The 57,671-nt window shown below is 69.7% G+C and carries 37 protein-coding genes (2 of these 37 only partly in view); 13 read left to right on the plus strand and 24 right to left on the minus strand.

Annotation, left to right across the window (positions count from 1 at the left end; genetic code table 11):
• The 3 genes from ACOGXI_RS01075 to ACOGXI_RS01085 form a co-directional block, all read right to left on the minus strand.
• Positions 1-552: the 5' portion of an amidohydrolase gene (locus ACOGXI_RS01075; protein WP_419937059.1), read on the minus strand. The gene continues 1,155 nt to the left of window position 1, outside the view; the window shows 552 of its 1,707 coding nt (coding positions 1-552); it begins with the start codon at positions 550-552; the stop codon falls past the left edge of the window.
• A gap of 73 nt (positions 553-625) precedes the next feature.
• Positions 626-2,353, minus strand: coding sequence for an amidohydrolase (locus ACOGXI_RS01080; protein WP_419937060.1), 1,728 nt, complete (start codon positions 2,351-2,353; stop codon positions 626-628).
• Between the two features lie 49 nt (positions 2,354-2,402).
• Positions 2,403-2,930: a cupin domain-containing protein gene (locus ACOGXI_RS01085; protein WP_419937061.1), complete on the minus strand. Its 528-nt coding sequence runs from the start codon at positions 2,928-2,930 to the stop codon at positions 2,403-2,405.
• 138 nt (positions 2,931-3,068) lie between these two features.
• Between ACOGXI_RS01085 and ACOGXI_RS01090 the strand changes: the two genes are divergently transcribed.
• On the plus strand, positions 3,069-3,326 hold the full coding sequence (locus ACOGXI_RS01090; protein ID WP_419937062.1) for an AbrB/MazE/SpoVT family DNA-binding domain-containing protein: 258 nt from the start codon (positions 3,069-3,071) through the stop codon (positions 3,324-3,326).
• Between the two features lie 153 nt (positions 3,327-3,479).
• Positions 3,480-4,745, plus strand: a complete 1,266-nt coding sequence (locus ACOGXI_RS01095; RefSeq protein ID WP_419937063.1) for an aminotransferase class V-fold PLP-dependent enzyme — start codon at positions 3,480-3,482, stop codon at positions 4,743-4,745.
• Between the two features lie 3 nt (positions 4,746-4,748).
• Here ACOGXI_RS01095 and ACOGXI_RS01100 read toward each other — a convergent pair whose 3' ends face one another.
• Together ACOGXI_RS01100 and ACOGXI_RS01105 are read right to left on the minus strand one after the other, a co-directional pair.
• Positions 4,749-7,772, minus strand: coding sequence for a WD40/YVTN/BNR-like repeat-containing protein (locus tag ACOGXI_RS01100; protein WP_419937064.1), 3,024 nt, complete (start codon positions 7,770-7,772; stop codon positions 4,749-4,751).
• Between the two features lie 7 nt (positions 7,773-7,779).
• Entirely contained in the window at positions 7,780-9,285 is a 1,506-nt protein-coding gene (locus tag ACOGXI_RS01105) for a sodium/proline symporter (RefSeq protein ID WP_419937065.1), read from the minus strand.
• A gap of 285 nt (positions 9,286-9,570) precedes the next feature.
• On the opposite strand from ACOGXI_RS01105, the gene ACOGXI_RS01110 reads away from it, so the two are divergent.
• Both ACOGXI_RS01110 and ACOGXI_RS01115 read left to right on the plus strand, forming a co-directional pair.
• Positions 9,571-11,496 (plus strand): redoxin domain-containing protein, encoded by a 1,926-nt coding sequence (locus tag ACOGXI_RS01110; protein WP_419937066.1) that lies wholly within the window; start codon positions 9,571-9,573, stop codon positions 11,494-11,496.
• 97 nt (positions 11,497-11,593) lie between these two features.
• Entirely contained in the window at positions 11,594-12,691 is a 1,098-nt protein-coding gene (locus ACOGXI_RS01115) for a phosphotransferase (RefSeq protein ID WP_419937067.1), read from the plus strand.
• Between the two features lie 36 nt (positions 12,692-12,727).
• Here ACOGXI_RS01115 and ACOGXI_RS01120 read toward each other — a convergent pair whose 3' ends face one another.
• Positions 12,728-13,957, minus strand: a complete 1,230-nt coding sequence (locus ACOGXI_RS01120) for an acyl-CoA dehydrogenase family protein (protein WP_419940132.1) — start codon at positions 13,955-13,957, stop codon at positions 12,728-12,730.
• Positions 13,958-14,201: 244 nt separating this feature from the next.
• Between ACOGXI_RS01120 and ACOGXI_RS01125 the strand changes: the two genes are divergently transcribed.
• Together ACOGXI_RS01125 and ACOGXI_RS01130 are read left to right on the plus strand one after the other, a co-directional pair.
• Positions 14,202-16,475 (plus strand): APC family permease, encoded by a 2,274-nt coding sequence (locus tag ACOGXI_RS01125; protein ID WP_419937068.1) that lies wholly within the window; start codon positions 14,202-14,204, stop codon positions 16,473-16,475.
• The gene (locus tag ACOGXI_RS01130) at positions 16,472-18,841 is read left to right on the plus strand and encodes an SLC13 family permease (protein WP_419937069.1); all 2,370 of its coding nucleotides are present in this window, start codon (positions 16,472-16,474) and stop codon (positions 18,839-18,841) included. Before ACOGXI_RS01125 ends, ACOGXI_RS01130 begins: the two co-directional genes overlap by 4 nt.
• A gap of 25 nt (positions 18,842-18,866) precedes the next feature.
• Here ACOGXI_RS01130 and ACOGXI_RS01135 read toward each other — a convergent pair whose 3' ends face one another.
• The 9 genes from ACOGXI_RS01135 to ACOGXI_RS01175 all read right to left on the minus strand — a co-directional run bounded on the left by ACOGXI_RS01135 (position 18,867) and on the right by ACOGXI_RS01175 (position 33,231).
• A complete protein-coding gene (locus ACOGXI_RS01135; protein WP_419937070.1) occupies positions 18,867-20,825 on the minus strand; it encodes an ABC-F family ATP-binding cassette domain-containing protein in 1,959 nt (652 codons plus the stop codon).
• 58 nt (positions 20,826-20,883) lie between these two features.
• Complete coding sequence (locus ACOGXI_RS01140) at positions 20,884-22,653, minus strand: ankyrin repeat domain-containing protein (RefSeq protein WP_419937071.1); 1,770 nt, start codon at positions 22,651-22,653, stop codon at positions 20,884-20,886.
• The gene (locus ACOGXI_RS01145) at positions 22,650-24,059 is read right to left on the minus strand and encodes a DUF1552 domain-containing protein (protein WP_419937072.1); all 1,410 of its coding nucleotides are present in this window, start codon (positions 24,057-24,059) and stop codon (positions 22,650-22,652) included. The genes ACOGXI_RS01140 and ACOGXI_RS01145 overlap by 4 nt, the downstream gene beginning before the upstream one ends.
• Positions 24,060-26,561, minus strand: a complete 2,502-nt coding sequence (locus ACOGXI_RS01150; protein ID WP_419937073.1) for a DUF1592 domain-containing protein — start codon at positions 26,559-26,561, stop codon at positions 24,060-24,062. It abuts the gene before it with no gap.
• Between the two features lie 97 nt (positions 26,562-26,658).
• On the minus strand, positions 26,659-27,765 hold the full coding sequence (locus ACOGXI_RS01155) for a hypothetical protein (RefSeq protein WP_419937074.1): 1,107 nt from the start codon (positions 27,763-27,765) through the stop codon (positions 26,659-26,661).
• A gap of 22 nt (positions 27,766-27,787) precedes the next feature.
• Positions 27,788-29,674 (minus strand): ATP-binding protein, encoded by a 1,887-nt coding sequence (locus ACOGXI_RS01160; protein WP_419937075.1) that lies wholly within the window; start codon positions 29,672-29,674, stop codon positions 27,788-27,790.
• Between the two features lie 132 nt (positions 29,675-29,806).
• Positions 29,807-31,036, minus strand: a complete 1,230-nt coding sequence (locus ACOGXI_RS01165) for a phospholipase D-like domain-containing protein (protein WP_419937076.1) — start codon at positions 31,034-31,036, stop codon at positions 29,807-29,809.
• Positions 31,033-32,157 (minus strand): lysylphosphatidylglycerol synthase transmembrane domain-containing protein, encoded by a 1,125-nt coding sequence (locus ACOGXI_RS01170; protein WP_419937077.1) that lies wholly within the window; start codon positions 32,155-32,157, stop codon positions 31,033-31,035. The genes ACOGXI_RS01165 and ACOGXI_RS01170 overlap by 4 nt, the downstream gene beginning before the upstream one ends.
• Positions 32,158-32,319: 162 nt before the next feature.
• A complete protein-coding gene (locus tag ACOGXI_RS01175; RefSeq protein ID WP_419937078.1) occupies positions 32,320-33,231 on the minus strand; it encodes a creatininase family protein in 912 nt (303 codons plus the stop codon).
• A gap of 130 nt (positions 33,232-33,361) precedes the next feature.
• Here ACOGXI_RS01175 and ACOGXI_RS01180 point away from each other — a divergent pair, with 130 nt between their 5' ends.
• Positions 33,362-43,759, plus strand: a complete 10,398-nt coding sequence (locus ACOGXI_RS01180; RefSeq protein WP_419937079.1) for an SDR family NAD(P)-dependent oxidoreductase — start codon at positions 33,362-33,364, stop codon at positions 43,757-43,759.
• Positions 43,756-45,519, plus strand: a complete 1,764-nt coding sequence (locus tag ACOGXI_RS01185) for a uracil-xanthine permease family protein (protein ID WP_419937080.1) — start codon at positions 43,756-43,758, stop codon at positions 45,517-45,519. The genes ACOGXI_RS01180 and ACOGXI_RS01185 overlap by 4 nt, the downstream gene beginning before the upstream one ends.
• A 30-nt stretch (positions 45,520-45,549) precedes the next feature.
• On the opposite strand, the gene ACOGXI_RS01190 is transcribed toward ACOGXI_RS01185, so the two are convergent.
• The 9 genes from ACOGXI_RS01190 to ACOGXI_RS01230 form a co-directional block, all read right to left on the minus strand.
• On the minus strand, positions 45,550-46,344 hold the full coding sequence (locus ACOGXI_RS01190; protein ID WP_419937081.1) for an alpha/beta fold hydrolase: 795 nt from the start codon (positions 46,342-46,344) through the stop codon (positions 45,550-45,552).
• A 188-nt stretch (positions 46,345-46,532) separates the two neighbouring features.
• Positions 46,533-46,751, minus strand: coding sequence for an acyl carrier protein (locus ACOGXI_RS01195; protein ID WP_419937082.1), 219 nt, complete (start codon positions 46,749-46,751; stop codon positions 46,533-46,535).
• A gap of 180 nt (positions 46,752-46,931) precedes the next feature.
• Complete coding sequence (locus tag ACOGXI_RS01200; RefSeq protein ID WP_419937083.1) at positions 46,932-47,837, minus strand: SDR family NAD(P)-dependent oxidoreductase; 906 nt, start codon at positions 47,835-47,837, stop codon at positions 46,932-46,934.
• Positions 47,838-47,868: 31 nt separating this feature from the next.
• Entirely contained in the window at positions 47,869-49,224 is a 1,356-nt protein-coding gene (locus ACOGXI_RS01205) for an aspartate aminotransferase family protein (RefSeq protein WP_419937084.1), read from the minus strand.
• Positions 49,225-49,246: 22 nt separating this feature from the next.
• A complete protein-coding gene (locus tag ACOGXI_RS01210; protein ID WP_419937085.1) occupies positions 49,247-50,104 on the minus strand; it encodes a 3-hydroxyacyl-CoA dehydrogenase family protein in 858 nt (285 codons plus the stop codon).
• Positions 50,101-50,619 carry an N-acetyltransferase family protein gene (locus tag ACOGXI_RS01215; RefSeq protein ID WP_419937086.1) on the minus strand — a complete coding sequence of 173 codons (519 nt, stop codon included), beginning with the start codon at positions 50,617-50,619 and terminating at the stop codon, positions 50,101-50,103. The genes ACOGXI_RS01210 and ACOGXI_RS01215 overlap by 4 nt, the downstream gene beginning before the upstream one ends.
• Complete coding sequence (locus tag ACOGXI_RS01220) at positions 50,612-51,469, minus strand: enoyl-CoA hydratase/isomerase family protein (protein ID WP_419937087.1); 858 nt, start codon at positions 51,467-51,469, stop codon at positions 50,612-50,614. The genes ACOGXI_RS01215 and ACOGXI_RS01220 overlap by 8 nt, the downstream gene beginning before the upstream one ends.
• Entirely contained in the window at positions 51,466-52,686 is a 1,221-nt protein-coding gene (locus ACOGXI_RS01225) for a thiolase family protein (RefSeq protein ID WP_419937088.1), read from the minus strand. Before ACOGXI_RS01225 ends, ACOGXI_RS01220 begins: the two co-directional genes overlap by 4 nt.
• Positions 52,687-52,732: 46 nt before the next feature.
• On the minus strand, positions 52,733-53,539 hold the full coding sequence (locus tag ACOGXI_RS01230; RefSeq protein ID WP_419937089.1) for an enoyl-CoA hydratase/isomerase family protein: 807 nt from the start codon (positions 53,537-53,539) through the stop codon (positions 52,733-52,735).
• Between the two features lie 289 nt (positions 53,540-53,828).
• On the opposite strand from ACOGXI_RS01230, the gene ACOGXI_RS01235 reads away from it, so the two are divergent.
• From ACOGXI_RS01235 to ACOGXI_RS01255, 5 genes are all read left to right on the plus strand, one after another.
• Positions 53,829-55,091 carry an MFS transporter gene (locus tag ACOGXI_RS01235; RefSeq protein WP_419937090.1) on the plus strand — a complete coding sequence of 421 codons (1,263 nt, stop codon included), beginning with the start codon at positions 53,829-53,831 and terminating at the stop codon, positions 55,089-55,091.
• A 13-nt stretch (positions 55,092-55,104) separates the two neighbouring features.
• The gene (locus ACOGXI_RS01240) at positions 55,105-55,854 is read left to right on the plus strand and encodes an alpha/beta family hydrolase (protein ID WP_419937091.1); all 750 of its coding nucleotides are present in this window, start codon (positions 55,105-55,107) and stop codon (positions 55,852-55,854) included.
• A gap of 229 nt (positions 55,855-56,083) precedes the next feature.
• Complete coding sequence (locus tag ACOGXI_RS01245; protein ID WP_419937092.1) at positions 56,084-56,305, plus strand: DUF6364 family protein; 222 nt, start codon at positions 56,084-56,086, stop codon at positions 56,303-56,305.
• On the plus strand, positions 56,305-56,709 hold the full coding sequence (locus ACOGXI_RS01250; RefSeq protein WP_419937093.1) for a type II toxin-antitoxin system VapC family toxin: 405 nt from the start codon (positions 56,305-56,307) through the stop codon (positions 56,707-56,709). Before ACOGXI_RS01245 ends, ACOGXI_RS01250 begins: the two co-directional genes overlap by 1 nt.
• A 465-nt stretch (positions 56,710-57,174) precedes the next feature.
• On the plus strand, positions 57,175-57,671 hold the 5' portion of the coding sequence (locus tag ACOGXI_RS01255; RefSeq protein ID WP_419937094.1) for a toxin-antitoxin system HicB family antitoxin. The gene runs 82 nt beyond the window's last position; 497 of the gene's 579 nt are visible here — the first part of the coding sequence; the start codon lies at positions 57,175-57,177; its stop codon lies off the right edge, out of view.

Below are 57,671 nucleotides of genomic sequence, written 5' to 3' on the forward strand. Positions count from 1 at the left end.
GCCGCGGTGCGTGACCTGGACCGGGTGGTCGGGGACGGCCTCGTCGATGTCGAGGCGGTTGAGCGGGCGCCCCTCCTCGATCTTGGTGTCGTCGTAAAGGAAGCCGACGACCCACTCGCCCGCAGGCGTGTTCTGCGCGCGCTCGCGGAGCGCGGACTTCATGCCCTCGATCGTGCGGATGTTCATGTCCACTTGCGTGAGGTGGCGCATGCCGGCGGAGGAGGGATGGTTGTGCGCGTCGATGAAGCCGGGGACGACGGTCCCGCCGCCCGCGTCGATGCGCTCGGTGCCGGGGCCGGCGAGGTTCGCGATGTCGTCGTTCGATCCGACGGCGAGGAAGCGGCCGCTCTTCACGGCGAACGCCTCGGCCTCCGGGTTCGCGTCGTCCACCGTGTAGACGGTCGCGTTCGTCACGACCTGGTCCGCGTGCCCTCCGGCGTCTCCCGCGGCCCCTCGGCCGCCTCCGCCCTGCGTCGCGCAGCCCGCCAGCGCCGCGCCTCCGGCCGCGAGCCCGGAAAGGGCCATGAACTCCCGGCGATTGACTTCGCTCATCGTCGTCTCCTCACAGAGTTTCCCGGCAGAGTCTCGTCACAGGGATCGCGCGCGCCGAAACGCGCGCGCCGCCTCAGGCCTCGTATGTGGCGCGGCCGCCGACGACGGTGCGCAGAATCTCGATCTCCTTGATCGCGAAGGGATCGGCCGTGTGCGGGTCCTCCGCGAGGATCACGAAGTCCGCCAGCTTGCCGGCGGTGATCGATCCCTTGATCCCTTCCTCGAACGCGGCGTGGGCCCCGTTGATCGTGCACACGCGGAGCGCCTCTTCGACGGTGATCTTCTGGCTCGGGCCCCACTCGCGCCCCTGCATGTCCGTGCGCGTGACCATGCTCTGGATGCCCATCAGCGCCTCGAACGGCCCGGGCGGATAGTCGGAGGCGCCCGCCACCGGAATCCCGTGGTCGATGAAGCGCCGGTGGGCGAACATCCATTCCATCTTCTCCGGCCCGTACTCGCCCCATTTGTTGCCGTGAAAGTGGACGTAGGTGTAGAAGGGGGTGGGGATCGCGCCCACGTCCCGGATCCTGCGCAGCAGGTCGTCGTTCACGAGCGAGCAGTGCTCGAGGCGGAAGCGGGGGTCGGCCTGCGGCATCTCCCGCTGGGCGCGCTCGAAGGCGTTGAGGCACATCTCGATCGCGAGATCGCCGTTGGCGTGGATGCCGATCTGCCACCCGTGGCGCACCGCGTCGTCCACCGCCTCGTGGATCTCCTCCTGGTCCATCGTGAGGATCCCGTAGTCGTCGGGGCGCCCGACGTACGGCGTGGACATGGCCATCGTGCGCTCGGAGGCGGAACCGTCGGCCCCGTACTTGATCCCGCCCACCTTGGCCCACTCGTCCCCGAAGCCGGTGCGGATGCCCGCCGCCTTGAGGGCGTCGAAGAGGCCGGAAGGGTCGCCGGCGTTGGGGAAGACGTAGGCGCGGAAGTGGAGTTCGCCCGCGGCGTACGCGTCCTGGTAGCTGACGAGGTCGTTGCCGGCCCCGGTCTCGTGGACGGAGGTGAGGCCTGCCGCCGCCATGCGCTCGCCGATGAGGCGGATGCTCTCCTGCCGCTCCGCGCGCGTCGTGCCCGCGGGGATGAGGCTCTCGAGCGGGTCCTTGGCGTGTTCCGCCACGCGCCCCGTGAGTTCGCCGTTCTCCCTGTAGTACCTGCCGCCGGGCGGGTCGGGCGTGTCCGCGGTGATCCCGGCGAGTTCGAACGCCTTCGAGTTGTAGACGCCGGTGTGGCCGCCCCGGTGGGTGACGGAGACGGGATGGTCCGGGACCGCGTCGTCGATGTCGGCTCGCGTCAGCGGACGTCCGTCCTCGAGCTTCGTGTCGTCGTAGAGGAAACCCTGCACCCACTGGCCCGGCGGCGTGTTCTGGGCCCGCTCGCCCAGCGCGCTCTTGATGGCCTCGATCGAGCGCACGTCGAGGGTCACCTGCTTGAGGTGCTTCGTACCGGAGTAGAAGGGATGGTTGTGCGCGTCGATGAAGCCGGGGACGACGGTGTGGCCGGCGGCATCGATGATGTCGGTGCCGGGACCGACGAGGTTCGAGATGTCGTCGCTCGAGCCCACGGCGAGAAAGCGGCCGCTCTTGACCGCGAACGCCTCGGCGCCGGGCAGGTCGTCGTCCACCGTGTAGACGGTGGCGTCGCGGACTACGAGGTCCGCGTGGCCGCCCGCCGCGGCGCCGGCGCCGGAGCGCGATCGGCTTCCGGGGCTGCCGGAGTCTCCCGCGCCGCAGCCCGCCATTGCCGCGCCGCCCGCCGCGAGGCCGGAGACGGCCATGAAGTCACGCCGGGTGATGTCGCTCATACCGTATCTCCTCGGAAGCTTCGGATCCCTGCGAAGCGCAGCACGGTGGCTACTTTAGCTCGACGAGTTGGTCGGGGTCCACGCGCACGACGATGTAGGTGATCGTTTCGGTGATCTCGCTGAAGCCGTGCGGCGAACCGGCCGGGATGATGAGCATGTCGCCGGGGCCGATCTCCTGGCTTTCCCCGCCCGTGATCCCGCCCACGGAACTGGGTCCGGTGAGCGTGCGCACGGTGTTGCCCTCGGGGTCGAGGGCGCGCGCGTCGGAGAGTTCGCCGCCGGTGACGAGCGTGCCGCGGCCGGAGACGACGTAGTAGACCTCGGTCTGATTGTGGTGCTGGATCGCCCCGAGCGACGTGGTCGGCGGACGCTGCACGACGCCGACGCCGGCGTTGTGTCCGCCCGCGTCGATGTGCCGGATCTGCTGGTCGCTGACCCGGCCCTCGGGCGCGTTCGCGATCGTGGCGAGGATGTCGGCGGCGGAGACGTAGGTGGCCGGCGGGTTGTCCGGGTGGTCACCCGGCGCCGCGCTCCAGAGGACACCTGCCGCGAGGGTGGCGACGATCAGCTTCGACATGGTCCGGCTCCCGTTTCGATTCATGGAGAGATGAGACGGTCCGCGGATTCTAGACCGGCCCGCCCATCCGGTCCACGGCTTGCCAGTCGCCGTTGTAGCTTTAGGCCATTGCCTCAACTGGCCATGGAGGATTGGAAGATGGACAAGACGCGGCTCGGGAGGACCGTCGAACTCCTGCGGATCGGCCGCTCCAGGGGGATCCTCCTCTCCCGGAGGTTGTTGAACAAGTACGGCTGGACCGATTCTCTGAGCCTTGAAGAAACCGACCACGGCATCGTGCTCCACCGGGCTGGGGAGGGCAGGCAGTCCTGGGAGCGTACGTATCGCGCCATGGCCGCGACCGATGAGGACTGGAGCGATCTTGAAGCCACCGCTGGCGACGGGCTGGTTCGCTGAAGAACCGGCGCGGGACAACGAGGAGTTGCGGGCGCGCCGCGTTCCTGCGGGAACGTTTTCCGGGCGCGCGACTGTACTGCGGTCGTGTTTCCGGCGTACGTTTCATCGGAGTTTGAGATGAACCGGTGGTCAGAGCACGCAGGAGAAAGTCGGATGAACGGTTGGAGCCGCCGCAACTTCGTCAAGACGACCGCGGCCGCGGGGCTCGCGCTCCCGGCCGCGCCCGCCCTGGCCGCGGCCGGCCCGCGGGCCGCTGAGGCCGGACTCCGCGTGGGTCCGGCGGTCGGCTCTCGTGCCGACGACGATCCGCTGGGGATCCGAGGCCAGTTTCCGGTCACGGAGGAGTTCGCCTACCTGAACACGGCCTCTACGGGGCCGCTCCCGCTTCCCGTGCGCGAAGCGCTCGTCTCCTACGCGGACGAGAAGATGACGTACAAGGATCCGGGGAGCCGCAGGCGCGCCGTCGACCGGGCGCGCAGCCGTTTCGCGTCTCTGTTCGGAGCGGACGAGAGCGAGATCGCCTTCCTCTTCAACACGAGCGACGGCGAGAACATCGTGGCCAACGCGATCGACTGGCGGCCGGGCGACAACGTCGTCATCGACGAACTCCACTTCGTAACGGCCTTCGTCGTCTACCGCGAACTCGAACGGCGGGAGGGCGTCGAACTCCGCATCATCCCCTCACGCGAAGGACGCGCGCGCCCCGAGGACTACGACGCGTACACCGACGACCGCACGCGGCTCGTCAGCGTGGCGTGGGTCTCGAACCGCAACGGGTTCCGTCACGACCTCCCCACGCTGGCCGAGATCGCGCACGCCCGGGGCGGGTACCTGTTCGCCGACGGGATCCAGGCGTTCGGCACCTTCCCGACGAACCTCCACGAGGAGGGCGTCGACTTCGCGTGCGGAAACGGGTACAAGTGGCTCCACGCCGACTTCGGGTGCTCGATCCTGTACGCGCGCAGCGAGCACCACGACTGGATGGAGCCCGACCGCTTCGGCCACGCGCAGGTCGCCGAGACGCTCCCGGAGCACCAGTACCGGCTCAGGACGGACGCCCGGAAGTTCGAGCACGGGAGCCTGGCGTTCGGTCCCGTCGCGGCCATGGACGCCGCGCTCGGCTTCATCGACGAGGTGGGTCTGGCGCGGATCGCCGAGCACACGCACGCGCTCGCCGGCGATCTCCGCGAAGGCGCTGCGGAACTGGGGATGAAACTCTTCACGCCACCGGAGAACCCGTCACCGATCGTGAGCTTCCATCACGGCATGGACCCGGACGAACTCGGGGATGCACTGCGCGAGGAAGGGGTGCTCTTCACCTACCAGGAGGGAGGAGAACTCCTCCGCGCCGCCGTCGCGATGTTCAACAACCGCAATGACATCGACCGCCTGCTCGGAGTGATCGCCGCCCGCGTGTAGGTCTCACTCCGCGGGATCGACCTCTATCCGCGGGAGCCCTGCGCCGGTGAGCCGTCGGTTCAGGCGGGGCAGGTCGTCGCTGAGGAGATCGTCGAGGGCCTGCAGGTGCACTTCGAGTTCGGCGGAGAGCTCGTTGAAGACTGCCTGGTAGGCGTCGATCGGCGTACCGTCGCCCCGCTCCAGGTGGCTGCGCAGTCCGGTCAGGCGATCGTTCAGCTTGATGGGGAAGGCGATCTTGTCCTTCGGGCTCTGGTTGCGGAGCTGGTAGAGTTCTCCCGCGACCGACTCGATTCCCGCCGCGAAGCCGGACACCTCGTCCCGGAGGCCCGCATCGTCCGCCCTGCTGACGATCGCGTCGATCTGGGAGAGGAGATCGCGCACCAGAATGACGCTCTCGTTCGCCCGGCTCTCGGCGTCGCGGATCGCCATCGCGAGGCGGAACTGATCGGTGAGCGCCACGGCGGGGAGGTCTCCGAGTCTCGGGTCGAGGCGCACGTCGAAGCTCGCCTCGCGGGTTACGTCGCCTACGGTGAGGCCCGCGAGGTAGCGTCCCGGCGGCGCCCACGGTCCCACGCTCGGATCGCCACCCTCAAGAACGATCCCGGGGAACGTCACCGCGCCCCGGTAGCGGAGGTCCCAGCGGACCCTGTGGGTGCCCCCCTCTACGATCTCGTCGACGAGGGTGCGGACGTGTTCGCGTTCGTCCGTCAGGATGTCGAGCCGCACGTGCCTCTCGGGGGCGCTCACCCGGAAGTCGATGACCGCGGGAACGGATCGCCGAACTGCGTCGGCCGGCCGGAAGAGGTGTACGTCCGCGCCGGCGAGATCCGCGTCCAGTTGTCGCAGCGTCTCGATGTCGTCGAGCACCCAGAAGGAGCGGCCGTGGGTGCTGATCACGAGGTCGCGCGCCTCCACCGATAGTCCGGTGACGGGCGTATCCGGAAGCTCGAACGACAGGTCGCTCCAACTCGAGCCCGCGTCGAACGACACGAACACGCCGCGCTCGGTCCCCGCGTACATGAGCCCCGCGCGCTCGGGATCCTCCCGGATGACGCGCACGAAGGCGCCATCGGGAATCCCGTCGTCGATCCGGGTCCATCTCGCCCCGTAGTCGTCGGTCCTCCACGCGTACGGCGCCCGGTCGTCCATCTCGTACCGGATCCCGGCCACGTGCGCGCTCGCCGGCCGGTGCGGAGACACGTCGATGGTCATCACGCGCGTGTGCGGCGGCATGTCCGGGGGCGTGACGTCCTGCCAGTTGCCGCCGCCGTCGCGCGACACGTGGACGAGCCCGTCGTCCGACCCCGTCCAGATCGTCTCCGGTTCGTGCGGCGAGAGTCCGATCGAGTAGAGCGTGCCGTAGATCTCGGGCCCGTCCTGGTCCTTGATGATTGGGCCGCCGGAGTCGCCCAGCGTCTCCGGCTCGGCGCGCGTCAGGTCCGGGCTGATCTTCTCCCACGACCGACCCTCGTCGAGCGATCGCCACAGGTGCTGCGATCCGACGTACAGCGCGTGGGGCGGTGCCGGCGCCACCGCGATGGGGTAGGTCCAGTTCCAGCGCTCGGGCATGTCCCGCGCGGGCTCGCCCATGACGATGCGCGGCCACGGCTGGATGTCCGTCGCCATCCCGGTCGTCCGGTCGTAGCGGGTGAGCGTGTTCGTCGCACCCGCGTAGAAGATGTCGGGATCGGCGGGGTGCGGAGCGATGTAGCCGCTCTCGCCTCCGCCCACCGGGTACATCCATTCCGTGCTCACGCCCCGCGGGTCCCTCAGATGGGCCGGCTCGGACGACACGCACACGGTGGAGTTGTCCTGCTGCGCGCCGCACACGTGGTAGGGGAAGTCGGCGGTCGTCGCGAGGCGGTAGATCTGGGCCGTCGGAACCCGCATCGAGGTCCATGTGCGCCCCCCGTTCACCGTGACGACGCCACCCCCGTCGTTGCCGTTGATCATGCGAAGCGGGTTCGTGGGGTCGATCCACAGGTCGTGATGGTCGACGTGGGACTCGGGCACGCTCTCGAGCGTGAGTCCGCCGTCCGTCGAGCGCATGAGCCGGAAGTTGAGGATGTAGAGCGTGTTGCGGTCGACCGGGTCCGCCGCCAGACGCTGGAAGTAGAAGGCGCGCTGCCAGATGTCCCGGTGGCCGTTCACGAATTCCCACGTCCGGCCCGCGTCGTCCGACCGGTACAGCCCGCCCCGCTCGGCCTCGAGGTTCGCCCACACCCGGTTCGGGTCCGCGCCGGACACGGTCATCGTGATCTTGCCGAGCACGCCGTCGGGGAGGCCCGGGTTGCGCGTGATTTCGGTCCACGTGTCGCCGCCGTCGGTGGACTTGAAGATCCCCGATCCCTCGCCGCCGCTCCACAGGCGCCACGGCTTGCGATACACCTGCCACAGCGTCGCGTAGAGGACGTCCGGATCGCTCGGGTCCATGACGAGGTCGACGGCCCCCGTGCGCTCGTCGCGGAAGAGCACCCTCTCCCACGTCTCGCCTCCGTCGGTGGTCCGGAAGACGCCGCGCTCGGGGTTGGGTCCGAAGGGATGGCCGAGGGCGGCCACGTACGCGCGATCGGGGTCCGTCGGATGGATGCGGATCCGGCCGATCGCGTGGGTCTCGGCGAGGCCCAGGTGCCGCCAGTTCTTCCCGGCGTCGTCCGAGCGGTAGACGCCATCGCCCTGGAGGACGTTGGCCCGCAGCTGCACCTCGCCCATGCCGATGTAGACGATGTCCGGATCCGACGGCGCCATCGCCACCGCGCCGACCGAGGCGCTGCCGACCTCCCCATCGGTTACGGGCGTCCAGGTGGTCCCGCCGTCCGTCGTCTTGAACAGCCCTCCGCCCGTCGCGCCGAAGTAGTACTCGAACGGTCGATCCGCATGGCCCGCCACCGCGATCGAGCGTCCGCCCCGGTCCGGTCCGATCGAGCGCCACTCCATGGGAGGGAGGAGCGAGACCGGATCCTGCGCCGCGAGCCCCGGGGACAGCACAGCCAACGACATCGCAACCAGCACCGAGCGCACGAGCATCGGAACCCTACCTGATCTCCTCGCGGATCGCGGCGAGTTCCTCCGCGGCCCCGGGGGGTGGTTGCGTGAACAGGCTCACGCCGATCGTGACGGCGAAGCCCGCCGCGAAGCCCGGGAGCATCTCGTACAGGTCGTAGAAGCCCTCCTTGAAGAGGACGACCCACAACATCGTCACGAGGAAGCCGGCGATCATGCCGGCGAGCGCGCCCGCCCGGGTGGTTCGAGCCCAGAACAGCGAGCACAGCACGACCGGGGCGAAGGCCGCCGCGAGGCCGGACCAGGCGAAGAGGACGAACCAGAAGATCGCCCGCTCCGCGGTGAGCGCGAGCAGCAGACCGGTCACGCCGAGGACGACCGTCACCGCCTTGCCCAGCACTGAGAGCGCCCGCTGCCGGGCGTCCGGGCGGAAGATCTTCTGATAGATGTCCCGCACCGCCGCGGAGGAGGCGAGGATCAGCAGCGAATCGGCGGTCGACATGATGGCGGCGAGGACGACGACGAGGACGAGACCCGTGAACAGGTCGGGCAGCAGCCCCGCGGCCATGGCGGGGAGCGCGGTCTCGGGGTCGGCGAGGGCCGGGTAGAGGACGCGGGCGGCCATCCCGGTGAACACGGCCCCCATGTCGAACACGATGATGCAGCCGACGGCGATCGGCCCCGCCTTGCGGATCTCGCGCTGGTCGCGGGCCGCGAGGAAACGCGCCAGCAGCTGCGGGGCGCCGAGGAACGCGAGTCCGACGCCCACGAACCCGGCGGCGCTCGCGATCCCGAGCGGGGTGAACCCGAGCCCGCCCCCGAGCCGCAGGAGGTCCGAGCCGGACGCCTGCAGCCCTTCGAACACGGCGAGGGGCTCGGCGGCCCGCAGCCCGTCGACGAGCGCGCCCCATCCGCCGACCGCCCCGATGCCGACGAACGGCAGGACGAGGAGGCAGCCGAACATGAGCACGCCCTGGGCGAAATCCGAGTAGGCGACCGCCTTGAAGCCGCCCACGACGGTATAGAAGAGGACCACCGCGAGGCCGAGGCCTACGCCCACGCCGTAGCCGGTGCCGAGGAAGGAGTCGAACGCCTTCCCGGTGGCCGTGAGCTGGGCTCCCACGTAGAAGGCGACCATCGAGAGGACGATGACGGCCCCGACGATGCGGAAACTGTGCGTCTTGTCGCGGAAGCGGTCCTCGAGGTAGTCGGGGACGGTGATCGAACCGTACCGGTCGGTGAACGCCTTGAACGGTCGCGCCACGAAGGCCCAGGCGAGCGCGACGCCGAGCACCTCTCCGAGGACGACCCACAGCGCGTGCATGCCCAGCGCGTACCCGATTCCCGTGAGCCCGAGCAGGAGCCAGGCGCTCTCCCCCGTCGCGTTGGACGAGAAGGCGAGCACCCACGACGGGAGCTTCTTCCCGGCCGCGTAGTAGCCCTCCACGTCGTGCGACTCCCTCCCGCCCCACACCCCGATGACGAGCAGGAAGAGGAGATAGACGACGACGACGCCGATGATCACGGGAGAGGGCATCCATGCCTCCGTTCGCGCGTTGTTGGGGCGACTTCGGGTGACCTACCTTCCGCCACGGGCACGCCGCTGACAACCATCGCCGGAGAATTCGGTGTCGACAGGGTGTCGGCGGTACCGGACCCGCACGGGTCCCGGATGCGCGCAACCATGCTTCGAGGGACATGTCCGGAGGGCCGTATGAGAAGCGAAGCACCGGTGAAACGATCTCGGACTCTCTCCCGGGCCGGTCTCGCGGGCCTCGCGGTTCTCGCAGCGTGCGCCGACCCGCGACCCCACGCGGAGCTGATGGCGGACGCGGCCGCGGACGTCGAGGCGATTCGGCTGGAACGGGCGATGGTCCGCTACGACTCCGCCCGCACCGCCTCTCCGGAGGACGCCGAAGCGCACGGTCGATTCGCTACGGTGGCCAGCTACTTCAGCCTGCACGCGGAAGCCGCGCGGGCGTGGGAGCGGGCGCTCGAACTCGAACCCGGCGATTCCGCAGCCTGGGAAGGCTACATCCACGACCTTCGCTGGGCCGGCATCTTCGAGACGGACCGGCGGTACGGGGAGAAGATCCTGCGCGTGCTGCCGGAGGCGCTCCGCCACGCGCCGGACCGCCCCGTCATCTACGACGAGGCGGAGGAGGCGGCGTCCGATCTCGGACAGCTCGAGGCGTACGGCGCGATCCTCGCCGAAGTCGAGGCCATGCGGCCGGACGACCAGATCCTGCTCCACGCCCTGGGGTCGCTCCGCCTCCAGCTCGCCAACCAGGAAGAGGGCGACCGGAATCAGACCGTGATGGACTCGATCGGGGCCGTCCTCGACGCGCTCGCGGCCGAGGCCGAAGGCGATCCGAACGTCGACGCGCCGCTCCTGTACCGGCTCGCGGCCGGGTACGATTTCGGTCTGCTCCGGCGGGAAGAAGACGCGGACCGCTGGCTGGAACGCCTCGAGGCCGCGCCCGACCACGGGGTCCTGGCCGACGAACTGCGGTACTGGGACCTGGCCTTCGACTGGCAGGACGCCCTGTATGGCGATGGCGGCGATGGCGAGGGAGACCGGTGGGACGAAGTGTCCCGGATCGTCGCCGAGGGACTGAAGTCGAAGCAACTTGGAGAACGGGCCGCATGGTTCGCCCGGCGCTACGCGACCGTCCAAGCGGAGGTGATGGCCTCCCTGGATCCGGAGCCGCCGTCATCCGAAGTGAGCTACCCGCGCATCGCGGCCGAGCCGCCGGGTCCGACGCTCGATCCGGAAGTTGCGGAGTCGCTGTTCACTGCCGTGATGGAGGAGATCCAGTGGCAGGACGGCGTCTACGGTTCCAGGCTCAACACGCTGCTCTACTTCGGCATCCGGCCCGAGATCGTGCTCGAGAAGGCGGTCGCAATGGAGGAGGCGCTCCGCGCGGACCGCCCGGGATACCTTTATGCGGGAGACCGGGGCCAGGAGCGGGAGACGTCACGCAAGAGTTTCATCGATCAGGCCCGCGTGATTCAGGCCCGCGCACTCACCCAGCTTGGCGAGATCGACGCGGCCGGAGCGCTGCTCGACGAGCTCGCCACCGAGTCCCGCCGCAGCTGGACCCTGGCGGAATACGGGCGGCACCTCCTTCGCGAAGATCGGCCGGCCGAGGCGCTCGACGCCTTCGTGGAGGCCACCGCCTTCCGCGGCTGGTATCGCCAGGCGGCCGTGGAAACCGCCGCTGCGATCGGTCTGTCCGAGGAGGACGTCGAAGAGCGGCTCGCGGTGCGGGGCCCCGTCGTCGAACGGGAACTGGAGCAGCGCGAACTCGGCCGGCGCATCGAGCGCGAGGCTCCGGAGTTCGCGATCGCGGACCAGAACGGGATCGAGTGGCGGCTGAGCGACCTCGAGGGGAAGATCGTCGTGCTCAAGTTCTGGGCGACCTGGTGCGGCCCCTGCATCGAGGAGTTCCCGCATTTCGTCGAAATGCTGAAGACGTACGAAGACGACGAAGAGGTCGTGTTCCTCACCGTCGCCACGGCGGGTTCTCCGAGGGACCGGGTCGCCGCGCAGATCGAGGAGGGCGGCTTCACGTTCCCCGTCCTGTTCGACGAGCAGGGCCTCGCCCTGGACTATGAGATCCTCGGCTATCCGACGACGCTGTATCTGGATCAGGCCGGGTTGATCCAGTTCAAGCGCGAACGCTTCGAGGAGTCCGGCTACGAAGAGGGCGTCGCCCGCCGCATCGACGCACTCCGCCGCCAGTAGGCAAACCGGTTCCCCGGCAGGCAGGGGGTTCGACGTTCCCGCGGGAACGTCTACTATCCCTCCTGACCCGGGGATTGCGCGCAGATGGAGATACCGGTTGGCCACGCTCGCACCTGTCACAGCCACGCACGCCTTTGACGAGCGGCGGCTCGCGGACTACCTGCGCGCTTGCGGACTGCCCGAGTTCGCGGGCGGGCTGACGGCGCTCCAGTATCAGGGCGGTCAATCGAACCCCACTTACCGCCTCGAAGCGGGTGGCCGGTACTTCGTCCTGAGGAAGAAGCCGCCGGGCGACCTCCTGCCTTCCGCGCACCTCGTCGAACGCGAATACCGCGTGATGAAGGCGCTCGCGGACACCGACGTTCCGGTGCCGAAGATGATCCACCTGTGCGAGGACACCGGCGTGATCGGGCAGGCGTTCTTCGTGATGGAATACGTCGACGGGAGGGTGCCGACGGCCCCGGGACTGCCCGAGATCGACTCTCCCGACGAGCGGGCGGCGATCTACGACGCGATGAACGAGGCGCTGGCGCGGCTCCACTCCGTCGACTGGAGGGCCATCGGTCTCGGAGACTACGGGAAGCCGTCGGACTACGTCGCGAGGCAAACCTCGGTTTGGACGAGACAGTACGAGGCGGCCCGGACCGACCCGATCCCGGCCATGGAGGCGCTCGTCGAGTGGTTGCCCGCCAACACCCCCGCCGGCGACGCGTCGAAGAAGGAGACGACGATCGCGCACGGCGACTATCGGCTCGACAACATGATCCTGCACCCGACGGAGCCGCGAGTGCTGGCCATCGTGGACTGGGAGCTGTCGACGCTGGGCCATCCGCTGGCCGACCTCGCCTACAACTGCATGACGTATCACCTGCCCGAGGGGCCCCTGTGGAAGGGGTTGGGGGAGATCGACTGTGGGGCGCTGGGGATCCCGTCGGAGGAAGAGTACGTCGCCGCCTACTGTCGGCGGACGGAGCGCGCTGGCGTGCCGGACTGGGAGTTCTTCATGGCGTTCGGCCTCTTCCGGCTCGCGGCCATCTGCCAGGGCGTGTACGCGCGCGCCATCCAGGGCAACGCGAGTTCGCGGAACGCGCTGGAAGTCGGGGCGAAAGCGCCGATGCTGGCCGAGGCCGGCTGGGACTTCGCCCGCCGCGCCCGAGCTTCGCCCGGGGCGCCTGAGCCCGCCCGGGACGCCTGAGAGCCGCCCGTGCGTATCCGAGGTCCGCCGTGAGCGTTACGACTCCAGCGGACCCCGCAGTTCGAGCTTGGCGAGCGCTTCCAGGTGGACCTCGTCCGGGCCGTCGGCCAGGCGCAGCGTCCGCGAGTGCGCGTAGGCGGCCGCGAGCCACGTGTCGGGGCTCACGCCGAGGGCGCCATGGACCTGGATCGCCTGGTCGAGGACGCGGCAGGCCATGCGGGGGGCGACGACCTTGATCATCGAGATCTCGCGCCGCGCCGCCTTGCTGCCGACGGCGTCCATCATGTGGGCGGCGTGCAGGGTGAGGAGCCGGGCCTGATCCACGGCGATGCGGCACTCGGCGAGCGCGTGGCGGAGGGCGCCCTTTTCGGCGAGGGGGCCGGAGAAGGCGACGCGGGTGCTCGCGCGCTCGGCCATGTCCTCGATCGCGCGCTCGGCGACGCCGATGAGGCGCATGCAGTGGTGGATGCGGCCGGGGCCGAGGCGGCCCTGCGCGATCTCGAACCCGCGGCCCGGGCCGAGGAGCATGTTCCCGGCGGGCACGCGGACGTCGGTGAAGCGCACCTCGCCGTGGCCGACCGGGGCGCTGTCGTAGCCGAACACGCCGAGCGGCCGCACGACCTCGATCCCGGCGGCGTCGCGCGGCACGAGGACCATCGACTGCTGCCGGTGGCGCGCCGCGTCGGGGTCGGTTTTGCCCATGAAGATGAACAGCCGGCACTCCGCCCGGGGGGCCTGCGTCGCCCACCACTTGTGCCCGTTGATGACCCACTCGTCTCCGTCCCGCACGATGGACGAGCGGATGTTCGTCGCGTCCGACGACGCGACGTCCGGTTCCGTCATCGCGAAGGAGGAACGGATCTCGCCCGCCAGCAGCGGCTCGAGCCACTCCTTCCGCTGCGCCGGCGTCCCGTAGCGGGCCAGCGTCTCCATGTTGCCGGTGTCGGGCGCGTTGCAGTTGAAGACCTCGGGCGCCCATTCCACGCGTCCCATGATCTCGCAGATGAGCGCGTACTCGAGGTTCGACAACCCCGCCCCGCAGCGTCCGCCGGGATCGTCTCCCGGTAGATCCTCCGGATCGTCCTCCGGACCGTTCCCCCGATCGCCCGGGGGCTCCGCGTCGGGGGGGAGGAAGAGGTTCCACAGTCCCTCGTCGCGTGCCCGCGCCTTCAGCGTCTCGAGGATCGGCGGCGTGGAGAACCGGTTCTCCGCCGCTTCGATCTCGCGGTGGAAGGTCGCCTCGTTGGGGTGAACGTGCGCCTCCATGAACTCGCGCACGCGGGCCTGCAGTTCGAGAGATCGTTTCGAGAAGAGGGCTGGGGCGTTCACTCGCGTTCCACCGGGGTGTCGGGGTCGAGGGTGACATTGTCGGGGTGACATTGTCGGGGTGGGCCCCAAGATTAGCGGGCCCTCCGGCGGAAACAACGGGCACCACCGGCAGCACCGCTACCGACACGGCGGCCGGCAGGGCGGCCGGCACGGGCCGCGTCCACTTCTTGGGGATTCGGGGATGAGCGAACGGCATCTGGGACTCTACGGCGCGACGGCGCTCGGAGTCGGCGCGATCGTGGGCGGCGGGATCCTCGCGCTCGCCGGCGTCGCCTTCGCGACCGCGGGTCCCGCCGCCATCCTTGCCTTCGGCCTCAACGGGGGGATCGCGTTCCTCACCGCGATGAGCTTCGCCCGCCTCGCCCGGCGCTTCCCGGAATCCGGCGGCATTTACACCTACGCGAAGAAGGTGCTCTCGATCGAGGTCGCCTTCGTGGTGGGATGGGTGGTGTGGTTCGCCTCCATCGTGGCCGGCGTCCTCTATGCGCTGGGCTTCGCCGCCTTCCTCATCGAAGGCCTGGAACGTCTGGCCCCCACGCTGGGCATCTCATGGGACTGGATCGGACACGGCCGCACGCAGGTCGGCTTCGCGATCGGCGCCGTGGCCGTCTACGCGCTGATTCTCGTGCAGCGGACCGCGGGAGGGGGCAACGCGGCCACGATCGGCAAAGTCGTCGTCTTCGCGGTGCTCATCGCCGGTGGTTTCGTCGCGTGGATCGTGGGCGACTCCGGGGAGGCGCTGCGGCGGCTGAGCCCGTTCGCTCCCGAGGGTTCGCTCGGCCTGCTGCAGGCCATGGGCTACACCTTCATCGCGCTGCAGGGGTTCGACCTCATCGCCGCCGTGGGCGGAGAAGTCCGGGACTCCCGCCACACCGTGCCCCGTGCGATGTACCTGTCGCTCGGGATCGCGCTCGTCGTCTACATCCCCCTCCTCGTCATCGTCGCGACGGTCGGCGCGCCGCCCGAGGGGATCCAGGCCGCGGCGCAGGCGCACCCGGAGGGGCTCGTGGCCGAGGCGGCCGAGCGCTTCATGGGGCCGGCGGGTTACTGGTTTGTCATCGGCGCCGGACTCCTGTCGATGCTGTCCGCGCTGCAGGCGAACCTGTTCGGCGCCTCGCGCGTCGCGTTCTCGATGGCGCGGGACCGGACGCTGCCGCACCACATCGGGGAGATGCGGGGGCGAACGGGGACGCCCGCCGTCGCCGTCGTCGCGACGGGCGGGATGATGACGCTGATCGCGGTCGCGGTGGGAAACGTCGCCTCCGCGGGTGCCGCGTCCAGCCTCATCTTCCTGATCTCGTTCGCGATGGTCCATTGGGCCGCGATGCTCGCGCGCATGCGCTCCGGCCATGCGCGTCCGGCGGCGCTCCCCGCCGTCGGCGCGGCCCTGTGCCTGGGGCTGGCGATCTTCCAGGCCATCGCCGTGCCCGAGGCGGGGCGGGTGGTGGCGCTGTGGCTCGGCCTGGGCGTGGCGCTCTATCTGATCCTGCTCGCGCCCGGCGCCCGCCTCGCCGATGCGAGCGCCCAGGCGCGGGACCCCGACCTCGCCCGCCTGCGCGGCCGCAGCCCGCTCGTCCTCGTACCCATCGGAAATCCCGCCAGCGCCGCGAGCCTGGTCGATGTGGCCACGACGGTACGCGCCCCGAGCGTCGGCCGGATCCTGCTGCTGTCGGTGATCCCGAGAGAGGGTCGTCCCGCGCTTTCCGGCGACGCGGTGTTGCAGGACGCCAAGGACATCCTCGGCGAGTCGGTGGGGCGCGGCCTCGAGGACTCGATCCTGCCGGAGACGCTGTTCACCATCGCGTCGGACGTGTGGGGGGAGATCGCGCGCGTGGCGAACAGCCAGCCGTGTGAAACGGTGCTCGTGGGGCTGCCGCGACTCACGGAACCGGGGGTCGAGTCACAGCTCGAAGGTCTTATCTCCAGGATCGGCGCGGACGTGGTCATCGTGCGGGCGCCGCCTCGCTGGCGGATCGAGGAAGCGAGGCGCATTCTCGTGCCGGTGAAGGGACGGCGCGACCACAGCGAACTTCGCGCGCGGTTGCTCGGGAGTCTGGCGCGCTCCTCCGAACGGTGGGTCACGTTCATGCGCACGCTCCCGTCCGACGCGTCTCCCGACCAGCGACGAAGAGTCGAGCGCACCGTGCGGCAACTCGCGAGGGATGAGGCCGCGGGTCCGTATGACGTCGCCTTCGAACATACGGACGACCCGGCGGAACCGGTCGCCCGCCTGGGACAGGAGAGCGATCTCGTGGTGATGGGGATGGAACGTCGCGGCCGGGGCGAACCGGCGATCGGCGCCTACGCCCTGGAGATCGCCCGGAGGACGGACATGCCGCTCATCCTCCTCGGCCGGCGGCGTCATGCCGGGACGCTCACCGCGCGAGGGCTGGCGCAGGCGGTGTCGACGATTCAGCGGCCTGGACAGAGGCCGGGGCAGAGGTCGGGACAGTGACGGCCGACGTCATCATCGTCCTCGCCATTGTCGCGGTGGCTGTCGTCCTCTTCGTCACGGAATGGGTACGCTACGACGGCGTGGCGCTCATGGTGCTCCTCTCCCTGGCGATCTCCGGCGTCATCCCGATGGCCCGCGCCATCGATGGGTTCGCCAACCCCGCCGTGGTCACGATCGCGGCCGTGCTCGTGCTGAGCGGCGGGCTTTACAAGACCGGCGTCGCGAACCTCGTCGGCGCCCAAGTGCTGCGGCTGGCGGGCGATTCTCAGGTGCGGGTCACGGCGCTGCTGATGCTCACATCCGGGATCATGTCGGGGGTGATGAACAACACGGCGGCGGTCGCGCTCCTCATCCCCGTCGTGATCGAGATCTCCCGCCGTCTCGGCATGCGTCCCTCCCGGCTGCTGATCCCGCTCTCCTTCGCCGCGCTCCTCGGCGGCATGACGACGCTCATCGGGACGGGGCCCAACATCCTCCTCTCGAGCATACTCGAGCGCATGGGACAGGGGGGGTTCGGCTTCTTCGCCTTCACCCCCGTCGGCGCGACCGCGCTCGCCATGGGGGTCCTGTACGTGGTCCTCGCGGGGAGGCACTTCCTGCCGGACCGCTCCACGGGGGACGAAGAAGGGGGGGGCGAAGGGGGCGACGAGATCGACCTGACCGGCCGCTATCATCTCGCCGAGTCGCTGCTCACGCTCCGGATCCCGTCGCACTCCGCGCTCGACGGGCGTTCTCTCGTCGAGGCGCGGCTCGGACAGGCGCTGGGGTACGACCTGCTGGCGGTGCGTCGCAAGGGGCAGTTGGTGCGGGCTCCGGAGCGGGATTTCCAGCTTCGGAACGACGACGAGCTCATCGTCGAGGGGCGGGTGGAAGCGCTCGACCGCCTGCGCGCCTGGGGTCATCTCGCCCGGCACCGGGAGTCGGAAGATGCCCTGGGGCGTCTCGTGAAGGACTCGACGGTGCTGGCCGAGGTCGAGATCGCCGAGAAGTCGGACCTCGTCGACAGCACGGTTCGCAGTATCGATTTCCGCAACCGTTTCCAGGCCCACGTCGTCGCCATCCGGCGCGGCGACCGGGTCCTGAGGGGCTCATTCCAGACCGCGAAGATCGAGGCGGGGGATGCGCTCCTCCTGCTGGGCCGCGAGGACCAACTCCAGCAACTCCGCTACGCGGCGGAGTTCTCATCCGTCGGATGGACGGACATCGGCTCCGCCACCGAAGAGTACGAACTGTACCGATGGCTGATGCGCCTCCACATTCCCGACGGATCCTGGCTGGACGGACGGACCCTGGAGGCCTCGCGGCTCCGGCGCGCCTTCGACCTCACGGTGCTGGAGATCGAGCGCGAGGACGGCGACATCGCCCTGCCGCACGCGTCGGCGAGGATGCAGGCCGGCGATCACCTCATCGTCGAGGGGGCCCCGGCTTCCTTCGCCGTGCTGGAGGCGCTCCAGGCGCTCGTGCCGGCGGACGAACGATCCTCCGTGGGCGAACTGGAGTCGGAGGACGTGGGGTTCGCCGAGGTCACGCTGGCCCCGAGTTCCGACCTGGTCGGGAAGACGCTGCGCGAGGTCCTCTTCCGGGAATCGTACGGACTGAACCTGATCTCGATCTTCCGGGGGGGACGGGCCTTTCACTCGAACATCCGCATCGCGCGGACGGCGCTCGAGTTCGGGGACGCTCTCCTGGTCTACGGCAACCGGAGGAAGATCGCGCTCCTCGCCCGCGACCCGCGATTCCTGGTCCTCCACGGTCAACTCCATGAGGTCTTCCGCGTCGACAAGGCGTGGATGGCCAGCGCGATCATGGTGGGCTTCATCCTCGCGGCATCCCTCAACCTGCTCCCCGTGTACATCGCGGCGCTGCTCGGCGCGCTCCTGATGGTGTGCGCCGGGTGCGTGAAGGGGAACGAGGTCTACACCTTCGTCGAATGGCGGGTCGTCATGCTCCTCGGGGGGATGCTGGCGCTCGGTCTCGCGATGGAGGACTCCGGCACGGCGGAACTCATCGCCCGCGAAGTCGTGGGGCGGGCGGCGGAGATGGGACCGCGGATCCTCATCGCGAGCATTTTCCTCATCTGCGCGCTTGCGGCGCAGTTCGTCCCCACCTCGGCGGTCGCCGTGCTTGTCGCGCCGATCGCGCTCAGCGCCGCGTCCGAACTGGACCTTTCGGCACGGGCGCTGCTCATGGTGGTGGCGGTGGGCTCCTCCTGCGCGTTCCTGAGCCCCTTCGGCCACCCGGTCAACCTGCTCGTGATGGGCGTGGGCGGCTACAAGGTCGTCGACTACACGAGAGTGGGCGCGCCGCTCTTCCTGCTCCTGCTGCTGATGGTTGTCTTCTTCCTCCCCATCGTCTGGCCTCTCTAGTCGCCGTTCTCCGGCCGGTGGGCGTCTACTCGCGGCGCGCGAGTTCGGTCTCGATCTCCTCCCAGGTTCTCATCAATTCGTCGAGTTCCCCTTGCCGGGACGCGCGCTCGGTCTCGAGCTTGCGGACCTCTTCGCCGGGTGTCTCGGCGTAGAACGCCGAATCGGCGAAGGTCTCGTCGATCTCGTCGAGTCGGGCCTCGGCGGCTTCGATCCGGCGGGTGATGTCGTTCAGCTTCTTCCGCAGCGAGCCGCCCCGGTAGCGGTTCCGGCTTCCCTTCGCGGCGGAGAGGTTGTCGGCGGCGCGAGTTTCGGCGGCGGCGACGCGGGCGGCGCGCTTCTCTTTCCGGGCCCTGAGGACGACGGTGTCGACATCGAGGTGGTCGTCTCCGCAGTAGTGGACGTACTCCTCGTAGCTGCCCTTGAAGTCGCGGATGCCGTCCTCGGAGATCTCGACGATGCGGGTCGCGAGCTGCGAGACGAACCAGCGGTCGTGCGAGACGAGGATGAGGGTGCCGTCGTAGCTCCGGAGCGCCCCGACCAGCGACTCGATGGATTCGAGGTCAAGGTGGTTCGTGGGTTCGTCGAGAACGAGCACGTTGGGCCGCTCGATCGCCATCCGGCAGAAGACGAGGCGGGCGGCCTCGCCCCCGGAAAGGTTGCCCACCCGCTTCTTCGCGTCGTCGCCGGAGAAGAGCACGCGCCCCATCTCACCGCGCACGAAACCGAGGGTCCGGCCGGGGCAGAATCCCGCGATCCAGTCCTCGGCCGTCTGACCCGGCGACTCGAAGCGGGCCTCCTGGTCCTGCGCGAAGTAGCTCGGGTGTGTCTCGTAGCCCCACCTGACGCCGCCGGCGTCGGACTCGAGTTCGCCCATCACGATCTTGAGCAGGGTGGACTTCCCGATCCCGTTGGGGCCCATGATCGCCATGCGGTCCCCGCGCTCGAGCGTGAGATCCACGCCGTGCAGGACTTCATTCAGCTCCTCGCCGCCGCCGAACGCCTTCTTCACGCCCTCCACTCCGAGGACCGTGCGTCCGCTCGGACGGCGGGATTCGAAGCGGAAGTTCGGATAACGGCGGGAGGAAGCCGGGAGGGGCCGCAGGGCCTCGGCCCTCTTCTCTATGAGGCGCAGCTTGCTCTGGGCCTGTCGCGCCTTGCTCGCCTTGGCCCGGAAGCGATCGACGAACTGTTGGTGGTGGGCGATCTCCCGCTCCCGCTTGGCGAGTTCCTTCTCGCGCCTCTCCTGATCCTCTCTCTTGCGGACGAGATAGTCGTCATAGTTGCCTTTGTATGTAGTGACGGTCTCATAGTCGATGTCGATAATGTGCGTGGCGATATTGTCGAGGAACCGGTGGTCGTGGGAGATGACGACGATCGCTCCATTGAACTCCCGCAGGAACTTCTCCAGCCACCGGATGGAGAGGATGTCGAGGTGGTTCGTCGGCTCGTCGAGGAGGAGGACGTCGGGCGCGCCGGCGAGCGCCTGGGCGAGCAGCACGCGGAGCTTGAACCCGCCGGAGAGGGTGGAGAGCGGACGGCGGTGAATGTCGCTCGGGAAGCCGAGGCCCTCGAGGATCTCGCCCGCGCGGGCCTCCGCCGTGTAGCCGTCGTGGCGCTGGAAGATCTCCTCGAGTTCGGAGAAGCGGTCGGCGTCGAAATCTCCGTCCTCCGCCTCGATCAGCGCATCCCGCTCGACCATGGCGCGCCACAGATCGGGGTTCCCCATGAGGGTGGCGCCGAGGATCTCCTCTTCATCATGAAGGAAGTGGTCCTGGCGAAGAACGCCGAGTTGAAGCCGGCGCGGGACGGTGACGGATCCCTCCGTCGGATCCTCGGTGCCCCCGAGGATGTTGAGGAGCGTCGTCTTGCCGGATCCGTTCGCCCCCACGAGGCCGTAGCACTCGCCGGGGTTGAGGAGGAAGGTCGCGTCGCGGAACAGGACCTGGCCGCCGAAGACCTTTCCGAGGCCTGAGACAGTGATCATGGGTCTATCTGCGCGGGGCGCGGCCTGTTGTCATGGGGTTGCGGAAGGGGGACGCGGGTCAGCAGGACACGCAGTTGTGGTTGTTCTTCGAGCCGAGGCTCTCGAGCAGGGCCACCGCTTCCGGGAAGGGCTGCGTGCGCTGGTAGGGGCCGTTCGCCATGTCCGCGGTCGTCTGGCCGACGCGGCTGACAGCGGTCACGTCCGCTCCGTGCTCGACGAGGAAGCGGATGACCTCCACGTCGCCGCGCGAAGCCGCGTTGTGGAGGGGGGTGTAGCCCTCTTCGTCGCGCTGGTTGACGTCCGCGCCGAGTTCCTCGACGAGGTACCGAACCGCGGGCAGCCAGCCGTCCGGGACGTAGCGGTGGGCGTTGCTGGGGAAGCCCTGGCCGTAGCCGATGCCGGTCGCGGCGTGGATCGGGTAATCGGCGGGGCCGCCCACGGGCACGGGGGGAACCCCGGACAGATCGCGCTTCTCGCGGTCCCACGCCGGGAGCCGCCGCGGGGGCACCTTGATGGTGGCGAGGTGGGGGTCGGCGCCGTACTCGACGAGGAGCTTCATCGCCTCCACGTCCAGGGAGTACGCGGCGCGCCAGAAGGGGGTCGCGCCCTTCAGGTCGATCTGCAGGAGATCGAAGTTGTACGACACCCACCACAGGTGCTTCCCGAGACGCGCGTCGGGATCCACGCCCGCGTCGAGCAGGCGGCGCATGACGTCGAGATAGCCGTGCCGCTGCTGCCCGTAGGCGTGTTGCTGCGGGTAGCGCGATTTCGGCGCCCAGTGGGCGTTGAGGGCGGCGAAGAGCGGGGTCGCGCCGGCGGCGGAGGCGAGTTGCGGGTCGGCGCCGGCCTCGAGCAGTTCCATGGCGAGGTCGAAGTGGCCGTTGATCATCGCGATGAGCATGGGGCTCGTGTGGTCGCCGCCGCTCACCTGGTTGACGTCCGCCCCGGCCTCGATGAGCGCGCGCACGGTCCCGGTGTGCCCCTCGCGGGCGGCGTGAAGCAGGGCTGTCAGGCCGCCGTGGCCGCCGATGAGGTCGCCGTAGCCAAGCGGCTCGGGCTCCTCGATCGGACGGTCGTAGTCCTCCTCGTCCTCGGCCGCGGGACGGCCCGCCGGGGCGTCGGGGGCGGCGGCCAGCGGCGCATCGGACGGGGCGGGCTGGGGCGGCACCGGCGGTTCGGGTTCTCCGCGCATCCGTGCCACGCGGGCCCGGCGGTCGGCCTGCGACCACTCGGCGAGGGCCGTGATGTCGGTCACCCAGGTGGCCAGGGCCGGGTTCGCGCCGCCGTCGAGCAGCACCCGCACGGCGCTTTCCCGACCGCGGGCGGCGGCGTACATGAGCGGCGTCTGGCCCCAGCGCGCCTCGCGCGCGTCGGCGTCCCCACCGTGCTCGAGGAGCAGGCGGACGGCCTCCGCGTCGCCGGCGCCGGCGGCGAGGTGCAGGGGGCTCGTACCGCCCACGTCTTCGGTGGTGGCGCTTTGTCCCGCGCCCCCGGCGAGCAGCAGGCGCACGACCTGCGCGCTGCCGACTTCGCTCGCGAGGTGGAGTGCTGTGTAGGCTCCGATGCGGGTGACGGCACCGACGTCCGCCCCCGCATCGAGGAGCAGACGGGCCAGGTCCGCGTTCGCGGACCGCGCGGCCCAGTGGAGCGCCGTCATGCCGTCGCCCTGCGGTGCGTTCACGTCGGCCCCATCGGACAGGAGCGCCCTGACGGCCGCGAGATCGCCCGTCATCGCCGCGTCCGCGACCGGCGAATCGGGGGTGTGCCCCGCCGTGAGGAGCAGGGTCAGAAGCGCTACGGCGACCGGCCGCGCGGCTCCGCGCCTCATGAACCAGCCGCGCTCGTGCCGGGAGCAGAGAGCGGCAAGGCTCCCGTGCTGTCGCCGAACTGTTCGATGTCCTCCAGGCCGAGCGTGTGCATGAGCGACAGCAGCGCGTTGGCCATCGGCGTGCCCGGTGCGGCGCGCACATGGAGTCCGCCGTCCAGCCTTCCGTTCGCCCCGCCCGCCACGAACAGCGGGCAGCGCTTGTGGTTGTGCACGTTCGGGTCGCCCATGGGCGACCCGTAGATGACCATCGTCTTCTCGAGCAGGTCGGTCTCACCGTCCATCGTGTTCCGCAGCCGCTCGAGCAGGTACGGGACCATCGAGACGTGGAATCGGTTGATCTGCGCGAAATCGTCGATGTTCTCCTCGTCGGCTCCATGGTGGGAGGCCGGGTGGAAGGGCTTGTCGACGCCGCTCTCCGGGAAGACCCGGGCCGACGAGTCGCGCCCCAGCTTGAACGAGAACACCCGCGTCATGTCGGACTCGAACGCGAGCGCCTGGAGGTCGAACATCAACCGCACGTGCTCGACGAACGAGTCGGGCACGCCGGCCGGCGCCTCGGGCAGCGACCGCTCCTCGCCGCTCCGGTTCTGCGTTTCGACGCGCTCGATGCGCCGCTCGATCTCCCGCACGTTGTCGAGGTAGCGGTCGAGCCGGCGGACATCGACGGGCCCCAGCTCCCGGCGGAGTTCCCCGATGCGGCCCGAGATGAAGTCGAGGATGCTTCGGTTCGCGCGGCGGCGGGCGGCGCGTTCCTCCGCGCTCCCCCCGGCGCCGAACAACTGGTCGAAGGCCACCCGCGGGTCGCGGATCATGGGGAGCGGTTCCGTGGGCGATTTCCAGCTGATCGTGTCCGTGTAGACGCAGGCGTAGCCGTACGCGCACCCGCCGGACTGGTCCACGTTCTCGATGCAGAGTTGCATGGAGGGGATCGGAGTGTCCTGCCCGAAGCGCTGCGCGTAAATCTGATCCATCGAGGTCCCGGCCAGGATGTCCGAACCCTCGGTCTGGCGCGGGTGGGACTGGGTCAGGAAGGTCGCGCTGGAGCGGAAGTGGTCGCCGCCGATCTCCTTGGGGATCCTCGCCTCAGCCGCCTCGATGTCGGTGTCGCTGATGATCGTGAGATGATCCCGGAACGGCTCGAGGGAGGCGAGCGCGCCCGTACTCAGGTCGAAGTCGCGGCCCGTCTGCAGCGGAGACCAGTAGCCGCGCGACGCTCCGTACGCCGTGGAGCCCGCGGCCCCGTGCACCATCTCGATCGCGATGAGCCGCGTCGGATCCGCGGAACGGATCGAACCCCACAGCCGTCCGGCGGGAACCATGGCGTCCAGCATCGGAAGCGCCACCGTGGCCCCGACCCCTTGGAGGAAGGTGCGGCGTGGAATGTGCTTCCCCGTGATGATGTCCATCTACATCCCCTCGCTGGTCCCCTGGTTTCTCGCCTGGTCGGTCCTCTGCTGGCTTCCCTGGTCCCGGACCCCGGCTTCGTCCTCCTGTTCGACGATGGCGCCCCCACGGCTCATGAGGAAGGCCGGGCTCTCCGCCACGCCGAGGATGAAGGCGGACATGCGGTAGTCCTCCGCCTCCGCGCGGCGCGTGATCCTGCGCACGGTCGGCATGTCGAAGTACTCGACCCGCCGCCCGAGTGCGTAGGCCATGAGGCTCTCGGTGAACGCCCTCGCCAGCGACTCGCGCCGGGAGAGGAGGGCGGTTCGCAGGTCAGCCAGCCCGGACAGCGGCGTCCCGTCGTACAGGTCGCCGCTTGGATCGACCGCCCGCCCCTGGTCGTTGATCCGGTACGCACCGGTCACGTCGAAGTTTTCGAGCGCGAGGCCGAGCGGATCGATGACGCGGTGGCACGAACGGCAGGCCGGACTCGCTCGGTGCATCTCGAGCCGCTCGCGCACGGTGAGGAAGCGACCCTCCTCCGCTTCCTCCGTGGCCTCCAGATCGGGCACGTCCGGGGGCGGCGGTGGGGGGGGCGTCCCGAACAGGACCTCCATGATCCACTTGCCGCGCAGCACCGGCGACGTCCGGTTCGCGTGCGAGGTCGAGGTGAGGATGCTCCCGTGCGTCAACACGCCGCGGCGGGTTTCCTCGGGATAATCGACCTTCCGGAAGTGGGTTCCGGCCACATCGGGAATGCCGTAGTGCCTCGCGAGCCGCTCGTTGACGAAGGTGTAGTCCGCCGTCAGCAACTCGAAGAAGCTCCTGTCCTCCCGCACGAGGTGCTCGAACAGCAACTCCGTCTCGCGCCGCATGTCGCGGGCGAGTTGCTCGTAGAAGTCGGGGAAGCGGAGCGCGTCCGGGTGCACGTTGTCGAGGTCCTGGAGCCTGAGCCACTGCGCGGCGAAGCGCGTGGCCAGCCCCTCGGCGTTCGGGTGCTCGAGCATGCGCCGGACCTGGGTCTCCACCCCGGCTACGTCGTCGAGTCCGCCGGTCCGCGCCGCCTCGACGAGCGCCTCGTCCGGGGGCATCCCCCACAGGAAGAAGGCGAGCCGGGAAGCGAGATCGAGCGGCGCGATGCGGTACGGGCCTTCGGTCCCGGCCCCGGCGGGCGGCTCCTCGAAGCGGAAGATGAAGTCCGGGCTCGCGAGGATGCCCTGGAGCGCCGTCCGGACTCCCACCTCGAAGCCGTCCTCCTCGGCGCCGGCCTCGTACAGGGCGAGGAGGGGGTCGATGTCCGCCTCGTCCACCGGACGCCGGTAGGCCTGCGCCGCAAGCCGTGCCACGATCTCCCTCGCGCAGCGGCGCTCCGCCCCTGTGTCCCCGGCTTCCGGCCGGCACGTCAGCACGCGCGCCCGGGTCGGCGTCTCCGACACGCCGGACACGCCGAATGGACCCCGGATCGTGAGGTCGCGCAGGTGGGCGACGACCGTGATGCCATGCGAGTAACCGATCTTCTTGTCGGCGAGGCTCCACTCGTGCGGAGACACGAGGTCTTCGATCGGTCCGTCGAAGCGCTTGATGAAGGCGGCGGCGACCCGGTGCGGCCCGGCCGTCACATGGATCGGATCGGTCTCGACCTGAACACCGTTGGGATCCTGCCGGTGCATCCAGCGGTCGATGTCGATCAGGGCGCGGCGTTCTCCGTCGATCGAGAGTTCGACCTGTTCATCAAAGGGCGTCGTCTGCCCGAAGAAGTTGCCGGTCGACTCGTGCTGGAACGCGAGCCGGAAGATGTAGTCTCCGTCCGCGGTGAAGTGGTGGACGACGGCGATCCCGCCCCGCGTGCCGATCGGAGTGCCCGGCACATGCTGCCGCTGCTCGGCGTAGCGGGACACCTCGTACTCGGTCTCGCTCGGCGTGACGGTCAGGTCCCCGAGCGCGAGCCGGCTGATCTCGCTCGCCGCCGTCAGGTATCCCTCGAGCAGGGTGGCGGAGAGGTTCTGCACGTCCGCGATGTTGTCGAAGCCCGCGCTGATCGTCTCGTTCGGCAGGTAGGCGGAGGCGTCGATATCGAGTCCGAGCAGCGCGCGGATCGAGCGCTCGTACTCGGCCCGGTTCAGACGCTGGAAGGAGCGGACGCCGGGGTCCGGGCGGTCGGCCGCCACGACGTCGACCCGCGCCTCGAGCGTCATGGCGAGTTCGAGCAGGTCCTCGGGCGGCGGGCGCCGGATCCCCGGCGGTGGCATCATGCCGGCCCGCAGCTTCCGGATCATCTTCTCCGCCGTCTCGGCTTCGAGGTGCGCCGACTCTACGTCGAATCGTTCGAGAGACATATTGCCGAGCAAACGCCGGTCGTTATGACAGTTCGTACAGACCTGGCTCACGATCGCCTGCGGGATCGTGTCCGGGGCGAGCCCGTAGGCCGGCGCAGGGGGAGGGGCGGAGAAGGACGAACCGCCGGGAAGCGCGGAAATCAGCCCCCAACCCGCGATGCAGGGCAGCGCAATCGCGAATCTCTTCATGGAATCGCTCGTCCCCCGACGTGGAAGTGCGACGTCACCCTCGACTTCAACCCCTCAATATAGGGACGCCGACCCGATTTCGCCCTACGCGTTCGCCCTAAACGGATCCTCCGCGCCCCGCCGCTCCGCGCCGGTGCAGCTTGTACATCCCGATGGTCAGCAGCGGGAGAACGAAGATGAACAGGAAGACCCAGCTCAGAGCGCCGAATCCGGTGGCGATGAGATCGATGATTCCGAACCGGGAAAGGGCGGAGGCGAGAATCAGGAGAATGACGGCGACCGCGGGCCGTACGGCGTCCGGCATCCGGGCCCGCCGAGCCGAGAACACGCCTTCGATCCGTTCGTTGAAAGCGTGGATCAAACCCGTCCCCGACTCGATGAGGGTGCCGAAGAGGACGACCTGAAACGCGATCTGGAACCCGCGCGACCCGAGTAGCTCGAGCAGATGGTTGGCGGGCACGGGCCGCTGCAGGATGTCGGGGTACTGCCCCGCCATCGCCACGAGGAAGAGGACACCCGGGATCATCGCGATCGGACCCGTCAACGCGCCGGCCCACAGCGCCTCGCGCCGCCTACGGATGTGTCTGGTCGCGAAGAGCATCGCCGGCACGAGCGAAAGCTGCAGGACCCCGTACCGAAAGCCCGACAGTGCCCAGCCCTCGCGTACGTCACCCGACGCGAGCGCCGTCCCGATGCCATCGCCGAAGCGGGCGATCGACCAGGCAAAGAAGACGATGTAGATGCCGTAAAGAAGGAAGGACCAGCCGGAGAAGAAGCGCTCGATCGTTCCCGTCCCCTTGAAGACGAGGAAGCCGATGGCGGCGAGGAGTCCGATCACGCCCGCGGCGTACGGAAGGCCGAACGTTTCCAGGAGAAATGTCCCCGCCGCCGACCCGATCACGGCCAAAATGAGGAGGACGGCGCACAGGAAGCCGATCTCGTATACGAACCAGGCGCGGCCCAGCAGTCGCTGGAAGAAGCTCCGGTAGTCGTACGTCTGGAAGACGCGCACGAACTCGAAGGAGGCCATCGAAGTCAGGCTCACCATGATGGCCGCGGGAAGGAGCATCCCCAGCAGTCCGCCGAGCGGTCCGAAGCGGAGGAAGAACTCCACCAGTTCGCGCCCCGTCCCGTACCCGCCCGCGATGATGATGGACTGGAACACGAACCCGGGCAGCAGATACCGCCGAAACCACGAAGTCATCGGTTCATCCTATCGGTTCATCCTATCGGTTCATCCTGACGCGCGAACCCTGGCCACGGGGACGCGCCGGCGCTTCACGAGGCGACCCGGGCGGTTCGTCGCGATACTCGACCAGAACCGACCGGCCGACGATCTTGAGTACCCGGATCCAGCGCTCGCTCCCAGCGTCGTCCTCCAGGTGAATCAGGGGAGATTCATGGCCCGGCCGAATGTACACCGGCCGCTGCGGCTCGCCGCTCACGTCGCCGCTCATCTCGCCGCTCATCTCGCCATTGATGGCGATATTCTCCGCCCGGATGCGTGCCGTGTCGAACGTCCGGCCGAACGGTGACAGGAAGTCGCCGGCGGCGACGGTCACACGCCCCGCGAGGCCCGGAATGTCACCCCAACCCTGAGGGAAGATCACGCCGCCGCCGCCCGGGAGCCGGGCGAGGTCGATCGCGATCGCCCGCTCCGCCGGGATCCATTCGCGCTCCAGCCATGCCTCGAACCCTGGAGCGGCCACGAATAGCGTCAGAGGCAGCGTCAGAGGCACACTCGGACCCGGTATCGGCCCCGGTAGCCGATGGCGAGGGTCCAGCTCGAGGATCGCCTCGCCCCGCGCGTCGGTCCTCGCGGACTTCCACCTCACATTCGGATGAATCGGAGACGCCACAAGGACATCCGCCGTAGCGACCGGCCGCCCTCCCGAGTGTACTTGCACCACGCCGGCTCCATCACGCAGGGCTGCGGCGCGGACCATCCGCCACGGCAGAAGTTCTCCGTCGGCCCACCGCTGGCGCTCATTGCCGCCGTACACGACGACGGGATCGCTGACGGGCGGCTCCGGGAGGTGACCTCGCACGCGCCGGATGGTGCGTAACATGTCCGACGAGGGCGCACTCCGGGATCTTGCCTCGATCAGGGTCCGTCCCGTCGTTCGTCCGCTCGCGCGGTCGATCACCAGATCCGCCTCTACACCGTGCCGGTCCCGATAGGAGGTCAAGCCCCGCCGTCCCAGACCTCGATTGGCTCGGTTCTTCAGCGCTTCCGACACTACCCAGGTCTCGAAGACGGGGCCCCGCAGCGGATGGGAACGAAGCTGGCGGAGTTCGTGGATGCCCAGAAGCCAGCACACCAGACCGGTGTCCCATAAGTAGAGCTTCGGCGCTTTCACGAGGCGCTTGCGGATGTTGCCGTGGAACGCGGGCAGACGGAAGACAATGAAGCTCGTCTCGAGGACGTCGACCCACTGCTTGGCCGTCGGCTGGGATATCCCGCAGCCGTCCGCAAGCGAGGAGTAGTTGACGAACTGACCGGTGCGGCTGGCGCACAATCCGACGAATCGCTGAAACGTCGCCAGGTTACGGACGTTGACCATCGTTCGAACGTCGCGATCCACATACCTGCCGGCGTAGGTGCGTAGCCAGGCAGTCGGATCGACGGCATGATCGAGAATCTCCGGATAGCCCCCGGTAAGGAGCGCTTCGTCGAGACTGGCTGGGGGCCGGGCGAAGCGCTGGATTTCTCCCCATGCCAGCGGCAGCAGTTTGTGTAGCTCGGAGCGCCCGGCCAGCGATTGGCCGATGGACTCCGGGAGGAGCAGGTCCTGGGAGCCGGCGAGGATCCAGCGGCCGGGCGCCGGGTCGTCGTCCATGATGCCCTGCAGACAGGACAGTAACTCCGGCGCGCGTTGGATCTCGTCGATGATGGCCCCCTCCGCGCCGTCCGGGAGTTCTGCGAGGAAGCTGCGTGGATCGCCGAGCGCGAGAGCGCGCGCGTCCGGCGCTTCCAGCGTCCGGTACACGTGCCGGGGGAACAGTGCCCGGCACAGCGTCGTCTTTCCGCTTTGCCGGGGCCCCATGAGCATCACGACGGGCACCGTCGCTGCGGCGCGTCTGAGCAACGGTGCGAGATCTCGAGCGATCATGGGAGAAGTCTGCGCCCCTGCGTCGGCCCGGGCCAATTCAAAGTTGGATTTTGAATCGGCCCAGGGCTTTGCAGGGAAGTCAATTGCTCCCCACAACCGCGGGACGGGAACCCGATGTCGCGCTTTCTCAGGTCAGCGGACGGGCGGTTGGCCGGAGCCCGGCAGCTCGAGTCCGTCGCGCCAGGTGGCGAGCGGGATCGGACTCGGCCGGCGTTCGCGTATCGAGGAGGACAACAACTCCAGTACACGCATCGAGATGCCCCCCAGGCGCTCGCGCCAGCGCTGGCGGCGCTCCTCCGCCGGCTCTCGGCAGCGCGCGAGATCTGGTTCGAGGATGCGCTTTCCGATCTCGCGGACGAGACCGGGCGCGCTCGTGATGAGCACGACCTCCGGCTGCATGCGGAAGCTCACGTAGTCGAAGTTCGCCGAACCGAGGACGACCGAGTCGTCGATCCGCATGACCTTGGCGTGGGTCATGGGCCCGGGCAGCATGAGAACCTCGAACCCTTCGCGCCGCGCCGCGTCGAGCGTGCCCCATTTCATCACGGCCCGGTTGTGCGCCTCCGGCATCATCACCGTGACGTGCACGCCGCGGCGGTGCGCTCGGCCCAGGGCGCTCCAGAACGGCTCGCTGACATACGGGCACTGGACGACGATCCGGCGCGTGGCCCGGTCGAGCGCGCGGGAGACGGCAGCGCGCAGCCCGGCGTTGCCCCGGCCGTCGCCGACCACGATTTCATCGCCGTCGATTTCGGCCGCGGCCGCCTGGTCGTTCCCCCGCCACGTGTGCTCGAAGTCGTCGCGCAGGAACGCGGTGATCCCCGGGCTCTCGATGCGGACCATGAAGTCGTGCCAGGCGAAGTTGTGGTCGCTGAAGTTGATCCCGCCCAGGTAGGCGATCCGATCGTCGATCGCGATGAGCTTCTTGTGGTTGCGGGCAATGAGCCGGTGAAACCGCCGGCCCACTGGCCAGGCGAACCGCACGGGCACCTTCCCGCGCTCCAGCCGGTCGCACATCTCGCCGGTGGCCGCGACCTCCCGCTGGAGCGCGGCGTCGCGCCGCGCCGCCGGCAGGCCGATGAAGCGGTCGTTGATCAGGTACTTCGTCACCGCGTCCACGACAATGCGCTTCCGGGGCGCTTCGCAGGCCAGCAGGGCCTCGGCCAGGCCGAGCCCGGCCGCGTCGCCCTCGAACGAGAGCGTCTGCACGTAGACGTAATCCCGCGCCCCGCCGATGTCGCGTTCGAGGTGCTCCCAGAACTCCGCTCCGCCGAGGCAGAGTCGCATCGGAGCGGACGCGGGCTGGCGCGTCCGGAGCGTGCGCGCATCCGTCGCGGGCGTCCACGCCCCGGTCCCGTTCACGCCGCCCCACTCCGCGCGTCGCCCCGGACGTCGCCCCCCGCGTCGCCCCCCGCGTCGCCCCGGACGTCGCCGACGTGTCGTCGTGCCTCGGCGAACATGACGAACGCTCCCAGGATCGTCCCGAAGAACGTCGTGAGCAGCCGCCAGCCCACGACCCACAGCACCGTCACCTCGGCGAGCAGCACCCGGTTCATCAGCAGCCCCGTCGAGGCCTCGGCGACGCCGGAGGCGCCCGGCGTCGGCGCGAAGTAGAGGACGATGTGCTGCAGAAGCTGGAGTCCGATGAAGGACAGGTCGACCTGCCCCTGGAGCGCCGCCGCGAGGACGTAGCCCATGAAGTATTTGTTGAGGTAGAGGACGGCGGTCGCGGCGCACATCCAGAGAAGCGTCATCTTTCCGCGCGAGGCCACCGCCCGGACCCCCGAGGCCAGGCGGTCGATCTCGCGGCTCAACAGGCGCCGGCCCGCCGCGGCCCAGCGCCGGACCCGCGTCCCCCGTCTCGATACCGCGTTGAGCAAACGTCGGAGCAGCCGGACGGTGCGCCGCCGGGCCGCGACGGCCGAGATCAGCAGCCCGGCCAGCATCGCGATGACCGCCACCGCGACGGCGAGCGCGACCAGCACGCCCCGGGACAACGCCCCGCCCGGCAGAAACCCCAGGGCGGCGAGGCCGCCCAGCGCGAAGAAAAGCAGCGTGGCCACGAACGTCAGCAGCGAGCAGAGGATCGCCTCGGACAACCGCGCCCCGCGCCGGCACAGCACGTAGAGCTGCGCGGCGCCGCCGCCGGTCTGTGCCGGGGTGATCGCGCCCAGCAGCATGTTCGCCCAGTTCGCCCGCATGCAGTGCCACAGCGAAACGCGCGAGAAGACGCGGCCGTCGAGGAGCAGTCGATAGCGCACGCCGCCCAGCGTGAAGTCGAGCGCGAGCAGCGCCAGCAGGGCGATGGCGAAGGTTGGCGTGATGCGGGCGAGGATGCTGTCGAGTTCCGAAGGGGGGCGCCACTGGATGAGCGTCAGGAGTCCCAGCACGGTGAGCCCGCCGAACGCGAGCGCGCCGATGATGAGCTTGCTTCGCGCGGGTACAGGGGAACTCGGGAGCGAACTCGGTTGGGGACTCGCCACTCGTCCTGTTTTCCTTGGGCCGGAGTACTCGCGCGCACAACGTATCGGCGGGAGAACGAAAGGGTCTACTACACCTCGCCTACGCCTCGCGGCGGCCGGTGAGATTCAGCGAGCCCGCGCGGACCGTGAGCCGCGCGGGGCGCATGGCGGGGCAGTGGGGTGCTACCTGCCGGTGTTGGCGATGGATTCGCGGATCTTCTCTACGGTGAGCGCGGTCCGGTAGGCCTGGAGTTTGCGGCCGATCTCGATCGTCTCCTCCTTCGGGGCGATCGGGACGCCGTTGATCTTCGCCAGCCCCGCCTTCACGCGCTGGTCGTAGCGGACCACGGTGGGGTCGACGGTCATCATCAGGCTCGTGATCCCGAAGCTGTCGTGGATCCCGTCGTTCTCCGTCTCCACGATCCCCAGTTCGGATTCGAGAAAGTCCCCGCCTCCGTAGCGGTAGTACTCGGGGATGTGGTGCGCGTGGGCGTCGTTCCAGCGCTCGTTGAGACGGGCCGCCACGTTCGCCATCCCCTGCACGTTGCCGCCGCTGTCGCCGATGAAGACGATGTGCTCGAAGCCGTGGGCCCGGAGGCTCGAAGCGACGTCATCCAACACGGCCTCGAAGGTCTCCTGGCGCAGCGAGATCGTGCCGGGGTAGCGCATGTGGCCGGAGGGTTCGTCGATGTCGCCCTCGGGAACGAGCTTCATGATCGGCGCGCAGAGCGCAGTGCCGAGTTCGCGGGCGATGGCCTCGCACGTCCCCTGCAGCACGTAGTTGTGCTTGCCCGTAGCGACGTAGGGTCCGTTCTGTTCGATCCCGCCCGTGGAGACGATCGCGATGTCGTATCCGTCGGCCATCATGTCGCGGACTTCCATCCACGTGAGTTCCTCGATCCAGATCGAGTCGAACATCTCGATCGGGCGCTCCGAGACGAGCTCGGCGTCGATCCGGGCCTCGTACTCGGCCATGAGACGGGCGCGCTCCTCGGGTGTCATCTCCTGATTCTGGCCGGCGGCTCCGGCGGGGACCGCGAGGGGGATCGCCACAAACGCGATCAGCGCGGTCAGAGTCGAGCGGGCGTGGGTCATCGTCGTCCTCCTGTTTCCTCGTGCAACCGCGTGGTATTTCACGTCATATTTCAGATGACATTCTTCAGATGACATCGCAGCGGAACAAATGTCCGGTCCGGGGAAGCCGGCCGGCAAGGGGACCATAACCATGGCAGATCGAAACGGGCGGCGGACCGAGCCGATCGCCATCATAGGGATGGCGTGCCGGTTCCCGGGCGCGTCGAGCATCCCGGACTTCTGGCGGTTGCTCGAGGAGGGCGGGAACTCCGTCCAGGAGGGGATCCCCGGTTCCGGCGTGGGGCGCTGGGGCCAGATCTTCGGGGATAGCGCGGTGCAGAGCGACGGCTGCCGTTTCGGCGCCTTCGTCGACGACATCGATCAGTTCGACGACGCGTTCTTCCGGATTTCGCCGGTCGAGGCGGAGCTGCTGGACCCGCAGCAGCGCATGATGCTGGAGACGAGTTGGGAGGCGCTCGAGGACGCGGGGATCGACCCCGATGGGCTGAGGGAGACGCTCACCGGCGTCTACACCGGGATCAGCAACGACGAGTACCGCATGCTCGTGGTGGACTCGAGCAAGCCGGCCGAGGCCGCGAGCTGTCTGTACGCGCTCAGCGGCACGAACCTGAACGGGACGAGCGGACGGGTCTCGTTCGTTCTCGGGCTCCGGGGACCGGCGAAGGCGGTGGACGCCGCCTGCGCGTCCTCTATGGTGTCGGTCCACGACGCCGTGGCGGACCTCCAGCGGGGGAGGGCCGACCTGGCCATCGCGGGCGGCGTGCAGGCGATCCTGAACGGCCGCATCTACGAACTCCGCGCGGACGCGATGATGCTGTCGCCGGACGGGCAGTGCAAAACCTTCGACGCGTCGGCGAACGGATACGTGCGGGGCGAGGGCTGCGGGGTCGTCGTCCTCAAGCGGCTGAGCGAGGCGGCGGCCGACGGCGACCGGATCTGGGCGGTAATTCGCGGCTCGGCGGTAAATCACGGCGGGGCGAGCACGGGGCTCACGGTGCCGCACACGCCGGCACTCGAAGAGGTGATGCACGCGGCGCTGGCGGACGCGGGCGTCTCTCCCCTGGAGGTTGACTACCTGGAGGCCCACGGGACGGGAACGACGGTGGGCGACCCGATCGAGGCCAACGCGGTGGTCGCGGTCTACGGAAAAGGACGGAACGCCGACAACCCGCTTCTCATGGGCTCGGTGAAGACGAACATCGGGCACTTGGAATCGGCCGCCGGCGTGGCGGGCGTGATCAAGGCGGCGCTGGTCCTGAACCGCGGTGTGATCCCGAAGCACCTCCATTTCAACGATCCCAACCCGAGCCTCGACTGGGATCGTCTCCCGCTGCGCGTGACCTCGTCGATGATGGAGTGGCCGGGGGACGCGCGGCATCCGCGGCGCGCGGGGGTCAATTCGTTCGGGATCTCGGGGACGAACGCCCACCTCGTCATGGAGGAATACCGCGCGGCCAGCGGTGCGGCCGACCGTGAGGCCGACGGTGCCGCGGACCGCGCTCGATCCGACGGGGACTGGGCCGCGGGCGCCGGACTTCCGGTGGAGGTTTCCATGCCGGCGACCGTGGCGGATGTGCCGGTCCCGGAGGGGGTCGGCCCGCGTGCGGCGCGCCTGCTTCCGCTGTCGGGCAAATCGGAGGGCGCGCTGCGCGACCTTGCGGGGCGGTACGTGGCCTGGCTGGACGAGCACGGCGAGAACCCTTCGGCCGGGGATGTCGCCTCGGATCTCGCCTCGGATCTCGTCCCGGACCTCGCCTCGAGCCCCCTCCTCGCCGACATGGCGTGGACGGCGGGTGTGGGACGGAGCCACTTCGACCACCGCGCGGGCGTCATCTTCCGCGACGCGGCGTCGCTGCGGGAGCGACTGCTCGCGCTGGCCGCGCGGGGAGATGGCGCGGCCGATGGGGGCGCGCCGGACGGGACGCCAGCTCGGGTGGCCTTTGCCTACACGGGGCAGGGGAGCCAGTGGGCCGGCATGGGAGAGGCGATCTACGAGAGCGAGCCCGTGGCCCGTGCGGTTCTGGACCGCTGCGAGGCGGTCTTCGTCGAGGAGCGGGGCGCCTCGCTGCTCGACGTCATGTTCGGGCGACCCGATAGAGCTGGGGGTCGGACCGGGGCGCGCACCGGTGATCTCGGGGACACGGCGTGGGAGCAGCCGGCGCTCTACGCGCTGGAGTGCGCGCTGACGGCGCTGTGGGCGAGTCTCGGCGTCCGCCCCGACGTCGTGATCGGGCACAGCATCGGCGAACTCGCCGCGTCGCAGGCGGCGGGCGTGTTCTCCCTCGAGGACGGGATGCGTTTCGCCGCGGCGCGGGGCGCGCTGATGTCGCGCATGGAGGAAGGTGGCATGGCGGCCGTGTTCGCGACGCCCGAGCAGGTGGCGTCGGCGGTCGAGGCCGTGAACGAGGCGGCTTCCGGCGTCGGGCTGAGTATCTCGGGCTACAACGGCACTCACCAGGTCGTCAGCGGGCCGGTCGCGGACATCGAGGCCATCTCGAAGCGGTTCGAGGGGGAGGGCGTCCGGGTCCGACGCCTGAACACGAAACGGGCGTTCCACAGCGCCCTGGTCGATCCCATCCTTGACGAACTGGCGGCGTCGCTCGATGGGGCCGCGATCGAGGCTCCGTCCCTCACGGTCGTCAGCAACCTCACGGGCCGGGCGGTGGAAGCCGGTCAGGCGCTGGACGGGACCTACTGGCGGGGGCACGCGCGCGAGCCGGTGGCCTTCGCCCAGGGAGTACAGACGTTGGCGGACCTTGGCGTCGATCTCGTGCTGGAGATCGGCCCTCGGTCGCTGCTGGCCCCGATGGCGGCCTCCGCTTGGCCGGAATCGCCGCAGCCGCCGGCTCCGGCGGTCCTGTCGAGCCTCACTGCGCCCGCGGCCGATGGGTCCGCCGCCGGGGGGTCCGGGTCCGAGGACGCGCCCGGGTTCACGGAGGCGGTCGCCGCGGCCTACGAGGCGGGCCTCCCGGTTCGCTTCGCCGGACTCTTCGCGGGGGAGACGCGTCGACGGATCGCGCTCCCCAGCTATCCGTTCCAGCGCGTCCGCCACTGGGTCGCGCCGCCGAAGCGCCGTCGTGGAAGCGACGGCCACCCGCTGCTCGGCGCCCGCCACGAGTCCGCCCGCGGCGAGATCACTTTCGAGACGGAGGTGTTCCCATCGGATCCGGCCTGGATGGACGACCACCGTGTGTTCGGCCGTGTCGTGGCGCCCGGCGCACTGTACGGGGCCATGACCATCGCGGCGTCCGTCCTCGAGGAGGGGGGATCGGTCGTCGTGGAGGAGATGCAGTTGCACAACCCGCTCGTCTTCGACGCGGACGGGGACGAGACCGAGGGCGAGACCGATGCGGCGGGGCGGACGCTGCAGGTCGTGCTCGATGCGCCCGACCCGACGGCGCCGCGCGGCGTCCAGATCTTCAGCCGCGGCAGCGAGGGCGTCTGGACGGTCCACGTGGAGGGCCGTCTGGCGGTCGGCGTCTCCGATCCTGAAGACGGCGGCCGCATCGACCTCGAAAGCCTGAGGGCCGATCTCTCGCCCGTGGAAGTGGCGGACTACTACCGCCACCGGGCGAGCACCGGCGTCGATCTCGGCCCGCCCTTCCGCACGCTCGGGAGGGCATGGTTCGGGCCCGGGGAGGCTGTGGCCGAGGTGTCGCTGCCGGAAACCATGGCCGGTCACGGGCTGGACGTGCATCCGCTCGTGCTGGATGGCTGCTTCCAGGCCGTGGGCGTGGCCCGCAACGTGTCGGAAACCGAAGGAGGCGCGACGTATCTACCGTTCGGCTGGGAGCGGCTGTGGCTGGCGGGGCAACTGCCGGACCGCGTGGTGTGCCACGTGCGCCTCAGCGAAGCCTCGCGCGACGCGGAGGCCGCAGGCGGCGAGCCGGCCGAGGTTCTGAGCTGCGAACTCCGCATCTATGACCCGGACGGCGCGCCGCTCGGCCGGCTGAGCGGCTACACGGTGAAGCGGGCCACGCGGCAGGCGCTGCTCTCGGCGGTCGAGGGGATCAAGGATCTGCTGTACGAGGTCGCATGGCGCGAGCGCGCCCTTCCGAAGGGCGTCGATCCCGCCGATTTCTTCCCGAGCCCCGCCGCCGTCGCGGAGGGCGCGCAGTTGTTCGCCGGCTACCTGACGGACGCGGGCGTCGATCCGGACAACAGAAACGCCCTCCTCGCGGACCTGGAGCGCTGGTCGCACGCGCGCGCCCTTCAGACGCTCGAGGACCTGGGCTGGCGGAGGACGGCCGGGGAGACGGTGGACCCGGAGCGGCTGCGGCAGGAACTGGATGTCCTTCCGGAACACGGGCGTCTCTTCCGCCGCATGTTCGAGATGCTCGCCTGGTCGGGCGTTGCCGAGGAGACGGCGGACGGCTTCCGCGTCCTCGTGGGGCCGGACGACCCGCTGCCGGAGCACCTGCTGCGGGATCTCGACGAGTTCGCGATCGAAATGACAAGCCTTTATTCCCACGGACTCACGGAAGTCGGCCTGTTTCGGCGCTCCGGCCTCGCGCTGGCCGACGTGCTCCGCGGCGGCGAGGACCCCCTCACGCTCCTGTTCAGCAGCGGAGAGCCGACGGCGGCCGACCTGTACCTGAAGGCGCCCGTCGCGCGGGCGGCGAACGAGATGCTGACGGAGGCGGTGCGGACCCTGGTAGCTGCGCTCCCCGAGGGACGGCGGCTGCGGGTGATCGAGGTCGGCGCGGGAACGGGGTCGGCGACGGCGTCGGTCCTGCCCGAGCTTCCGGCCGGCCGGTTCGAGTACATGTATACCGACATCTCCGCCGGTTTCTTCGCGGAGGCCGAGGCGCGCTTCGGCGACGGCGGCGGGTGCATCGAGTACCGTCCCCTGGATATCGAGAAGGACCCCATCGCACAGGGCTTCGACGCGCACGGCTACGACCTCATGATCGCCTCGAACGTGCTGCACGCGACGCGATACCTGGAGGAGACGCTCGGACACTGCCGGGAACTGATGGCGCCGTCCGGGCAGTTGGTCGCGCTCGAAAACCTCACCGGCCTCGGGTGGATGGACCTCACGTTCGGGCAGCTAGACGGATGGTGGCGCTTCGCCGACGACTACCGGCCGCACCACGCGCTGGCCGGACCCTCAGTGTGGCGGCAGGCCCTGGGCGACGCGGGCTTCGAGGCGGTCGAAGTCCTCGGCGTGGACGAGTCGGACCCCGACACGAAGCTCGACAAAGGCGTGATCGTGGCGCAGGGTCCGGCGCGGGTGACGGAGCCCGCGGGCGCCTGGGTTCTTGCGGCGGACGACGGGGGAACGGCGGAGAAGCTGGCGGCCGAGATGAGGGAGCGGAACCAGACCGTCGTCCTGGCGAGCGCGAAGGATGCGGGCGAACGCGAGGCGTGGCGGTCGCTGATCGCGAGTCTGCCGGAGGAGATCCCGTTCAACGGCGCCGTGCACCTCGCGGCGCTGGATGGCCACGGGGAGCGCGCCACGACCGATCAGATGGCGTCGGACATCGAGGGTGCGGTGGCGAGCGCGCTCGCGCTCGTACAGGGCGTGGGCGATTCGGATCTGACCCCCGAGAAGGGCGTGTGGTTCATCACGCGCGGGGCGCAGATCCTCGAGCGGGAGCGGGGGGGGGAACTCGCCGGGGCGGCCCTGTGGGGCTTCGGCAAGGGCGTAGCCCGGGAGGCGGCGCACCTGCAGCCGCGGCTGCTCGACCTCGACCCCGCCTCAATGGCGCCGGAACCCGACCTCGTCAACGAACTCCTCTATCCCGACCCCGAGAACCACATCGCGTACCGCCGCGGCAGCCGCCAGGTGGCGCGCCTCGTGCGGATGGGCTCCGGCGCCGAGCGCCTCGAGTTCCCGGACGAGACGGAATGGGTGCTGGCGCCGGACCCGGAGGGTGTGTTCGACCGGCCGTACGTGCAGCCCCTGCCGGCGCGGCTGCTGGAACCGCGTGAAGTTCGCGTCGCGGTCGAGGCCTCCGGCCTCAACTTCTGGGACGTGTTCCGGTCGCTCGGCTTCATCGAAGAAGGACTGCTGGGGCGGGAGATGTGCGGCCACATCCTCGAGGTGGGTTCCGACGTGACCTCCGTCGCGGTCGGCGATCACATCGTGGGGCTGGGGTTCGGCGCCTTCGGGCCACAGATGATCACCCACGAGGAACTCGTCGCCTCCGCGCCGGAGGGTTTCTCCGTCAGCGGTCTGGCGACGATACCCAGCGCCTATGTGTCCGCGGCGCTGTCCTTCGAGTTGTCGGGGCTGGAAGCGGGCGAACGGGTACTTGTCCATGCCGGCGCGGGGGGCGTGGGGCTGGCGGCCATCCAGCTCGTGCAGGCAGCGGGCGCGGAAGTCTTCGCCACCGCGAGCGCTCCCAAACAGGCGTATCTGCGCTCGCTCGGCGTCGAGCACGTGTTCGACAGCCGCACGACCGACTTCGGGGAGGAGATCCTTGAGGCGACGGGCGGCGAGGGCGTGGACGTCGTCCTGAACAGCCTTACGAGCGAGGGTTTCATCGACGCGAGCCTCGACTGCCTCCGGCAGGGCGGCCGCTTCGTCGAGATGGCCCGGCGCGACATCCTCACCGAGGAGGAGATGGCGGCCGTTCGTCCGGACGTCGGCTACTGGATCCTCGAACTGGACGTGCTCAAGAAGACGGATCCGGCATGGGTGGGGCGGGTTCTGCGGGACCTGCTGGCTCGTCTCTCGACCGGAGAACTCGAGCCCATCATTCACAGCCGGTGGCCGCTGGCCGAAGCGGGGGCCGCGCTGTCGTTCATGCGCTCGGCCCGCCACCTCGGGAAGATCGTCGTGACGACGCCTCCGCTCGTGCGGGGCGGGTTGCGCGGGGACCGGAGCTACCTGGTGACGGGCGGCCTGGGCGGGATCGGAATCGCCGTGGCCGACTGGCTCGCCGAGCGGGGCGCGGGCGCGATCGTGCTGAACGGACGGCGGAACCCGGACCCCGAAGCCGCGGAGGCCATCCGGGCGCTCCGGCAACGCGGCGTGACGGTCCAGGTCGAGCTGGCCGACATGACGGACCAGGGGGCCATCGACGGCATGATGGAGCGCATCGAGCGCGATCTGCCGCCCCTCGGAGGCGTGATCCACAGCGTGGGCGTGCTGTCGGACGGCGCGCTGCCCAATCAGAACTGGGAGTGCTTCGAGCGGGTGCTGTGGCCCAAGATCCTCGGCGCCTGGCACCTGCACCGCGCCACGATCGACCGCGACCTGGATTTCTTCACGCTCTTCTCGAGCCGCGTCGGCGTCATGGGCAATCCGGGCCAGGCGAACCACGCCTCGGCGAACGCCTTCCTGGACCAGCTGGCCGGCCACCGCCGCGCGCTGGGGCTCCCGGGGCAGGCCATCGCCTGGGGCGCCTGGTCGGACATCGGCGAAGCTGCGGAACAGCGCGACCGGATCGACCGGCAGCGGTCGGCGCTCGGCGGCCGCTGGTTCACGCCGCAGCAGGGGATGCGGGCGTTCGACCGGCTCGTGCGGCAGGACGCCACGACGTCCGTCGTGATGTCGATGGACTGGGATGTGTTCGAGGAGGCCGTCGAAGATCCCCCACCGATGCTCGAAGATCTGCTCTCCGCGGCGTCCGAGGCCCGGGCGGCCGACGACGCATCCTCCGAAGATGTTCTCACCCGGCTGCGGGGAACGCTGGCGGCGGAGCGCGAGAACCTCCTGGTGTCGTACGTGCAGGGGGAAGTGCAGGCCGTCCTGCGGCTGTCTTCGGCTCCGGCCCCCACCGTGGGATTCTTCGATCTCGGAATGGACTCGCTGATGGCCGTGGAACTGCGCAACCGGATGAATCGGGCGTTCTCGGGGACGTACACGGCGCCGAACACGCTCGTGTTCGACTATCCCAACATCGCCGAACTCGCCGCCCACCTGGCCGAGGAACTCGGCGAAGGGGGCGAGGCACCGGCCCCGGCGCCCGAGCCCGCACCGGAGGCCCGGGTCCAGCCGCCGGAGCGCGAGCCGGACGGCGGCGTCGCGGACGATGGCATGGTGGACGATCGCACGGTGGACGATGGCGTCGCGATCATCGGCATGGCGTGCCGGTTCCCCGGCGCGCCGGACCTCGCCGCCTTCTGGCGCCAACTCGAAGCCGGGATCGATGCGGTCACCGACGGGCGCCGGGACGCGGGTCCCTGGCACGGCGTGGCCGGAGATCCCGCCTCCGAGGATCACTACTCGCGTCGCGGCGCCTTCCTTGAGGACATCGACAAGTTCGACGCGCGCTTCTTCGGGATCACCCCGATCGAAGCGCGCATGATGGACCCTCGGCAGCGGCTCCTTCTGGAGACGACGTGGCACGCGCTGGAGGATGCGGGTCTGGATTCGGCGCGGTTGAAGGGCACGAATACCGGGGTCTACGCCGGCGTCACCACGGGAGACTACCGGGATCTCGCGGCGGCGATGGGCCACGGGCACGGATACCTGGGGACGACGATGAGCGTGACCGCGGGCCGGATCTCCTTCGCCCTCGGTCTCACAGGTCCCGCGGTGCCGCTCGACATGGCGTGCGCTTCCTCGCTCGTGGCCGTCCACCAGGCCGCCGCCGCAGTCCGGCAGGGAGAGGTGGAACTGGCCCTCGTCGGAGGGGTCAATGCAATCGTGTGGCCGGAGACGACGACCTTCATGAAGGACGTCGGGATGCTCTCCTCGAGCGGCCTCTGCCACACCTTCGACGCGGCGGCGGACGGGTTCGTGCGGGGCGAGGGCTGCGGGATGGTCGTCCTGAAGCGGCTCGCCGACGCGAAGGCGGACGGCGACCGGATCTGGGGCGTCGTCCGCGGATCCTCGGTCAACCAGAACGGGGCCAGCGCGGGACTCACAGTCCCGAACGGGCCGGCCCAGGAACGCGTCATCGAGCAGGCGCTCGCGCAGGCGGGCGTCCCGGCGGCGTCGGTGGACTACCTCGAGGCGCACGGGGCGGGATCCGATCTCGGCGACCCGATCGAGGTGCAGGCGGCCGCGGCCGTCTACGGCCGGGGACGCGACGAGGAGCGGCCTCTCCTGATCGGTTCGGTGAAGACGAACATCGGCCATCTCGAGTGTGCCGCCGGCGTCGCGAGCCTGATCAAGGCCGTTTTCGCCATGAACGAGGGCCGGATCCCGAAGCAGCTGCACTTCCACAACCCGAACCCGCATCTGGCCTGGGATGAGCTCCCGGTGCGGGTCACCGACGAGACCGTCGAGTGGCCGTCGAACGGTGATCGGCCGCCCCGCGCGGGGGTGAGTTCGTTCGGGATATCGGGGACGAACGCGCACGTGGTCGTCGAGGGGAACGGAGGGCCGGGTCGTGCTTCGATCCTGCACGGCGCCCCGATGCCCGCGGGTCCCGCGGTCGCGGTTCCCATCGCTCTGCCCGAGTCGGAGGTATGGTCGCCGCCCGCCGTCGACGTCGCTTCCCGGGAGACTCGCCTGCTGCCTCTCTCGGCGAAGTCGCCCCGGGCGTTGCGGGAGCTGGCGCGGCGGTACCTCGAGTGGCTGGACGGACACGGCGGCGAAGCGTCGGAAGAGACGCCGGAGGAGAGTGACGCCGGATCCTCGGTGCTCGCGGACATGGCGTGGACCGCGGGCGTCGGCCGGACTCACCTCGCGCACCGCGCCGGCCTCGTGTTCCGCGACGTGACGTCGCTTCGAGGTGAACTGAACGTCCTCGCCGCGCGGACCGTCAAAGACGAATGGCGTCGCGACGCCGGGCCGGGCACCGCTCCGAAGGTGGCCTTCTTCTTCGCGGGAGAGGATGGCGTCAGGGACGGATCCGGCGATGGATCGGACGAGGATCTGTACAAGCGGGAGCCGGTCGTCCGCGCCGTCCTGGATCGCTGCGACGCGGTGCTCAAGGAGGAACGCGACGGGGTGTCGCTCCTCGACGTGATGTTCGGTCCGGGGGGTGCGCAGGGGGCGCTGCGGGATCCCGAGTGGGCGCAGCCGGCCGCCTACGCCCTGGGCTGCGCGCTCACGTCGCTCTGGGCGAGCGCGGGCATCCGCCCCGGCGCGGTAGCGGGACACGGCGCCGGCGAGCTGGCTGCGGGCTGGGCCGCCGGCGTCTTCGGCCTGGACGACGGGCTGCGGCTCGCCGCGGCGAGAGGAGCCGCCATGGCCCGGCCGAGACAGCGTCTGGCGGCCGCCGTGCCTGGCGAAGGTGCGGGCGACACGCCACGCGACCCGCTGGAAGGCCTGGAAGCCGCGGCGGAGGAGATGGAGCTTTCCCCGCCATCCGTGGCGATCGTCAGCCAGGTGACGGGCCGGCGGATGGACCCAGCCCGGGCACCGGACGGAGCCTATTGGCGCGAGCAGGCCCGCGCGCACGGGGACCCCGGCCGCACCTCCCGGGCGCTGGCCGAGTTCGGCGCGGACCTTGTGGTCGACATCGGAACGGCCGAGATGCCGTTCGCGGAGTCCGTGGCGAGAGCGTACGAGGCCGGGTTTCCCGTCTCCTTCGCAGGGCTGTTCGCGGGTGAGACGAGGCGCAGGATCGCGCTCCCCGGCTATCCGTTCCAGCGCAGGCGCCACTGGATCGAGACAAGGACTTGAACGCCACCGCGGCGGATGGCCGGGCCGGCGTCCGCTATCAGCCCGACGAGAGGCCTCCGACGCCCCTGGCGCTCGGCGTCGGGCTCCAGCTCGCGGTGCTCAACGTCGCGGCCATCGTACTGATCCCGGTGGTCGTCATGCGGGCCGCCGGGATGAACGAGGAGTATCTCTCCTGGGCAGTCCTGGCGTCCGTCACGGCCTGCGGTCTGGCGACGATGGTGCAGGCGGTCCGGGCGGGGCGCTTCGGCGCGGGACACGTCCTTCTGATGGGTACTTCCGGCGCCTTCATCCCGGCGAGCATCATGGCGCTCACCGAGGGCGGTCCGGCTCTTCTCGCCACCCTGGTCGTGGTCGCCGCCGTCATCCCGCTCCTGCTCGCCTGGCGGCTGTCTCTCTTCGAGCGGGTGCTGACCCCCTCCGTCTCCGGGACAGTGATTATGCTGATCCCCGTGACGGTGCTGCCGTTCGTGTCGGGGCTCCTTGCCACCGGGCCCGACGGAGGCGCGCTCCCGGGCGCTCCCCTCAGCTTCTTCGCCACCCTGATCCTGATCGGATGTCTCGCCCTGCGCGGGACAGGGGCGCTCCGCCTGTGGGCCCCGGTAATCGGCGTGGTCGCCGGTACCGCGATCGCCGCCTCTTACGGCCTCTACGATGTGGAACGCATAGCGGACGCGGCCTGGATCGCCCTGCCACGCCCGCGCCCGCCGGGTTTCGACCTGGAATTCGGGCCGGCCTTCTGGACCCTCCTGCCCTCGTTCCTGCTCGTGGCGGTGATCGCGAGCATCCGCACGATGAGCAGCGCCGTGGCGATCCAGCGGGTGTCGTGGCGGCGCTCGAGTCGCGCGACCGATTTCCGGGCCGTGCAGGGCGCGGTGGCCGTGGACGGCGTGGGCAACCTCCTCGCCGGCCTCGCTGGTACCGTGCCGGGTAGCGCGACGACGACGAGCGTCCCGTTTACTCAACTGACGGGGGTCGCGGCGCGGGGTGTGGGCCTGGCGGCCGGCGCCGCCTTCATCGCCTTCGCCTTCCTTCCCAAGGCGTTCGCCGTCGTTCTCGCGATTCCGGATCCGGTTTTCGCGGGTTACCTGGGCGTCCTTCTCGCGATGCTGTTCGCGATCGGCCTCAAGATCGTCCTGCAGGGCGGACTTGGCTATCGCGATGGCATCGTCGTCGGCCTTGCCTTCCTCACCGGCGTCAGCTTTCAGTACGGGCTCATCCTGCCCGAGCAGGTGTCCGCGTTCGCAGGCGGCCTGCTGGCAAACGGGATGAACGCCGGCGGCTTCACCGCCATCGGGCTGACTCTCTTCCTGCGCCTGACCGAACCCCGCCGCGCCCGCATCGAAACGGAGTTCGGCCCATCGGCGCTGCCGAAGATCCGGGAATTTCTCGGGACTTTCGCAGCGAAGGTCGGCCTGGACGCGGAGGTCGCGGACCGTCTGGCCGCCGCCGCCGAGGAGGCGCTCCTCTCACTGACCCGGCCGGAGGGTTCCGGCGACGATCCCTCCCGGCGGCTCGCCATGGCCGCGCACCGCGACAAGGGCGAGGTGGCGCTCGAATTCCTGGTCGCCCCGCGCGACGAGAACCTCCAGGATCGCCTCGCGCTGCTGAGCGGAGAGGTCGAGGAGACCTCCCCGGAGCGCGAGGTGTCGCTGCGCCTCCTGCGGCACCTCGCTTCGTCGGTTCGCCATCAGCAGTACTACGACACCGACATCGTCACCGTGCGGGTAGCCGTCTCCGCCGCGGCGGGCGGGGGCATCTGACGACGGTCTCGCGAGGCGGGAGGTCGGAGCCTACAGCAGACCGCGACCCTCGAGGAACTCGCACATCCGTTGGACGCACTCCGCCGGGTACTCCACCTGCAGGAAGTGCGTGGAGTCCGGTATGAAGTCGTAGTCGACCGTGTTGATGTGACTGAGGTTGAAGGACGGCATGTACGCGAAGGTCATCGTGGGGTCCGACCCGATCACCTTCGTCGGACACCGAAGATTCCCCAGGTCCACAAGGAAGGCGTAGGTGCGCGCGTAAGAGAAGATTTGCGCCTCGTATTCGCGGGGACACCGAAGCTCGACGCCCCTCCCGTCCGCTGATTTGCGCAGCACGGTGCTGGCCATCAGGTCGGCGGCGCCGGGAACCGCCCGGGACAGCACCAGGTGATGCAGGAGTTCCGAGAACTCGGACTCCCCGCGGAACCGGTCCGTGCGGCGGCGCGCGAGTTCCGCCGACCGGTCGGCGGACTTGTCGAACTCGGCCTCGCCCATTCGCGGCTTGTAGAGAGGTGGATCGAAGAGGATCCAGGCGGAGAGATCGCCCGTGCGACCGGTGCCGAGCGAATCCGAGAGGAGCGCCGTCAGCGCCGAAAGGGAGTGGAAGACCCCGATCGTGGGCAGCCGGCCGTAACGGGCGGAGACGGCCTCGACGACCTGTTCTTGGTCCCGGATCATGTTTGGGACATTGTGCCCGCCACGCGGGCCGACCGCGTTCCACCCGTGATTCCTCAGGTCGTACACGAACACATCGAAATCGTCGAGGAACCGCGACCAGAACGGATAATAAAGGTCGACCGCGAGGCCGTTGCCGTGGCCCATGAGCAAACGACGCCCACGGGGGTTCCCATGTCGCCGTACTCTGGTGACGCTGCCGTCATCGTGCCGGACGTCGTCTACCGAATGGGGTTCCGGTACCTCCCAAACGGCGCGGGGCGTCACGTCATGCGGCTCCCCCGAAGCCGAACGAGTCGGCTCGGGGGAGCGCGGTCAAAACCGGTGAGGTGCGTTCAGCCCGAGTGGGAGTCGATGTAGGCAGCCAGCTTGCGGAGCGTGTCGAAGCACTCGGGGGGGACGGTGACGCCGAACTCCTGCTCGACGACCTTCTTGAAGGCGACGGCGTCGAGCGAGGAAATGCCTGAATCCGCGATCCCCCCATCCCACTGGGGTGCACGGCCCAGATCCAGATGCTCGGCGACCAGTTCTCTGAGGCGAGCTTCAGCGGCCATTAGGGTAGCCTTTCGCAAAGAGGATGAAGATGAAAGAGGATGAAGATGATGAAAATGAAGATACGTACGCGCGCGAGGACGCGCGGGCGACGCCTTCGCCCGCCGTGTCCGATACTCTATCGCCGATGCCGGAATCGTCAAGCGGCGGTGCGGCAGCTAACCCTCCTTCCCCGGCCGACCTCAGCCGAGGATCAGGTCGAAGGGGCTGAGGGGAGTGACGAACCGGTCCGCCAGCGCGTCGCCGAGCGCCGATGGCGTGAAGTCGTGCTCCGAACGGGTCTCGGACGCGATGCGCGGGACCTCCAGGACGCGGATTCGCCGCCCGGACACATGGAAGATCTGGTCACGAGCCGGGCAGTCGGCCTCCGCGAGCCACGCCGCGAGGACGGCGACGTGCCCGGGCCCGAAGGGGTCGTAGCCGGTCTCGTCCGGCGCGCCCAGTTGATCGGCCCCCGTCATGCCGGCGACCATGCGGGTCCTCGCCGAGGGAGAGATCACGTTCGAGCGGACGCCGTAGGGAGCTCCCTCGATGGACAGCACCTTCGAGAGGCCGATGATGCCCATCTTCGCGGCCCCGTAGTTCGCCTGCCCGAAGTTGCCGCACAGACCAGAGGAAGATGTCGTGTGGATGACGGAGGCGGCGCGGGGGCGGCCGGCCTTCGCCTCGGTGCGCCACCAGGCGAGCGCGTGGCGGCTGGGAGCGGCGTGGCCCTTGAGGTGGACGGCCACGACCGCGTCCCACTCGCCCTCGGACATGTTGAAGAAGGCGCGGTCGCGGAGGATGCCGGCGTTGTTCACGAGGATGTCGAGCCCGCCGAAAGCGTCGACGGCGTGCGCGATCAGCTGCCTGGCTTCGTTCCAGTTCGAGACGTCGTGTCCGCTCGGGACGGCTTGGCCGCCGCCGGCCCGGATCTCGGCGCAGACGGATTCGGCGGGCCCGGCATCGGCGCCGTCGCCGCGAACGCCCGTGCCGAGGTCGTTGACGACAACGCTCGCCCCGCCGGCCGCCAGGGTGAGCGCGTGGGCCCGGCCGATGCCCCGGCCGGCGCCCGTCACAATCGCAACGCGTCCGGCGAGGCGGCTCACGTCCGGACGCCCTCGCCCGCGGCCAGTCGGATCAGCCGTCGATCCGCCGGCAGGCGGCCGCGAGGCGGCGGATGCCCTCCTCCAGCTCGTCTTCCGTGATGAGGAGCGACGGTCCGATCCGGATCACGTGCCCGTGCAGCCCGCCGCGCCCGATGAGCAGGCGCTCCTCGCGCGCCGCCTCGAGCAGCGCCCCGGCCCGCGCGCCGTCCGGCGCTCTCCCGTCGCGGTTCTCGACCATCTCGATGCCCTGCATCAGTCCCATGCCGCGCACGTCGCCGATCCAGTCGTGCGCGCTCTTCAACTCTTCGAGCCCGGCGCGAAGCTGCGCGCCCCGCTCGGCGGCGCGGGCCGGCACGTTCTCGCCCTTCATCACGCCCAGCGTGGCCCCCATCGCCGCCATGGAGATCGAGTTGCCTCCGTACGTGGAGATCGACGGCCCCTGCCAGGCCTCGGCGATCTCCGGCCGCGTGACGGTCGCCCCCACGGGGAATCCGTTCGCAATCCCCTTGGCCATCACCATGATGTCCGGCTCGACGCCCCAGTGTTCGATCCCGAACCAGCGGTCCCCCGTCCGTCCGAATCCCGCCTGGACCTCGTCGATGATGAACAGGCCGCCGTAACTCCGGATCACCTCCGCCGCGCGCCGGAAGTAGTCCGGAGGCGGCACGATGACGCCGGCCACGCCCTGGATCGTCTCCGCGAAGAAGGCGGCCGGCTTCCCGCCCGTCGTCGTCTCGATGACTTCCACGAGGTCGTCGATGAAGAAGTCCGTCGCCTCGGGCCCCGCGCCGACTGGGGAGCGGTAGAGGTACGGCGACCGGGCGTGGACGATCCCGTCGACGCCCCCGCCGGGCAGACGCCAGGCGCCCTGCGCCGTCATGTGGCTCGTGAGCGTGCTCCTGCCGGAATAGGAGAGTCGCAGCGCCACGATCTCGTGCCGCCCGGTGTACAGGCGCGCCGTCGCCACCGCGGATTCCACCGCCTCCGTGCCGCTGTTCGTGAAGCAGGTCGTGCGGAGGGCGCCGGGCGTGATCTCCGCCAGGGAGCGTGCGGCCTCGATCTGGCCTTCCGTCAGGTAGAGGGCCGACGTGTGCCCGAGCCGCTCCATCTGAGTGCGCGCCGCCTCGACGACCGCCGGATTGCAGTGGCCGACCGAGGTCGTGAGGATGCCCGCGAACAGATCCAGGTACTCCTCGCCGTCGACATCACTGAGCCAGACGCCCTCGCCCCGGGCGAGCGCGAGAGGCTCGCCGTAGTAGGGCCGGACCCAGGGGTAGAGGTAGTCGCTCTGAGCCGCGGTCAGCGTCCGCGTGCGTGATTCGGCCGCCGGCGCGGCGCCCGCGGCGGGCGGCGAGGATGTCTGCGGAGCGGTCTGTATGTTGCTCACGAGTGTCTCCTGATTCCGGGCGTCAGTCCCAGCGGTAGAAGCCGCGTCCGCTCTTCCGGCCGAGGCGGCCCGCCGCCACCATCCGCTCGAGCAGGGCGGGGGGTTCGAACACCGGCGATCCCAGCGCCTCGTGCAGGTAGCGGGCGATGTCGAGCCGGACGTCGAGTCCGACGAGATCTCCCAGTTTCAACGGCCCCATGGGGTGGCGATAGCCGAGCATCATCGCGGTGTCGATGTCCTCGGGGCTCGCGACGCCTTCCTCCACCATGCGGATCGCCTCCAGCCCGAGGGCAAGTCCGAGCCGCGAGGAGGCGAACCCGGGCGAATCGGCGATGACGATCGGCGTCTTGCCCAGCCGTTCAGCGACCTCGCGGGTCCTCGCCACGGTTTCGTCGGACGTCTCGGCCCCGCGCACGATCTCGACGAGCGCCATGATGTGGACGGGGTTGAAGAAGTGCATCCCGATCACCCGGTCGCGCGCCGGAAGCCCCTCCGCGAGCGCGGTGATGGACAGGGAAGAGGTGTTGGTGGCGAGCAGGGCGCGGTCGGCGGCCGCTTCTCCGCACCTTGCGAGGATCTTCTGCTTGAGATCGAGCTTCTCGGGCACGGCTTCGATCGCGATCCCGACGCCGTCGGCCGCCTCGCCCAGGTACCGGCTGTAGGACAACCCGTCGAGCGCACGGTCGCGCTCTTCGGACGTGACCTTCCCGCGCTGGATCCCCTTGCGGAGGTTGGCTTCGATGCGCTCGCGCGCCGTCTCCAGCGCCTCGGGCATGGCGTCGAAGAGCCGGGTGTCGTACCCGGCCATCGCCGCGACCTGGGCGATCCCGTGTCCCATCGTGCCGGCTCCGAGCACCGCGAGAGGCGGACGAGCCGTCATTCGATCCAGTCCTCAGGGGTCGTTTCCGGCTCGGGGCGGAGCGAGTACCGGCGCACGACCTCGATGGCCTCGAAGCCGAGGTCGTCGGCGAGCGCGTTCGCGATCAGGTTGTCCGCCCCGGTGAAGAGGCGCACCTCGTGGATTTCCCAGTCCGCCGCCCACTCGAAGGCGGCGCGCAGCAGGCGACGCAGGTTCCCCTTGCGCCGCTCCTCCCGCCGCACGAACGGCGTCTGGATGCGCACGTAGCGCGGCGGGTCGAACAGGGGTTCGTTCTCCTCCACGAAGCAGACGAGCATGCCGTCGAGGCCGCCGTCATCCGCCTCCAGCACGAAGACGGCGCTCGTGGCCTCTTCGATGTGACGGCGGAACATGCCGGCGCGCGTCTCGATCGCGTCCGTGCGCAGGCGTCGGTAGGCGGGATTGAGGGCGTGAATCCGCATGTACCGCGTCCACATCGCGACGAGTTCATCGATATCGCCGACGTCGGCCTGTCGGACCGTGACTGTCTCAGGCATGCGGACCCGCCTCCGTCGCTGCCGGGTTTTCGGTTTCGCCGCGCCTCCCGAACCGGGGCGGGCGCTTCTCGACAAACGCCCGGACGCCTTCGAGCGCGTCGGCGGACTCGAAGCAGGCCTTCTGCGCCGCCTTCTCGTAGTCGAGCATCTCCTCGAAACTGGAGGAGAGGGAGCGCTGCACCGCTTCCTTCGCGAGCCGGAGGGGCAGCGTCGGCTTGCGCGCCAGCGTGCGCGCCCAGTCGCGGGCGAGCGGAATCAGTTCGTCCGCGGCGACCACGCGGTTCACGAGGCCGATCCGCTCGCACTCGGCGGCCGGAATCATCTCCGCGAAGAAGAAAAGCTCCGCGGCGCGCGCCGGACCCACGAGGCGGGGCACGGCGTAGGTCCCGCCCCAGTCCGGGTGGAGGCCGATGCGGTTGAAGGTCTGGCCGATGGACGCCGTGTCGGAGGCGAGCCGGAGGTCGCAGGCGAGGGCGAGGTTCGCTCCGCCTCCCGCCGCCGGCCCGTTGATCGCGGCGATCACCGGTTTGGGCATCCCCCGGATGGCACCCGCGACCCGGCGCCCCGCTTCGACCAGCGCGACGGCCTCCTCGATGGCCTGCGTTTCGATGAGGCGGGTGAGGTAGTTGACGTCCGCGCCGGCGCAGAACGCGCGCCCGGTTCCGGTGACGATGACGGCGCGCACCCCGTCGTCCGCGCCGAGCGCGTCGATCCCGCGCGCGATCTCGCTCCGCATCTTCCCGATGAAGGCGTTGAGCTTTTCCGGCCGATTGAGCGTGAGCGTGCCCACGCCGTCCTCGATTTCGATCAGGACGTGGGCCTCGCTCCTGCCCGAACCTGTCCGCCTCATGCCGCCTCCGCGCCGCGGTGCACGAGCAGCGCGATCCCCTGGCCGACGCCGATGCACATCGTGACGAGCCCATGGGACGCGTCACGCCGCCGCATCTCGTGGACGAGCGTCGTGAGGATCTTGGCGCCGGTGCAACCGAGGGGATGGCCGAGCGCGATCGCGCCGCCGTTCACGTTCACGCGGTCCGGATCGAGGCCAAGCTCGGCGATGCAGGGCAGCGCCTGCGCCGCGAACGCCTCGTTGAGTTCAATCAGGTCGAGGTCATCGACCGTAAGTCCCGCTCTTCGAAGGGCTTTGCGGGTGGCGGGCACAGGTCCGATGCCCATCCGCTGCGGCTCCACACCGGCGACCGCGGAGGCTCCCACGGTCGCCAGAGGCTCGAGGCCGAGTTCGTCCGCGACGGCTTGGCTCGCGATGAGGACGGCCGCCGCCCCGTCGTTGATGCCGGAGGCGTTCCCCGCCGTCACCGTGCCGCCGGCCCGGAAGGCGGCGCGCAGGCGGGCGAGTTGCTCCGCCGTCGTCCCCGGCCTCGGGTGCTCATCTCCCTCCACGCGCACCGGGTCGCCCTTCCGCCGGGGAACTTCGAAGGGAACGATCTCGCCGGCGAAACGGCCCGCCTCGATGGCGGCGGCGGCGCGACGCTGGCTCTCCACCGCGAAGGCGTCCTGCTCCGCTCGCCCGACGCCGTGGTCTTCCGCCACTACTTCGGCGGTCTCGGCGAGCGGGATCGTCCACGGCTCGGGCATGGCCGGGTTGGCGAAGCGCCAGCCGACCGTCGTGTCCGCGACCCGCGGCGGGACGCGCGAGAAGGCCTGGTCCGTCTTGAGCATGACCCACGGCGCCCGGGACATGCTCTCGACTCCGCCCGCGATGAAGGCGTCGCCTTCGCCGGCCCGGATCGCGTGCGCCGCCGTGACGACCGCCTGCAGCCCCGATCCGCACAGCCGGTTCACCGTCTGGCCCGCGACCTCGACGGGGAGCCCGGCCAGGAGCCCGGCCATCCGGGCCACGTTGCGGTTGTCCTCGCCCGCCTGGTTCGTGCATCCCGCGATCACGTCCTCGACGCGGCCGGGCGGCACCCCGGTCCGCTCGACGAGGGCGCGGATCGCGTGCGCCAGGAGGTCGTCGGCCCGGATCGACGAGAGCGCGCCGCCCGCGCGTCCCACCGGCGTCCGGACGGCGTCGATGATGACCGGGGTGCGATCCGCCCCGCTCACTGCGTCTCTCCCCGTGCCCGTCGTCTCGGCACGATCCGCCCGCGTCCTAGCGGCCGGCGAACTCGGGCGCCCGCCGCTCGACGTAGGCCGCGAGACCCTCGCGCGCATCGTCGCCCTGGAAGAGGAGCTGCTGCAGTTCGCGCTCGATCGCGAGACCCTCGGAGAAGGGCACCTCGACCCCGCTGCACACCGACCGCTTGATGCGCCCCACGGCGCGCGACGCCTTGTGAGGTGGCGTGAACTGACGCGCGTACTCCATCACCTGGGCGTGGAATTCCGCGTCATCCCCCTCGAACACCTTGTTCACGAGCCCCAGTCCAAGCGCCTCCTCGAACCCGAAGGTGCGCCCCTCCGCCATCAACTCGATCGCCTTCGGCTTGCCGAGCAGCCGGCCGAGCCGCTGTGTGCCGCCCGTCCCCGGGAGGACACCCAGGTTCACCTCGGGCAGCCCGACCTTCCCCGCGTCCTTGCGGGCGATCCGGATGTCGCAGGCGAGCGCGATCTCGAGTCCGCCGCCGACCGTGTGTCCGTTGAGGGCGCCGATCACGAGCTTCGGCGTCTGCTCGAGCCGCGTCAGCGTCTCGTTCGCGTGGAGACAGAAGAAGTACTTGAAGTAGGGGTCCGAGGTCTGGAGCATCTTGATGTTCGCCCCGGCGGAGAAGAACCTGTCTCCCTCGCCCCGGATGACGATGACGTGGACGTTCTCGTCAAACCGCGCGCGCAGGATCGCGTCGTCCAGGTCTCGCATCATCTCGTACGTGTACGTGTTCGCGGGCGGGTCGTCGATCGTGAAGACCGCGACGCCGTCCTCGGCCGCATATCGAATCAGCGTGTCAGGTCGTGTATCAGCCATGGGAGTCCTTCCTCTTGAGAACCGCTCGAAAGATGACGTGCGAGAGGCCGCCGCGCCGGGGCTTTCCCCAGCCTCCGGCGGACGGTCAAACTATCCCGGTCCGCGCGCGGCGTACAGTGAGTTATCGCCGGGTTGTCCCGCGTCACGCGGGCGCGATTCGGAGCGCAACGCGGAGTTGGCCCGGGGTGTCGTGACCAGAGTGTTCTCGTGACGACGGGAAGACGACGGGAGGGAGAGGAGTCCGGCTTGGAGCACAGGATGAAGACCTTGCCCGCATGCTGAGGCCCGCATGCTGAGACGCGCCGGGCTCGGCGTCCTGTTCGGGACGGTGATGGTGGACATGATGGGCTTCGGTATCGTCCTCCCGCTGCTCCCGTTCTACGCCGAGGAAATGGGCGCCTCGCCGCGCTGGGTCACCCTCATCATCGCCTCGTTCTCGATCACGCAGCTCCTGTCGGCACCGATCTGGGGACGGTTCTCCGACCGGCTGGGACGCCGGCGCCTCCTCCTCATCGGGCTCTTCGCCTCGGCGCTCTCGTACCTCCTGTTTGCGCTCGCCGACAACCTGTGGCTGCTGCTCGTCTCGCGCGCGACGGCGGGCGCCGCGGGAGGGACGCTCGGCATCGCCCAGGCCTATGTCGCCGACTCCACGGAAGGCGAGGAACGGGCCCGCGGGCTCGGTTTCATCGGGGCGGCGTCCGGTCTGGGCATCATGCTCGGCCCCGCGATCGGCGGGTTCTTCAGCCGCTTCGGGCTGGGCGTGCCGGGCTACGTGGCCGCGGGGTTGTGCCTGCTCAACCTGATGGCGGCCGTGGTGTTCCTCCCGGAATCGCGGCACTTCCGCTCCGGCAAGGCCGATGCGTCGAAGGGGGAGGCGGCGACGATCCTCCTCTGGGCGAAGTCCCTCTTCAGGTTCCCGCTGCGCGTGCTCCTCCTCGTATACGTGCTGACCATCGGTTGCTTCACCTCGATGACATCGGTCCTGGCACTGTATGCCGAGCGCGTGTTTGCGATGACGGCGGCCGACATGGGCCTCGTGTTCACGCTCGCGGGAGGCGTCACCGTCATCGTCCGCGGCGGACTGGTGGGCCGGATCGTGAAGCGGTTCGGCGAACCGAACACCGTGCGTGCCGGGTGCGCGTTGCTTGCCCTGGGCGTCGGCGCCATCCCGTTCCTGGCCGACCGCTGGCAACTCTGGCTCCTCGTGCCGAGTTGGGCGGCGGCGACGGGACTCATCTTCCCATCGCTCCACGCGCTGATCTCGCGGAACACGGACGAGCACTCACAGGGTTCGGTGCTCGGCGGAAGCCAGGTGGCCGGGGGGCTGGGCCGCGTGGTTGCGCCGCTGGCGGCGGGTTGGCTGTTCGAGTTGTACTCGATCAAGAGCCCGTTCCTGGTCGGGGCCGCGGCATCCGCCGTCGCCCTCTGGCTGGCGCTCCGGATCCCGGCGCCGCGCGATCCCAAGGCGGAAGAACTCGATCCCACCGACCGGTGGACGGGCCCGGTCGCTGCGCACGAACCCCGCGACCTGCCGGACACGAAGTCGCCATGACCCCGGCGGCGGCGTGAGCCCGCGGCCCCCCCGCGCCGCCGCCAAGGTGGGAGCGACGGACCGGTTCGCCGAACAGGCGCAGTTCGTGTCGCTGCGGTGGGGCGAGGTGTCGGCCCTGCTCGTCCGTCCTCCCGAGCCGCGGGCGATGCTCGCCTTCGCGCACGGAGCGGGGGCGGGAATCGAACACCCGTTCATGTCGGACATGGCGCAGCGGCTGGCGGGGAAGGGGATCGCATCGTTCCGCTACCACTTTCCCTACATGGAGGCGCGGGCGCTTTCCGGGCGCCGCCGTCCTCCCGACCGTCCGCCGGTCCTCGTCGAAACGGTCCGGGCCGCGGTCGCGAAGGCTGCCGCTCTGGCAGATGGACTGCCCCTGTTCGCAGGCGGCAAGTCGATGGGTGGGCGCATGACGTCGACCGCCGCCGCCGAGGCGCCTCTCCCAGGCGTCGCCGGCCTCGTCTTCTTCGGGTTCCCGCTGCACGCCCCCGGCCGCCCGGAGCGCGCCGCCGAACGATCGGCTCACCTGAATGATGTCTCCGTCCCCATGCTCTTCCTGCAGGGAACCCGCGACGCGCTCGCCCGGTGGGACCTGATCGAAGAGACGTGCGCCTCGCTCGGGCCGCTCGCCACGCTCGACGAGCTGGAGGGCGCCGACCACTCGTTCCGCGTACTCAAGCGCAGCGGTCTCACGAACGAGGAGGTCGCCGACGGCGCCGCGGCCCGCATGTTCGCCTGGGCTTGCGAGGTCGGCCCGCAGGAATAGGGGAGTCGTCAACGGTTCGGCGGGGAAGCGGTGTGGTGCCGCGCACATGGGCGAGCACTTCGCCAAGGGCGGCTTCCACCTCGCGCCCGACCGCCGTTCGCCGGGTCGACATCGTTGTGGATCCTCCTCCTCCTCCTTGATCGCGACAGCGGCGGCGGTCGCCAGATTCTTTCGAGGTATACGTAAACATCATAAGATAATACGTATACGTGTACAGGGGGATCGCCAAATGAAAACCAAGCTCACGATCACGGTGGACTCCGATGTGGTCCCGGCCGCCAAGCGATACGCGCGTGGCCGGGGCGTGTCTCTCTCGTCACTCATCGAGACGTCGCTAAAGGACATGCTCGAGGACGAGGGTCCCTCGTTCACGGAGCGGTGGAGAGGCCGGTTTCGGGCCGCGGGTCGCGACGATCCGCGGTACGACGCGCTGGCCCGAAAGTATCTCTGATGCTCCTGGACACGGACATCCTGATCGATGTCGCCCTCGACCGCCGTCCGCATTCGGAGGAAGCGACAGAGGTGCTGGATCGGCTTCAGCGGGGGCCGAAGAAGGCATTCGTCGCGTGGCATACGCTGTCGAACTTCTATTACCTCGTGGCCCCGCGGCGCACCGGCATTGGTGCCCGCGAATTCGTCGAACACCTGATTCGGTTCGTGGCGGTGATCCCCTCCGGCACCGACGCCATCAAGTACGCCGCCGAACTCCCGATGGCCGACTTCGAGGACGCCATGCAGGTGGCCGCTGCGCGCGCTTGCGGCGCCCGGTACATCATCACCAGGAACGTGTCGGACTTCCGGCGCTCACCGATTCCGGCCCTGACACCGAGAGACGCGCTCGACACGCTCTTCTGAGACCCGTGCCCGCCGGCTGGACCGCATGCAGGATCTGACCGAACACGGCATCGCGCCCGTCGGGATGGACCTCACGAAGGAAGACGACAACGAGCGGGTCGTGAGCCGGATCATCGACACGACACCGCGTACAAGCCCCAGGTTGACCGGTTCCGGAAGAGGCTGGACTGCCCAAGCTTCGAGGAGCGCGGCACCGACGCCCGGGTCCTCCCCGAGGTGTTATTGGAGACCGCGACCACGGCCAGACCCCGCCGGAGAAACGTCAAGGGAGCGACGGCGCGGCCCGTGATGTTCCTCCGGAAGTGGTTCGGGGACGGGATCTACGAATTCGTCCTGCGGCGGGCGTTCCGATGACCGATCCGGCGCCGACGGAGCCTAACCGATTCCCGGGTTGACGAACTCGAGTACGCCCCATCCCTCGCCGCCCGAGTCGACACACCTCCTCAGCAATGATACTATATTATCATGTTACTTGATACTACAGCGGAGAAGCCCGATCCTTCAGGCCGCTTTGTGCTTCGCATCGATCCCGGCCTGCACGGTGCGCTGCGCTCGGCTGCGCATGCCGCGGCCACGTCACTCAACGAGTACTGCGCACGCAAGCTGGCGTCTCCGGGTGCGTGGCTGGACGAAGAGGCCTGCGGCCTGATCGGGCGAGCGGCGGCGCTTCTCGGCGAGTCGCTGGTCGGCGTCGTCGCCTTCGGATCCTGGACGCGCGGCGAGAGCCGAGCGGCGTCGGACTTCGATGTCCTGCTGATCGCGGAAGACGGTGTCCCGATAACAAGGGAACTGTACCGGCGGTGGGACAGCGAGCCCGCCCTTCATTGGCGCGGCCACGAGGTCGAGCCGCACTTCGTCCACCTCCCGTCCGAGGGAGCCGTGCCCTCCGGCACATGGGCGGAGGTGGCGACCGACGGTATCGTGCTACATGAGCGGGGCCTGGAGGTATCGGAACGGCTCGC

Source organism: Candidatus Palauibacter sp. (assembly GCF_965208055.1).
Lineage (GTDB): Bacteria > Gemmatimonadota > Gemmatimonadetes > Palauibacterales > Palauibacteraceae > Palauibacter.

Coding starts and splice junctions, on each gene's coding strand:
- ACOGXI_RS01080 (WP_419937060.1), bottom strand. CDS start 2,353: ATGAGCGACATCACCCGGCGTGACTTCATGGCCGTCTCCGGCCTCGCG.
- ACOGXI_RS01085 (WP_419937061.1), bottom strand. CDS start 2,930: ATGTCGAAGCTGATCGTCGCCACCCTCGCGGCAGGTGTCCTCTGGAGC.
- ACOGXI_RS01090 (WP_419937062.1), top strand. CDS start 3,069: ATGGACAAGACGCGGCTCGGGAGGACCGTCGAACTCCTGCGGATCGGC.
- ACOGXI_RS01095 (WP_419937063.1), top strand. CDS start 3,480: ATGAACGGTTGGAGCCGCCGCAACTTCGTCAAGACGACCGCGGCCGCG.
- ACOGXI_RS01100 (WP_419937064.1), bottom strand. CDS start 7,772: ATGCTCGTGCGCTCGGTGCTGGTTGCGATGTCGTTGGCTGTGCTGTCC.
- ACOGXI_RS01105 (WP_419937065.1), bottom strand. CDS start 9,285: ATGCCCTCTCCCGTGATCATCGGCGTCGTCGTCGTCTATCTCCTCTTC.
- ACOGXI_RS01110 (WP_419937066.1), top strand. CDS start 9,571: ATGGCGGACGCGGCCGCGGACGTCGAGGCGATTCGGCTGGAACGGGCG.
- ACOGXI_RS01120 (WP_419940132.1), bottom strand. CDS start 13,957: ATGGAGGCGCACGTTCACCCCAACGAGGCGACCTTCCACCGCGAGATC.
- ACOGXI_RS01125 (WP_419937068.1), top strand. CDS start 14,202: ATGAGCGAACGGCATCTGGGACTCTACGGCGCGACGGCGCTCGGAGTC.
- ACOGXI_RS01135 (WP_419937070.1), bottom strand. CDS start 20,825: ATGATCACTGTCTCAGGCCTCGGAAAGGTCTTCGGCGGCCAGGTCCTG.
- ACOGXI_RS01140 (WP_419937071.1), bottom strand. CDS start 22,653: ATGAGGCGCGGAGCCGCGCGGCCGGTCGCCGTAGCGCTTCTGACCCTG.
- ACOGXI_RS01145 (WP_419937072.1), bottom strand. CDS start 24,059: ATGGACATCATCACGGGGAAGCACATTCCACGCCGCACCTTCCTCCAA.
- ACOGXI_RS01150 (WP_419937073.1), bottom strand. CDS start 26,561: ATGAAGAGATTCGCGATTGCGCTGCCCTGCATCGCGGGTTGGGGGCTG.
- ACOGXI_RS01155 (WP_419937074.1), bottom strand. CDS start 27,765: ATGACTTCGTGGTTTCGGCGGTATCTGCTGCCCGGGTTCGTGTTCCAG.
- ACOGXI_RS01160 (WP_419937075.1), bottom strand. CDS start 29,674: ATGATCGCTCGAGATCTCGCACCGTTGCTCAGACGCGCCGCAGCGACG.
- ACOGXI_RS01175 (WP_419937078.1), bottom strand. CDS start 33,231: ATGACCCACGCCCGCTCGACTCTGACCGCGCTGATCGCGTTTGTGGCG.
- ACOGXI_RS01180 (WP_419937079.1), top strand. CDS start 33,362: ATGGCAGATCGAAACGGGCGGCGGACCGAGCCGATCGCCATCATAGGG.
- ACOGXI_RS01190 (WP_419937081.1), bottom strand. CDS start 46,344: ATGGGCCACGGCAACGGCCTCGCGGTCGACCTTTATTATCCGTTCTGG.
- ACOGXI_RS01195 (WP_419937082.1), bottom strand. CDS start 46,751: ATGGCCGCTGAAGCTCGCCTCAGAGAACTGGTCGCCGAGCATCTGGAT.
- ACOGXI_RS01210 (WP_419937085.1), bottom strand. CDS start 50,104: ATGACGGCTCGTCCGCCTCTCGCGGTGCTCGGAGCCGGCACGATGGGA.
- ACOGXI_RS01215 (WP_419937086.1), bottom strand. CDS start 50,619: ATGCCTGAGACAGTCACGGTCCGACAGGCCGACGTCGGCGATATCGAT.
- ACOGXI_RS01220 (WP_419937087.1), bottom strand. CDS start 51,469: ATGAGGCGGACAGGTTCGGGCAGGAGCGAGGCCCACGTCCTGATCGAA.
- ACOGXI_RS01230 (WP_419937089.1), bottom strand. CDS start 53,539: ATGGCTGATACACGACCTGACACGCTGATTCGATATGCGGCCGAGGAC.
- ACOGXI_RS01235 (WP_419937090.1), top strand. CDS start 53,829: ATGCTGAGACGCGCCGGGCTCGGCGTCCTGTTCGGGACGGTGATGGTG.
- ACOGXI_RS01245 (WP_419937092.1), top strand. CDS start 56,084: ATGAAAACCAAGCTCACGATCACGGTGGACTCCGATGTGGTCCCGGCC.
- ACOGXI_RS01250 (WP_419937093.1), top strand. CDS start 56,305: ATGCTCCTGGACACGGACATCCTGATCGATGTCGCCCTCGACCGCCGT.